Annotated in this window: 48 protein-coding genes (1 of these 48 cut by a window edge); 19 read left to right on the forward strand and 29 right to left on the reverse strand. The window is 72.7% G+C overall.

All coding sequences use genetic code 11. The features are described 5' to 3' along the window. Positions 1–645, forward strand: the final stretch of a protein-coding gene (locus ADL34_RS34110) for a DUF2252 domain-containing protein (protein WP_062667543.1). It extends 705 nt beyond the left edge of the window; 645 of the gene's 1,350 nt are visible here — the last part of the coding sequence; its start codon lies off the left edge, out of view; the stop codon is at positions 643–645. A 78-nt stretch (positions 646–723) separates the two neighbouring features. Here the strand turns inward: ADL34_RS34110 and ADL34_RS34115 are convergent, their stop codons facing one another. Continuing rightward, positions 724–906, reverse strand: a complete 183-nt coding sequence (locus tag ADL34_RS34115; RefSeq protein ID WP_159039022.1) for a hypothetical protein — start codon at positions 904–906, stop codon at positions 724–726. Positions 907–1,300: 394 nt separating this feature from the next. Between ADL34_RS34115 and ADL34_RS34120 the strand changes: the two genes are divergently transcribed. Continuing rightward, positions 1,301–1,588: a hypothetical protein gene (locus tag ADL34_RS34120; RefSeq protein WP_062667545.1), complete on the forward strand. Its 288-nt coding sequence runs from the start codon at positions 1,301–1,303 to the stop codon at positions 1,586–1,588. Positions 1,589–1,631: 43 nt separating this feature from the next. On the opposite strand, the gene pspAB is transcribed toward ADL34_RS34120, so the two are convergent. The 4 genes from pspAB to glnA form a co-directional block, all read right to left on the reverse strand. Further along, positions 1,632–2,231, reverse strand: a complete 600-nt coding sequence (gene pspAB, locus ADL34_RS34125) for a PspA-associated protein PspAB (protein WP_062667546.1) — start codon at positions 2,229–2,231, stop codon at positions 1,632–1,634. A 2-nt stretch (positions 2,232–2,233) separates the two neighbouring features. After that, positions 2,234–3,151, reverse strand: a complete 918-nt coding sequence (htpX, locus tag ADL34_RS34130) for a zinc metalloprotease HtpX (protein WP_062667547.1) — start codon at positions 3,149–3,151, stop codon at positions 2,234–2,236. 124 nt (positions 3,152–3,275) lie between these two features. Then, complete coding sequence (locus ADL34_RS34135) at positions 3,276–3,542, reverse strand: hypothetical protein (protein ID WP_062667548.1); 267 nt, start codon at positions 3,540–3,542, stop codon at positions 3,276–3,278. 113 nt (positions 3,543–3,655) lie between these two features. Next, positions 3,656–5,065, reverse strand: a complete 1,410-nt coding sequence (gene glnA, locus ADL34_RS34140; RefSeq protein WP_062667550.1) for a type I glutamate--ammonia ligase — start codon at positions 5,063–5,065, stop codon at positions 3,656–3,658. 198 nt (positions 5,066–5,263) lie between these two features. On the opposite strand from glnA, the gene ADL34_RS34145 reads away from it, so the two are divergent. Next, positions 5,264–5,731, forward strand: a complete 468-nt coding sequence (locus ADL34_RS34145; protein WP_062667552.1) for an RDD family protein — start codon at positions 5,264–5,266, stop codon at positions 5,729–5,731. Between the two features lie 132 nt (positions 5,732–5,863). Here ADL34_RS34145 and ADL34_RS34150 read toward each other — a convergent pair whose 3' ends face one another. The 4 genes from ADL34_RS34150 to lipB form a co-directional block, all read right to left on the reverse strand. Next, positions 5,864–6,562, reverse strand: coding sequence for a DUF4191 domain-containing protein (locus ADL34_RS34150; RefSeq protein ID WP_062667554.1), 699 nt, complete (start codon positions 6,560–6,562; stop codon positions 5,864–5,866). A 48-nt stretch (positions 6,563–6,610) separates the two neighbouring features. Next, positions 6,611–6,811: a hypothetical protein gene (locus ADL34_RS34155; RefSeq protein ID WP_062667556.1), complete on the reverse strand. Its 201-nt coding sequence runs from the start codon at positions 6,809–6,811 to the stop codon at positions 6,611–6,613. Between the two features lie 257 nt (positions 6,812–7,068). Further along, entirely contained in the window at positions 7,069–8,034 is a 966-nt protein-coding gene (lipA, locus tag ADL34_RS34160) for a lipoyl synthase (RefSeq protein WP_062667562.1), read from the reverse strand. 105 nt (positions 8,035–8,139) lie between these two features. Continuing rightward, positions 8,140–8,937: a lipoyl(octanoyl) transferase LipB gene (gene lipB, locus ADL34_RS34165; protein ID WP_062667564.1), complete on the reverse strand. Its 798-nt coding sequence runs from the start codon at positions 8,935–8,937 to the stop codon at positions 8,140–8,142. Positions 8,938–9,217: 280 nt separating this feature from the next. Between lipB and ADL34_RS34170 the strand changes: the two genes are divergently transcribed. Next, on the forward strand, positions 9,218–10,654 hold the full coding sequence (locus ADL34_RS34170; protein WP_062667566.1) for a hypothetical protein: 1,437 nt from the start codon (positions 9,218–9,220) through the stop codon (positions 10,652–10,654). Positions 10,655–10,915: 261 nt separating this feature from the next. On the opposite strand, the gene ADL34_RS34175 is transcribed toward ADL34_RS34170, so the two are convergent. The 3 genes from ADL34_RS34175 to ADL34_RS34185 form a co-directional block, all read right to left on the reverse strand. Continuing rightward, entirely contained in the window at positions 10,916–12,271 is a 1,356-nt protein-coding gene (locus ADL34_RS34175; protein WP_062667568.1) for an NAD(P)/FAD-dependent oxidoreductase, read from the reverse strand. A gap of 209 nt (positions 12,272–12,480) precedes the next feature. Continuing rightward, complete coding sequence (locus ADL34_RS34180) at positions 12,481–13,386, reverse strand: TIGR01777 family oxidoreductase (protein WP_062667570.1); 906 nt, start codon at positions 13,384–13,386, stop codon at positions 12,481–12,483. A 64-nt stretch (positions 13,387–13,450) separates the two neighbouring features. Next, positions 13,451–14,635: a MarP family serine protease gene (locus ADL34_RS34185; protein ID WP_062667573.1), complete on the reverse strand. Its 1,185-nt coding sequence runs from the start codon at positions 14,633–14,635 to the stop codon at positions 13,451–13,453. A 200-nt stretch (positions 14,636–14,835) separates the two neighbouring features. On the opposite strand from ADL34_RS34185, the gene ADL34_RS34190 reads away from it, so the two are divergent. Next, on the forward strand, positions 14,836–15,636 hold the full coding sequence (locus tag ADL34_RS34190) for a peptidoglycan recognition protein (RefSeq protein ID WP_234375174.1): 801 nt from the start codon (positions 14,836–14,838) through the stop codon (positions 15,634–15,636). A 12-nt stretch (positions 15,637–15,648) separates the two neighbouring features. Here ADL34_RS34190 and ADL34_RS34195 read toward each other — a convergent pair whose 3' ends face one another. The 7 genes from ADL34_RS34195 to ADL34_RS34225 form a co-directional block, all read right to left on the reverse strand. After that, entirely contained in the window at positions 15,649–16,167 is a 519-nt protein-coding gene (locus tag ADL34_RS34195; RefSeq protein WP_062667574.1) for a DUF4240 domain-containing protein, read from the reverse strand. 56 nt (positions 16,168–16,223) lie between these two features. Then, a complete protein-coding gene (locus tag ADL34_RS34200; RefSeq protein ID WP_062667576.1) occupies positions 16,224–17,213 on the reverse strand; it encodes a helix-turn-helix transcriptional regulator in 990 nt (329 codons plus the stop codon). 87 nt (positions 17,214–17,300) lie between these two features. After that, the gene (gene aceE, locus ADL34_RS34205) at positions 17,301–20,003 is read right to left on the reverse strand and encodes a pyruvate dehydrogenase (acetyl-transferring), homodimeric type (protein ID WP_062667578.1); all 2,703 of its coding nucleotides are present in this window, start codon (positions 20,001–20,003) and stop codon (positions 17,301–17,303) included. A gap of 262 nt (positions 20,004–20,265) precedes the next feature. After that, positions 20,266–20,889 (reverse strand): GntR family transcriptional regulator, encoded by a 624-nt coding sequence (locus ADL34_RS34210; protein ID WP_062667580.1) that lies wholly within the window; start codon positions 20,887–20,889, stop codon positions 20,266–20,268. A gap of 285 nt (positions 20,890–21,174) precedes the next feature. Then, positions 21,175–22,980 carry a 2-oxoglutarate dehydrogenase, E2 component, dihydrolipoamide succinyltransferase gene (gene sucB / locus ADL34_RS34215; RefSeq protein ID WP_062667583.1) on the reverse strand — a complete coding sequence of 602 codons (1,806 nt, stop codon included), beginning with the start codon at positions 22,978–22,980 and terminating at the stop codon, positions 21,175–21,177. A gap of 76 nt (positions 22,981–23,056) precedes the next feature. Continuing rightward, positions 23,057–24,445 carry a dihydrolipoyl dehydrogenase gene (gene lpdA / locus ADL34_RS34220; protein WP_062667585.1) on the reverse strand — a complete coding sequence of 463 codons (1,389 nt, stop codon included), beginning with the start codon at positions 24,443–24,445 and terminating at the stop codon, positions 23,057–23,059. 254 nt (positions 24,446–24,699) lie between these two features. Next, positions 24,700–26,235, reverse strand: coding sequence for a leucyl aminopeptidase (locus tag ADL34_RS34225; protein WP_062667587.1), 1,536 nt, complete (start codon positions 26,233–26,235; stop codon positions 24,700–24,702). Between the two features lie 356 nt (positions 26,236–26,591). On the opposite strand from ADL34_RS34225, the gene ADL34_RS34230 reads away from it, so the two are divergent. After that, entirely contained in the window at positions 26,592–28,625 is a 2,034-nt protein-coding gene (locus ADL34_RS34230; protein ID WP_062667589.1) for a hypothetical protein, read from the forward strand. Between the two features lie 57 nt (positions 28,626–28,682). Here the strand turns inward: ADL34_RS34230 and ADL34_RS34235 are convergent, their stop codons facing one another. Continuing rightward, on the reverse strand, positions 28,683–29,462 hold the full coding sequence (locus ADL34_RS34235) for an adenosylcobinamide-GDP ribazoletransferase (protein ID WP_062667590.1): 780 nt from the start codon (positions 29,460–29,462) through the stop codon (positions 28,683–28,685). A 73-nt stretch (positions 29,463–29,535) separates the two neighbouring features. Here ADL34_RS34235 and ADL34_RS34240 point away from each other — a divergent pair, with 73 nt between their 5' ends. After that, positions 29,536–30,300: a hypothetical protein gene (locus ADL34_RS34240; RefSeq protein ID WP_062667592.1), complete on the forward strand. Its 765-nt coding sequence runs from the start codon at positions 29,536–29,538 to the stop codon at positions 30,298–30,300. 381 nt (positions 30,301–30,681) lie between these two features. Here ADL34_RS34240 and cobT read toward each other — a convergent pair whose 3' ends face one another. After that, positions 30,682–31,764, reverse strand: a complete 1,083-nt coding sequence (gene cobT, locus ADL34_RS34245) for a nicotinate-nucleotide--dimethylbenzimidazole phosphoribosyltransferase (protein ID WP_062667594.1) — start codon at positions 31,762–31,764, stop codon at positions 30,682–30,684. 203 nt (positions 31,765–31,967) lie between these two features. Between cobT and ADL34_RS34250 the strand changes: the two genes are divergently transcribed. Then, positions 31,968–32,774 (forward strand): class I SAM-dependent methyltransferase, encoded by an 807-nt coding sequence (locus tag ADL34_RS34250; protein WP_062667596.1) that lies wholly within the window; start codon positions 31,968–31,970, stop codon positions 32,772–32,774. 101 nt (positions 32,775–32,875) lie between these two features. On the opposite strand, the gene ADL34_RS34255 is transcribed toward ADL34_RS34250, so the two are convergent. After that, complete coding sequence (locus tag ADL34_RS34255; RefSeq protein WP_062667598.1) at positions 32,876–34,087, reverse strand: bifunctional adenosylcobinamide kinase/adenosylcobinamide-phosphate guanylyltransferase; 1,212 nt, start codon at positions 34,085–34,087, stop codon at positions 32,876–32,878. Between the two features lie 112 nt (positions 34,088–34,199). Between ADL34_RS34255 and ADL34_RS34260 the strand changes: the two genes are divergently transcribed. Next, complete coding sequence (locus tag ADL34_RS34260) at positions 34,200–34,409, forward strand: hypothetical protein (protein ID WP_062667600.1); 210 nt, start codon at positions 34,200–34,202, stop codon at positions 34,407–34,409. Positions 34,410–34,470: 61 nt separating this feature from the next. Here the strand turns inward: ADL34_RS34260 and ADL34_RS34265 are convergent, their stop codons facing one another. The 3 genes from ADL34_RS34265 to ADL34_RS34275 form a co-directional block, all read right to left on the reverse strand. Further along, a complete protein-coding gene (locus ADL34_RS34265; RefSeq protein ID WP_062667602.1) occupies positions 34,471–35,547 on the reverse strand; it encodes a S1C family serine protease in 1,077 nt (358 codons plus the stop codon). Between the two features lie 57 nt (positions 35,548–35,604). Next, entirely contained in the window at positions 35,605–36,345 is a 741-nt protein-coding gene (locus ADL34_RS34270) for a class I SAM-dependent methyltransferase (protein ID WP_062667643.1), read from the reverse strand. A gap of 80 nt (positions 36,346–36,425) precedes the next feature. Next, complete coding sequence (locus ADL34_RS34275; RefSeq protein ID WP_079034117.1) at positions 36,426–37,064, reverse strand: DUF3043 domain-containing protein; 639 nt, start codon at positions 37,062–37,064, stop codon at positions 36,426–36,428. Positions 37,065–37,368: 304 nt separating this feature from the next. Between ADL34_RS34275 and ADL34_RS34280 the strand changes: the two genes are divergently transcribed. From ADL34_RS34280 to ADL34_RS34305, 6 genes are all read left to right on the forward strand, one after another. Further along, complete coding sequence (locus ADL34_RS34280; RefSeq protein WP_264158881.1) at positions 37,369–38,154, forward strand: PspA/IM30 family protein; 786 nt, start codon at positions 37,369–37,371, stop codon at positions 38,152–38,154. 43 nt (positions 38,155–38,197) lie between these two features. Then, positions 38,198–38,476 carry a PspA-associated protein PspAA gene (pspAA, locus tag ADL34_RS34285; RefSeq protein WP_062667645.1) on the forward strand — a complete coding sequence of 93 codons (279 nt, stop codon included), beginning with the start codon at positions 38,198–38,200 and terminating at the stop codon, positions 38,474–38,476. Between the two features lie 92 nt (positions 38,477–38,568). Beyond that, positions 38,569–39,801 (forward strand): sensor histidine kinase, encoded by a 1,233-nt coding sequence (locus tag ADL34_RS34290; protein ID WP_234375175.1) that lies wholly within the window; start codon positions 38,569–38,571, stop codon positions 39,799–39,801. Between the two features lie 86 nt (positions 39,802–39,887). Beyond that, on the forward strand, positions 39,888–40,565 hold the full coding sequence (locus ADL34_RS34295; RefSeq protein ID WP_062667605.1) for a response regulator: 678 nt from the start codon (positions 39,888–39,890) through the stop codon (positions 40,563–40,565). Between the two features lie 178 nt (positions 40,566–40,743). Next, the gene (locus ADL34_RS34300) at positions 40,744–43,887 is read left to right on the forward strand and encodes an efflux RND transporter permease subunit (RefSeq protein ID WP_062667607.1); all 3,144 of its coding nucleotides are present in this window, start codon (positions 40,744–40,746) and stop codon (positions 43,885–43,887) included. A 120-nt stretch (positions 43,888–44,007) separates the two neighbouring features. Further along, the gene (locus ADL34_RS34305; RefSeq protein ID WP_062667609.1) at positions 44,008–46,245 is read left to right on the forward strand and encodes a protein kinase domain-containing protein; all 2,238 of its coding nucleotides are present in this window, start codon (positions 44,008–44,010) and stop codon (positions 46,243–46,245) included. An 18-nt stretch (positions 46,246–46,263) separates the two neighbouring features. Here ADL34_RS34305 and nadA read toward each other — a convergent pair whose 3' ends face one another. Beyond that, positions 46,264–47,460, reverse strand: a complete 1,197-nt coding sequence (gene nadA / locus ADL34_RS34310; RefSeq protein WP_062667647.1) for a quinolinate synthase NadA — start codon at positions 47,458–47,460, stop codon at positions 46,264–46,266. A 336-nt stretch (positions 47,461–47,796) separates the two neighbouring features. Here nadA and ADL34_RS34315 point away from each other — a divergent pair, with 336 nt between their 5' ends. Then, positions 47,797–48,153, forward strand: a complete 357-nt coding sequence (locus ADL34_RS34315) for an iron-sulfur cluster assembly accessory protein (protein ID WP_030951236.1) — start codon at positions 47,797–47,799, stop codon at positions 48,151–48,153. Positions 48,154–48,237: 84 nt separating this feature from the next. Here the strand turns inward: ADL34_RS34315 and ADL34_RS34320 are convergent, their stop codons facing one another. Both ADL34_RS34320 and ADL34_RS34325 read right to left on the reverse strand, forming a co-directional pair. Further along, positions 48,238–50,046 (reverse strand): hypothetical protein, encoded by a 1,809-nt coding sequence (locus ADL34_RS34320; protein ID WP_062667610.1) that lies wholly within the window; start codon positions 50,044–50,046, stop codon positions 48,238–48,240. A gap of 179 nt (positions 50,047–50,225) precedes the next feature. Continuing rightward, positions 50,226–50,435: a hypothetical protein gene (locus tag ADL34_RS34325; protein WP_062667612.1), complete on the reverse strand. Its 210-nt coding sequence runs from the start codon at positions 50,433–50,435 to the stop codon at positions 50,226–50,228. Positions 50,436–50,566: 131 nt separating this feature from the next. Here ADL34_RS34325 and ADL34_RS34330 point away from each other — a divergent pair, with 131 nt between their 5' ends. Beyond that, positions 50,567–51,541: a carbohydrate kinase family protein gene (locus tag ADL34_RS34330; protein WP_062667614.1), complete on the forward strand. Its 975-nt coding sequence runs from the start codon at positions 50,567–50,569 to the stop codon at positions 51,539–51,541. A 14-nt stretch (positions 51,542–51,555) separates the two neighbouring features. On the opposite strand, the gene ADL34_RS34335 is transcribed toward ADL34_RS34330, so the two are convergent. Continuing rightward, positions 51,556–52,941, reverse strand: a complete 1,386-nt coding sequence (locus ADL34_RS34335; RefSeq protein ID WP_062739854.1) for a cysteine desulfurase/sulfurtransferase TusA family protein — start codon at positions 52,939–52,941, stop codon at positions 51,556–51,558. Positions 52,942–53,228: 287 nt separating this feature from the next. On the opposite strand from ADL34_RS34335, the gene coxB reads away from it, so the two are divergent. Both coxB and ADL34_RS34345 read left to right on the forward strand, forming a co-directional pair. After that, entirely contained in the window at positions 53,229–54,194 is a 966-nt protein-coding gene (coxB, locus tag ADL34_RS34340) for a cytochrome c oxidase subunit II (protein ID WP_062667617.1), read from the forward strand. After that, positions 54,191–54,505, forward strand: a 315-nt coding sequence (locus ADL34_RS34345; RefSeq protein ID WP_199835674.1) for a cbb3-type cytochrome c oxidase subunit I, incomplete at its 3' end; no start/stop codon positions are given. The genes coxB and ADL34_RS34345, both read left to right, overlap by 4 nt.

Below are 54,505 nucleotides of genomic sequence, written 5' to 3' on the forward strand. Positions count from 1 at the left end.
CTGGAACCCGCCGGCGTCTCCGACATGGCCTCCCTGCGCAAGGTCTTCAGCGACTACCGCTCGACCCTCTCCGAGGAACGCCGGCTGCTCCTGGACCGCTACCGGTTCGTCGACGCGGCCCGCGAGGTCGTCGGCGTCGGCAGCGTCGGCCTGCGCTGCTTCATCGTGCTGCTCACCGGGCGGGACGCCGACGACCCGCTCTTCCTCCAGATCAAGGAGGCCCGGCAGTCGGTCCTGGAGGAGCACCTTCCGAACGGGCCGTACACCCACCCGGGGCACCGGGTCGTCGCCGGGCAGCGCCTGCTGCAGGCCGCGAGCGACATCTTCCTCGGCTGGATGTCGGGGCCGCAGGGCCGCGCCTTCTACTGGCGCCGACTGCGGGACATGAAGGGCGGCGCGGACGTCGCCGGGATGAGCCCGGGGGACCTGCTGGCCTACGCCCGGCTGTGCGGCACCGCCCTCGCACGCGCCCACGCCCGCTCCGGCGACCGCATCGCCATCGCCGCCTACCTCGGCGCCTCCGACACCTTCGACCGCGCGGTGACCGACTTCGCCTTCGGCTACGCCGACCAGACGGTCACCGACCACACGACGCTGGGCGCCGCGATCGCGGCGGGAGTGGTCGCGGCGGCGCCGGGCGTGTGACGCCGGACCGGGCCTCAGCACCCGGTCACCCGCGCCTCCGGGCCGGTGGCCGCCGTACGACGCGGGGCCGGGGCCGCCTCAGGCGTCCGGCCCCGCGGGAGCGGCCCAGCCGTCCAGGACCGCGTCCACGAACGTCCGCCTGTCCTCCGCGTGGCTCTCGAACCGCGGGCCCGGCATGTGCCCCGCGCCCCGTACGCCGAACCGCGTGAACCGGGAACGGGCGCTCGGCGCATCCCGCACCGCCCCTGTCCCCTCCGGCATCGCCGCGTCCGTCTCCGGCACCCCGAGGACGGCCCGTCCTCGGGCGCTTGCTCCAGGCGCCTGCGCAGACTCAGGTCCTTCTGCTCGCCGGTGCTTGCGCCGTGCTCCGGGAAGCCGAGGGCCAGGGCAGGACGGCCGCGGGCGAGAGCCCGGTCACGCGCCCCGTTCACGCACCGCGTACGCGCCCCGGGAAAAGGAGGTGCACGGCGTGTGACCGGATCCCTACCCTGGACACGCGTAACGGAGCAGCCCTCGCCGTTTCCCGCAGGACGGGCGCCACCCCGCGGACTCGGGGCTACTCTCTACGGCACCGACGGACGGCTGCCCTCCCCAGCGCCCCGCCGGGGACATCCCGCTCACCGCTCAGACCTACCCACGCCCACGGAGGCCCGTGATGGGCACCATCGTCATGTCCGGGACCGTCGTCCTGGTGATCCTCGGATTCGGAAACCACGTCTACTGGCTGGCCGCGGTCGCCGTGCTCTTCCTCTACGTCCAGTACGGCCGTGGCTCCTCCGCGACGAGCGGCGGAGCCGGAGGAGGACCGGCGGCGGGCGGCAGCGCACCGGCCGACTACCGCAGCTACCGCGAGCGCCGCGACACGCAGGCCAAGTGGGAGCGCCGCTACCGTCGCGAGCGCCCCCTGGAGGCCCGCCGTCAGGCGCGCGAGAAGGCCAACTGAGACCACCCGCGGTGCTGACCGCGGGTGGCCGGGGCGTCCCTGGTCACAGACCGGGGGCGCCCCACACCGGGAACCAGCGGGAGAGGTCCTGCTCCATCCGCAGGTCGCCCGCCAGCGCGGCCGTCACCCGCAGCTCCAGCGCGTTGTCCCGCCGCTCCGGCCTGCCGGGCAGCGGGGCGAACGGGTAGAAGGTGCCCCGCTTGTACAGATAGACGAGGGCGAGACGGCGGCCCGGCTCGCCGTCCTCCTGCGTCCCCTCGAAGCCCGCCAGCGAGCAGAGCAGCTGCGGGCCGAACCCGTTGACCTCCATCGCGCTGTTCACCGCGTGCAGATCGTTGACCAGGTCCGGCAGCCCGTCGGGGGAGCGCCGGGAGACCAGCCACGAGTAGCCGTAGGCGTCCCGGGTCAGCTCGACCGGGCGGCCCTCCCGTTCGGCGTCCGCGTCCAGCAGCGCCTGCACCTCCCGGTGCGTCTGCACGAACGCCGCGCCCTCCACCGTCGCGAAGCACACCGCGCCGTTTCCGGTCGGCCGGAACCCGGTCGCCGCCTCCAGCGTCACGGCCGCCGACGGCAGCCCGAACAGCTGGTCGAGATCGGGCGCGGCCGGCTTGCTGCGGCCCAGCAGTATGTCCAGCAGCCCCATGCTCACACCCCTCCCGGAGTCGTCGCCTCACCCAGCTCGGCGGAGATCCGCCCCAGCTGGTCGAGCCGCTGCTCCAGGCTCGGGTGGGTGGAGAAGATCCGCGCCAGACCGGGCTCGCGGCCCAGCGCCGGGGTGAAGTAGAACGCGTTGAACGCCTGGGCGGTCCGCAGGTCCTTCGTCGGGATGCGGGCGAGGTCGCCGGAGACCTTGGTGAGCGCGGAGGCCAGTACCGAGGGCCGTCCGGTGAGCAGCGCCGCGGCCCGGTCGGCGGCCAGCTCGCGGTACCGGGACAGGGCCCGGATCAGCAGGAAGCTCAGCGCGTACACCGCGGCCGACACACCCATGATGGCGGCGAACACGACCGCCGTGTTCTGGTCCCGGCGGCCGCCCCCGAAGAGCTGCGAGTAGAAGGCGAACCGTACGACGAGTCCGGCGATCACCCCGAGGAACGAGGCGACGGTGATCACGGCGACGTCCTTGTGCGCGACGTGCGCCAGTTCGTGCGCGAGGACCCCCTCCAGCTCGTCCCGCTCCAGCCGGCGCAACAGCCCCGTGGTCACGCAGACCACGGCGTGATCGGCGTTGCGGCCGGTGGCGAAGGCGTTGGGCATCTCCAGGTCGGACACCGCGACCACCGGCTTCGGCATGTCGGCGATGGCGCAGAGCCGGTCGACGACGCCGTGCAGCTCGGGGTACTCCTCGCGCTCCACGGGCCGCCCGCGCATCGCGAACAGCGCGACCCGGTCGGAGAACCAGTACTGGGCGCCCAGCAGGCCGGCGGCGATCACCACGACCAGCACCCAGGACTTCAGCAGCACGATCAGCGCGGCGATGAACGCCACGTACAACAACCCGAGCAGGAACAGCGTGACGCCCATCCGGGCGGTCAACCGCCGGTCACTGCGGAAGCGGCTCTGCATGGTGCACCATCCCGCACTCAGGCACTCGTCCCACTGCCCAGTGTGCACCCGCCCCTTCCCATGAACGGGTCGCGAGCGCCCCCAGGAGCGGCAAAGCCCCGCACCCCGTCAGGCCGGACACGACCTACGGCGCGGTGAACCGGAAGTAGCCCAGCAGCAGGATGACGGCGGCGACGCTGCCGAGGACGACGACCGTGGACACCCATCCCGACCGGCGCTGCCGGCGGGCCACATGATCGGGTTCGGGCCGGAACGGCACCGGGCCGGGCGGCTCGTGCTTCCACCGCGCGGCGAGCATCCGCGCCCGCGCCGACGGCTCCTTGTGCTCCGCGGCGTCGGCCCACCGGATGTCGAACTCACGCTCGTGCTCGTCGTGCCCCGACTCAGCCATGGCCTCCACCCCCGTGCGATCCCATCCCCCCAGAATAGAACACACGCCCGCGCCCCCACCGTCCATCGGACAGCGGGGGCGCGGGCGTGAACACTGCTCGGCTCAGGCGCCGATCACACGTCGAAGTACAGCTCGAACTCGTGCGGGTGCGGGCGGAGCTGGAGCGGGGCGATCTCGTTGGTGCGCTTGAAGTCGATCCACGTCTCGATCAGGTCCGGCGTGAAGACGTCGCCCTGGAGCAGGAACTCGTGGTCGGCCTCCAGCGAGTCGAGCACCGCGGGGAGCGAGGTCGGGACCTGGGCCACGTTGGCGTGCTCCTCGGGAGCCAGCTCGTAGAGGTCCTTGTCGATCGGCTCGGCCGGCTCGATCTTGTTCTTGATGCCGTCCAGGCCCGCGAGCAGCAGCGCCGAGAAGGCCAGGTACGGGTTGCCGGAGGAGTCGGGCGCGCGGAACTCGACGCGCTTGGCCTTCGGGTTGGAGCCCGTGATCGGGATGCGCATCGCGGCGGAGCGGTTGCGCTGCGAGTACACCAGGTTGATCGGCGCCTCGAAGCCCGGGACCAGGCGGTGGTACGAGTTCACCGTCGGGTTGGTGAAGGCGAGCAGCGACGGGGCGTGCTTGAGGATGCCGCCGATGTAGTAGCGGGCCAGGTCCGACAGGCCCGCGTAACCGGCCTCGTCGTAGAAGAGCGGCGAGCCGCCCTGCCACAGCGACTGGTGCACGTGCATGCCCGAGCCGTTGTCACCGAAGATCGGCTTCGGCATGAAGGTCGCGGTCTTGCCGTTGCGCCAGGCCACGTTCTTCACGATGTACTTGAAGAGCTGGAGGTCGTCGGCCGCGGCGAGCAGCGTGTTGAACTTGTAGTTGATCTCGGCCTGGCCGGCGGTGCCCACCTCGTGGTGCTGGCGCTCGACCTGCAGGCCGGCCTTGGCCAGCTCCAGGGAGATCTCGGCACGCAGGTCGGCGAAGTGGTCGACCGGCGGGACCGGGAAGTAGCCGCCCTTGTAGCGGACCTTGTAGCCGCGGTTGTCCTCCAGCGCACCGGTGTTCCAGGCGCCCGCCTCGGAGTCGATGTGGTAGAAGGACTCGTTCTCCGAGGTGCGGAAGCGCACGCTGTCGAAGACGTAGAACTCGGCCTCGGGACCGAAGAACGCGGTGTCGGCGATACCCGTCGACGCCAGGTAGGCCTCGGCCTTCTTCGCCACGTTGCGCGGGTCACGGGAGTACTGCTCGCCCGTGATCGGGTCGTGGATGAAGAAGTTGATGTTGAGGGTCTTGTCACGGCGGAAGGGGTCCACCCGCGCGGTCGACAGGTCGGCGCGCAGCGCCATGTCGGACTCGTGGATGGCCTGGAAGCCGCGGATCGACGAACCGTCGAACGCCAGCTCCTCGTCGGGGTCGAACGCCTCGACGGGCAGCGAGAAGTGCTGCATGACGCCCGGCAGGTCGCAGAAGCGGACGTCGATGAACTTGACGTCCTCGTCCGCGATGAACTTCTTGGCCTCGTCGGCGTTCTGGAACATCCAGCTCCTCCTACTCCCGACCGTCCCGCCGGGGTGGTAGATCGTTCGTGCGGCCAGTGCGGGTGGCACACGCTGCACTCGACCCTAGGGACGGGTGATTTCTCGGGCGTGACCCATTTGTTTCGCACACGTTAACCGGACATCCCCCCTCTCACCCCTCGTGTCCACATGCCAGAACGAGCCCAGTACCGTGGTGGCGTGGACAAGAGGCAAGCAATCGGATCCTGGCTCTCCGGCCCCCGCGCGGCCGCGGAGGAAGCCGGTGTCGACTTCGGATACCGGGGGGAGCAGCTGGGCCTTCCGCAGGACGGGCCGGGCTCCATCGCCCGCCCCGGACGGCGGCTCGGCGCCCTGGCCGTGGACTGGGGGCTCTGCGTCCTGATCGCATACGGCCTTCTCACCGACGGCTACGGCCAGGCCACCGGCAACTGGGCGCTGCTCCTCTTCTTCGCGATGGGCGTGCTGACCGTCGGCACCCTCGGCTTCACCCCCGGCAAGCGCCTCTTCGGGCTGCGCGTGGTCGCCCTGGACAGCGGCACGGTCAACCCGCTGCGCGCCCTGCTGCGCACGGCCCTGCTCTGCGTCGCCCTCCCGGCCCTGATCTGGGACCGCGACGGCCGCGGCCTCCACGACCGCCTCGCCGGCACCGTCGAGCTCCGCGCCTAGGGGGCGTCTTGCCGATCAGGCCGGGTCAGCAAGACACCCCCTGGCTCCACAAAGCCGTAGAGCCCCGCGTACGACGAAGGGGGCGCCCGGAATCACTCCGGGCGCCCCCTTTCTCGTCGGGGTGTGGCGCGGTCAGCGCCGGAAGTTGCCCTTCGGCAGCTTCATGCCCTTGGGCATGGGGCCCTTCGGCAGCGGCATGTTGCTCATCAGGTCGCCCATGGCCTTGAGCCGGTCGTTGGTGGCGGTCACCTGGGGGCCGGTGAGCACGCGCGGCAGCTTGAGCATGGTGGTTCGCAGCTTCTTCAGCTCGACCTGGCCCTCGCCCGTGCCCACGATCAGGTCGTGCACAGGCACGTCCGCCACGATGCGGTTCATCTTCTTCTTCTCGGCGGCCAGCAGGCTCTTCACCCGGTTCGGGTTGCCCTCGGCTACCAGCACGATGCCCGCCTTGCCGACGGCCCGGTGCACCACGTCCTGGCTGCGGTTCATCGACACCGCGGGGGTGGTCGTCCAGCCTCGGCCGATGTTGTCCAGCACGGCCGCTGCGGCGCCCGGCTGGCCCTCCATCTGGCCGAAGGCCGCCCGCTCGGCCCGGCGCCCGAACACGATCGCCGTCGCGAGGAAGGCGAGCAGCAGGCCCAGGATGCCGAGATAGATGGGGTGCCCGATCAAGAAGCCGATCGCGAGGAAGACACCGAAGGTGACGATTCCGACAGCCGCGAGCACAAGACCGATCTTCTTGTCGGCCCTGCGGGTCATCTTGTAGGTCAGAGCGATCTGCTTGAGTCGCCCGGGGTTCGCAGCGTCCGCTGCCGTGTCCTTCCTCGCCATGCCACGAAGTCTACGTGGCCCCGAGAGCGCCTTCGACGGCGAGTGGCCTCAGAGCCGGGGAGCGGGCGTCCGCTCCAGAACGCGCTCCGCATCGACGCGGTCCTTCGCGCGGCGGCGGTCCTCCAGGACGGAGGTCCAGGCGTTGCGGCGGGCCGTGCGCTGGCCGCTGCCCATCAGCAGCGACTCGACGGCACGCAGTGCATCGGTGAACGACGGGATGGCGGTGGCGCGAACGGGCGCGGCCTGCATGGCAGAGGTCCCCCCTCGGGAATGACTGCTCCGGTGAGCGGTGCACAGCGTGTGCAACCAGTGTCACTGATTGGTGTTACCAGGGCGTGACCGACCGGTCAAACACCGATGAAGGGCGGATGTGGCACCGGAACGACCGGACGCGGCCCGGACGTGGTCGCCAACTGCGACGACGTACCGGGCCGCGTCGTCCGGCCGGAGCCGGGGGACTTCAGCCTGTGCGCGGATTCACACGCGCACAGTGACACTCCGTGCCGTCAGACGGCCTGCGAGGCGACGAACGCGCCGCGCTTCTCGACCGCCATCTGGTACAGCCGGCCCGCGCGGTACGAGGAGCGCACCAGCGGGCCGGACATCACACCGGAGAAGCCGATCTGCTCGGCCTCCTCCTTCAGCTCCACGAACTCCTGCGGCTTGACCCAGCGCTCCACGGGGTGGTGGCGCACGCTCGGGCGCAGGTACTGCGTGATGGTGATCAGCTCGCAGCCGGCGTCGTGCAGCTGCCGCAGCGCCTCGCTGACCTCCTCACGCGTCTCGCCCATGCCGAGGATCAGGTTGGACTTGGTCACCAGCCCGAAGTCGCGGGCGTCGGTGATGACCTTCAGGGAGCGCTCGTAGCGGAAGCCGGGGCGGATGCGCTTGAAGATCCGCGGGACCGTCTCGACGTTGTGCGCGAACACCTCGGGGCGGGACTCGAAGACCTCCCGCAGCAGCTCCGGGACCGCGTTGAAGTCGGGGGCGAGCAGCTCGACCTTGGTGCGGCCGGCCTCACGGGCGGCGGTCTGCTCGTGGATCTGGCGGACCGTCTCGGCGTACAGCCAGGCGCCGCCGTCGGGGAGGTCGTCACGGGCTACGCCGGTGATCGTGGCGTAGTTCAGGTCCATGGTGACCACGGACTCGCCGACGCGGCGCGGCTCGTCGCGGTCGAGCGCCTCGGGCTTGCCGGTGTCGATCTGGCAGAAGTCGCAGCGCCGGGTGCACTGGTCGCCGCCGATGAGGAAGGTGGCCTCGCGGTCCTCCCAGCACTCGTAGATGTTGGGGCAGCCGGCTTCCTGGCAGACCGTGTGCAGCCCCTCGCTCTTCACGAGGCTCTGCATCTTGGTGTACTCGGGGCCCATTTTCGCCCGGGTCTTGATCCACTCGGGCTTGCGCTCGATGGGGGTCTGGCTGTTGCGGACCTCCAGGCGCAGCATCTTGCGTCCGTCCGGTGAGACTGCGGACACGTCGGCTCCCTGTGCTTCGATTCTTCGGCGTACACCAGGGTACGCCCGTGCTTACTGAGCCCTGCCGTCAGGCCAACCCCGTGACCTCAGGGCCCATTCCCCGTCTCAGACGGCCGCCCGCTCGATCTCGCGCGGCTTGAGGTCCGCGTTCTCCAGCACGTCCCTCAGGTGCCGCTCGACGACCGGCAGCACCTCCTCGATGGTGACGTCCCGGCCCAGCTCCGCCGCCAGCGAGGCGACACCGGCGTCCCGGATGCCACACGGGATGATCTTGTCGAACCACTTGTTGTCCGGGTTCACGTTGAGAGCGAAGCCGTGCATGGTCACGCCCTTCGCCACCCGGATCCCGATGGCCGCGATCTTGCGGTCCTCGCGCCGCTGTCCGGCGTTGGAGGGCGCGTACTCGGGGCCGTTCAGCCGCGGGTCGAACTCGTCGTCGGTGAGGCGGGGGTCGAAGTCCAGGGAGAGGCCGCCGAGCGCCGGGCGCTGGTCGACGGGATCGCCGAGGACCCAGACGCCGCTGCGGCCCTCGACCCGGGTGGTCTCCAGGCCGAACTCCGCGCAGGTGCGGATCAGGGCCTCCTCCAGCCGCCGTACGTGCGCCACGACGTCCACGGGGCGGGGGAGCTTCTGGATGGGGTAGCCGACCAGCTGGCCGGGGCCGTGCCAGGTGATCTTGCCGCCGCGGTCCACGTCGACGACCGGCGTGCCGTCCAGCGGGCGCTCGTTGTCGGCGGTGCGCCGGCCCGCCGTGTACACCGGGGGGTGTTCGAGCAGCAGGACGGTGTCGCCGATCTCGTCCGCGAACCGGGCCGCGTGCACGCGGCGCTGCTCGTCCCACGCCACCTGGTAATCGACGGCATCCGCGCCGAACCCCATGCGGACGAACCGCAACTCACTCACGGCAAGCGCCTCCCTAGAAGCACCGGAAAGTCGTAAGGCACGAAGCGTGCCTACGCCACTGTACGACCGGTCCGTTCGAGTGGGCTCCCGCGGCCCACGTCAGCCCGTAGGCCCAATCCTCACACGATCGGATGAATGGGTGGCGTAATGTGCGATCAGGTGCTTACTCTCCGCTACATTCGCGCCGTTCGAGAGGCCAAAAGGGCTGCTCACCGGCAATCCGGGCGTTCGGCGGCCGCACGGCCACGCGACGCCCGAAAGGCAGGAGACCGCACCGCAGATGACGGAACGACCCGCGCAGCGCACTCCCAATCGACAGCTCGCCGCGCTCATCGCAGAAGCGGGATTCTCCAACGCGGGTCTCGCCCGCCGGGTGGACCAGCTCGGACTCGAACACGGGCTTGACCTGAGATACGACAAGACATCGGTCACCCGCTGGCTGCGCGGACAGCAGCCGCGCGGCACGACCCCGGCGCTGATCGCCGAGGTCTTCACCCGGCGCCTCGGCCGCCGCCTCACCGCCCAGGACCTCGGCCTGGACGCCTGCGCGCCCGTGTACGCCGGGCTGGAGTTCGCCGCGACCCCCGAGGAGGCCGTCGACATCGTCAGCGGCCTGTGGCGCAAGGACTCCGGCAGCCACGCCGAGCTGCGCAAGATCGCGTTCACCCCGGCCGGGCTCGTCGTGCCCAGCCGGGACTGGCTGATCGGCCGCGCCGACGACAAGGTCGCGCGCGGCGAGCCGGTGACCCGGGTGCAGGTCCCGGGCCGGCCGGTGGTGCCCCGCCAGCGCGGCCAGGCCGAGCGCGGGCCCGGCCAGAAGGTCACCGGCGGCGACATCGCCGCGCTGCGCTCGGTCGGCGACCTGTTCCGCTCCCTGGACGACATGTACGGCGGCGGCCACGCCCGCCAGGCCCTCGTGCGCTACCTGGAGCACGAGTGCGAGCCGATGCTGCGCGGCACCTACGGCGAGCAGACCGGACGCCGGCTGTTCGCCGCCGCCGCGGACCTCACGCGGCTCGCGGGCTGGACGTCGTTCGACATCGCCGCGCACGGGCTGGCCCAGCGCTACTTCGTGCAGGCGCTGCGGCTGGCCCAGGCCGCCGGGGACCGGCCGTTCGGGTCGTACGTCCTGGCGACCATGAGCCGGCAGGCCGTCTACCTCGGGCACGGCCGGGAGGCCGTCCAGCTCGCGCGCGTCGCCCAGCAGGGCGTCGGCACCGGCGCCCCGCCGGCCGTGCTGGCCCTGCTGCACGCCTGCGAGGCGCGCGGCCACGGGGTGCTCGGCGAGGTCCGCGCCTGCACGGCGTCCCTGGTCCGGGCCGAACGCGCCCTGGAGGCCGCCCGCCCCGGCGACGACGTCCCGCACTGGGCGCGGTTCTTCGACGACGCGCAGCTCGCCGACGAGTTCGGCCACTGCCACCGGGACCTCCAGCAGTTCCGCGCGTCCGCCCAGCACGCCGAGCGCTCCCTGCAGCTGCGGGCCCCCGCCTTCGCCCGCAGCCGCCTGTTCTGCCGGCTCGTCCTGGCCAGCGCCCGTCTCGGCCTCGGCGAGCTCGACCAGGCGTGCGCCCTGGCCGCCGAGGCGGCGGGCCAGGCGGCGGAGATGCGGTCCGTCCGGGCGATCGAGTACGTCCGCGACTTCGAACGCAGGCTGGAGCCCTACCGCGACGCGGCCCCGGTCCGCGGCTACCGCGACAGGGTCGCCGCGCTGCTGTGACGGTGGGACCCGGCCGCCCGCAGCGGGTCCACCCGGCCTCGGACGGCCGGTCCGCGGGGGCCGCGTCCGGTTCGGGTGGACGGCCGAGCGGATGCGGGGCCGGGGCCGGGCAGGCGCGTCCAGAGTTCGCCGGGGCCCGGCCACCCCGTCCGTGACGTCCGGCGGCGGCTCGCCGGGCCGAGTGGCCGGTCCGTGCCGGGAGCGCGGGGCTGGGGCGGCCGTCCGGGCGGGCTCCGGCCCGCCCCGGTCAGGCCGCCCCGGTCAGGCCGCCGTGCGTAAGGGTTCCGAGCGGTTCAGGGAGCCCGCCGCGCCCAGGTCCGTGAGGATCGCCGTGGTGGCCCGGCGGGCCGAGTGCAGGGCGCCCTGGACCGTGCTGGTGTCGCGGTGGTCGCCGCACACGTACAGGCCCGCCAGCAGCCGTACCGGGCGGCGCAAGTCGTGCGGGGCGGTCATCGCGGGCACGGCCTCGGGCGTGTGGTGCACGGCCAGCGTCTCCCAGCGGGCCGTCGAGGTGCCGTACAGCCGGGCGAGGTGCATCCGCACGGCCGTGTCGACGTCCGGGGGCGGGGTGCCGAGGACCGTCGAGGTGACGAGGGCGCGGCCGGCCGGGGCGCGGCTCGGGTCGACGAGGCTGATCACCGCCGTGTGCGCCACCGGGCCGCTCCGGTCGGCGTCCAGCAGCAGCGAGGCGCCGGTGTCCGGTGCCTCGTCCATCGTGTGGTGGAGGACCGTCACCGGGTGGAAGCCGGGCACGCGCAGCCCCGGCAGGAGCTCGCCGGCGGTCCGCGCGTCGGTGGCCAGCAGTACCGCGCGGCACCGGATCTCGCCGTGCTCGGCGGTCGTGACGGCCGTCGTGGCGATCGAGGTGACCCGCACCCCGGTGTGCACGGTGCCCGGCGGCAGCGAGCGCGCCAGCAGCTCGGGCAGGGCATCGGCGCCGCCCTCGGGCAGGCACAGCCGGCCGCCCGCGAAGGCGTGCAGCGCGAGGTCCGCGCACCGGCTGGACGTCGTCAGCTCCGGGTCGTACAGCAGGGCGGCGAGCAGCGGCCGCAGGAATCCTTCGATCGTGCGTGGCGGGATGCCGCGTTCCGCGAGGGCCTGCGCGGCCGGAGCCTCCGGGCGGTTCAGCAGCCGTTCGACGGGCGCGGAGGCCAGCCGGGCGAGCGCCGCGCCCAGGCGTGCCTGGTCGACGGCCGTGCCCAGCGGTGCTCCGGTGCGCGCCCGGGGGACCGCGGAGGCCCTGGGGGCGCTCGCCAGGGCGCGTACGGCGTGGAGTGCGCCCCTCGCGCGCCGGGCGCCCGCCGGGCCGGTGAGCGCTCCGGCGCGGTGGCGGCGCCCGTCGCTGTGCAGCAGCACCCCCGGGGCGAAGGACCGCAGCGCGAGCGCGTCCAGGGCCGGTGTCCGGCGGAGCTCGGGATACGACGTCGACAGAAGCTGCCCGATCCGGTCCAGCCGGAAGCCGTCGACCTTCTCGGTCGACATGCGGCCGCCCGGACAGGGGGCCGCCTCCAGGACCGCGGTGGTTATTCCTGCGCTGGTCAGCCGGTGCGCCGCGGCGAGCCCGGCGACCCCGGCTCCCACGATGACGACGTCCGCCTGGTACGCGGGCTCAAGCACGTGCCCCTCCTCGAGGTTGCGCGGCCGGTGGAGACGTCATGCCCCCAACTGGCCCAGGAAATACCCGAGTTCGGCACGAGGTTACGGACGCGATCGGTCAGGTGCAGTCGCGCATCGACAGAGCACGGTCGCACGGCGGTCGCATACGGACATCCGTGCCTTAGGGCGTCCTCGCAAGCCCGTCTGGCTCGCCACTTCCGGAACACGCCCTACCGCAGGGCCGCCCGGATCGCCCCGTCGATGTCCGGGAACGCGAAGGTGAAGCCCGACTCCAGCAGCCGTTTCGGCCGAACCCGCTGGCTGCCGAGCACGTCCCCGGCCATCTCGCCGAGCACGGTCCGCAGGACGGGCGCCGGGACCGGCAGCAGCGCCGGCCGGTGCAGCACCCGCCCCATGGACGCGGTGATCTCACCGTTCGTCACCGGCTCGGGAGCGGTCACGTTGAACGGCCCCGACAGGTCCTCGGCGTCCAGCAGATGCCGGATCGCCGCCACCTCGTCGTGCAGCGACACGAACGACCAGTACTGCCGCCCGTCCCCCAGCCGGCCCCCCAGCCCCGCCTTGAACAGCGGGAACAGCCGCCCCCACGCCCCGCCCTCGCGGGCCACCACAAGGCCGGTGCGCACGCACACCGTCCGCACCCCCGCCTCCCGCGCGGGCGCCGCCGCGGCCTCCCACTCCACGCACAGCTCCGGCAGGAAGCCCTCGCCGGGCGGACTCGACTCGTCGACAACCCGGGCGCCGGTCTCGCCGTAGTAGCCGATCGCGCTGCCGTTCACGAAGACCCGCGGCCGCTCCCCGGGCTTCAGTCCCGCCATCGCGGAGGCGAGCGCCGCCGTGCCCCGCACCCGGCCGCGCCGCAGGCTCTCCTTGTACGCGTCGGTCCAGCGCCGCGCCCCCACGTTCGCACCGGCCAGATTGACCACCGCGTCGCACCCGGCCAGCACCTCGGCCGCCACCCGGCCGCCGTCGGGGTCCCAGCGGACCTCGTCCGCAGCACGGGGCTCCCGGCGCACCAGGCGGACCACCTCGTGCCCGTCCGCGACGAGCGAGCGCACCAGAGCGGCACCGATCAGACCGGACGAGCCGGCGACCACGATTCTCGACAGATCCATGCACGCCATCCTGCCCGGAACCCGCCCGGATACGTCCCCGTACGCCCCGGGACGCGCCCTCGCCTCACGAGGTGACCACGTCCCCGGTGTCCACCGGGACCGTCGAGGTCGCCGCGCGCTGGGCGGACGAGGCCACCTCGTCCGCGGTCAGGACGTAGCCGGTCTCGTCGTCGGTCGTGGACCGGGCGAAGACCACCCCGTACACCCGGCCGTCGGTGGTCAGCAGCGGTCCGCCCGAGTTGCCCGGGCGCACGGTGGAGCGGATCGAGTAGATCTCGCGGGTCACCGTCTCGTCGTTGTAGATGTTCTGGCCGGTGGCCTGTATGCGGCCGGCGACCGTCGCCGCCTGGAGGTCCAGCGCGCCGTCCTCCGGGTAGCCCGCCACGACCGCCGAGTCGCCGCGCGCGGCCTCGTCGTCGAAGCGCAGGACGGGGGCGCGCAGCTGCGGCACGTACAGCACGGCCACGTCCCGCCGGGGATCGAAGAGCACCACCCGCGCCGCGTACGACGGCCCGACGCCGCCCACACGGACGTCCGGCCGGTCGATGCCGGCCACCACGTGCGCGTTGGTCATCACGCGCTGCGGGGCGTACACGAAGCCGCTGCCCTCGCGGCCCTGGGTGCCCGCGGACCCCTCGATCTTGACGGTGCTGCGCTTGGCGGCCTCCGTGGCGGCCGGGGTGACGCTGTCGCCGGTGGGCTTGGCGACCTCGGCCGTCGACTCGTTCTCGAACGGGTTGAAGACCTGCGGGAAGCCCGCCTCGGTCAGCGCGGAGGTGGCCCGCGAGAACCAGGCCGGGGTGGTGTCCGGCATGGCCTCCTGCACGCCGCCCAGCAGCCGGGAGTCACGGATCGCCGACGTCAGCAGCGGCGAGGAGGACGCGGCCAGCACGCTCGCCGCCACCCAGGACACGATCAGCACGGCCACCGCGTTGGCCACGGCCCCGCCGACGCCGTCGGCCACCCGCAACGGCCCGCGGTCCAGCTCCCGGCGCAGCCGCAGGGCCAGCCGCCCGGCCAGCTCGTGCACCAGCACGGCGGGCAGCAGCACGGTCAGCACCGCGGCCACCGTCGCCCGTGTGGTGCCCGGCGTGACCAGGTCCATCACCCACGGCAGCAGCCACACGCCGATCGCCGCGCCGCCCACGAAGCCGGCCAGCGAGACACAGCCGGCCACCAGCCCGCGCCGGTAGCCGGAGGCCGCGTAGGCCACCATCACGAGCAGCAGCACGATGTCGAGCAGGTCCACTGAGCCGCCTTTCTCCAGGACCCGGTAGCAGGACCTCTTAGTACGCGTGCCGGACGCTCGATGATCAGCGCGCGGCGGCGTGTCACCGCGATTCGGCCACGCTGCGTACACCTGGAGGAACGCCCCGGACCCGGATGATGGTTCCACCCGGTGTCCCACCACACATCGCGGGCGGACCCGATCCGTCGGACAGTAGGACCATGCGTGCCATCCGACGGGTCACGGCGGAACGGGTGCGGGGTCTCCCCGGGGGACGGGGAGCCCTCGTCGTCCTCGGCTGCGTGCCGGGTCTGGCCGCCGCGCTCGCGCTCGTGCTGTGCGCCGACGGGGTGGAGCGGAGCGCCGAGCGGGAGAAACGGCCCGTCGCGGCGCGCCCCGCCTCGTACCACGCGTCCCGGCCGCCCATCGTGCCCCGGGACGTCTGGCTGGAGGAGGAGAGCCTGCACACCCAGCCGCCCCCGCGCTACGACGACAAGGTGGTCGCCGTCTTCGTCCACCACACCGACTCGCCGAACGACTACGACTGCGCCGAGTCCCCGAGCATCATCGAGCACCTCTACGCCGGCCAGACCGGCGGCCGGCACTGGGACGACCTCGGCTACAACTTCGTCGTCGACCGCTGCGGCACGATCTACGAGGGCCGGGCCGGCGGCACCGACCGGCCCGTCACCGGCGCCCACACCCAGGGCTTCAACCACCGCACCGCGGGCGTCGCCGCCCTCGGCACCTTCACGGCCGGGGTGCCCGTCCCGAAGGCGATGACCGACGCGATCGCGGCGGTCGTGGCGTGGAAGCTGGGCCTGTCCGGCACGGACCCGCGCGCCGAGGTGCGGCTGACCTCCAGCAACGACCTCAGCCGCTACGCCTCCGGCACCACCGCCACGCTGCCCGCCGTGGCCGGTCACAACGACGGCTACTCGACGACCTGCCCCGGCGCCGCCCTCAGCGCCCGCCTCCCGGAGATCAGGGCCACCGCGGCCCGCCTCCAGGGCCGGCCCTGAAACCGCCCCGGCTCAGCCCTTGAACCGCTCCCACAGCCGGGGGAAGCGTTCCGACAGCGCCCGCGCGTCCTCGAAGTCCACCGGGGTGCCGGACGGCTCAGGGGGCGCGGGCGGCAGGCCGAGGTCGGGGGCGACGGCACCGGTGAGCTGCTCGTACGCCTCGTCGGCGGCGTACCCCAGCTCCTCTCCGTCGCCGTCGAACTCCTCGTCGAAGTCGTCCAGCAGCTCGGCCAGGGAGTCCGGGTCGTGCACCGCGCCCTCGTACACCTCGCGGCCCTGGCCGATCAGCCAGCAGCGGAAGAAGTCGAAGGCGTCGTCGCTGGCCCCGTCGAGCAGGACCCAGGCGGCCCCCCACACGTCCCAGGTGTACGCCCGGTTGTAGCGGGCCTCGAAGTGGCGGGCGAAGTCGAGCACGGCGTCCGGGTCCAGCTGGACCAGCCGCTCCACCAGCAGATCGGCCTGCTCCTCGGGGTCGCCCTCGGCGGCCTCACGGGTGGTGTCCACCAGCTCCCAGAACTCCGTCTCGTCCATCACGGGTCAAGCATCGGCCCTGGACCGGTGGGGCGCACGTGGAGTGCGACGGATTGTTATGGGGCGTGCGCTCGGTCGGCGTACAGGGCGGCCAGACGTATCGCGTCGGCGGCGAACCGCTCCCGCAGCGACCGCGGGGCCAGCACCTCGACCCGCGGGCCGAGCGCCGCGACCTGGCCGTGGGCGACCTCCTCCGACTCCACCGGGACGGTCACCGTCACCCAGCCGTCCCCGTCCGGGGCGCCCGCCGCCTCCAGCGCCTCCCGCGCGGCCCGCCGGTCGAGGGCGTGCGGGAGGGCGCGCGCTCCCTCGGGGGACACCCGCAGGACGACCTCGGTCCGCAGGATCGACCGCGCGAACTGCTCGGCCCGCTCCTCCCAGAACGCCGGCAGGTCGAACGCCTCGTCCCGCTCGAACCGCCCCTCACCGGTGTCGACGGCGGTGAACCGGTCGATCCGGTACACCCGGTGGGCACCGGCCCCGGCGACCTGGGCGCACAGGTACCAGACGCCGGCCTTCAGCACGAGCCCGTACGGCTCCAGCTCCCGCTCGACCTCGTCCTCCCCGCGCCGGTAGCGGGCGACGATCCGGCGGTCGTCCCACACGGCGTCCGCGACGGCGGGCAGCAGCTCGGGCGTCCTCGGCTCCGTGAACCAGTTCGGCGCGTCCAGATGGAAGCGCTGGGCCGCCGTACGGGAGGCGTCGCGCAGCGACGGCAGCAGCGCGGCCGACACCTTCAGGCGCGCGGCCGACGCGGCGTCCTCGAGGCCCATCTCGCGCAGCGCCCCCGGCACCCCGCTGAGGAACAGCGCCTCGGCCTCGCCGCGCGCCAGCCCCGTCAGCCGGGTGCGGTACCCGCCGACCAGCCGGTACCCGCCGGCCCGGCCCCGCTCGGCGTAGACCGGGACGCCGGCCTCCGACAGCGCCTGCGCGTCCCGGGTGACCGTCCGCTCCGACACCTCCAGCTCCCGCGCCAGCTCGGCGGCGGTCATGGAGGGCCGGGCCTGGAGCAGCAGGACCATCTTGATCAGACGAGCGGCACGCATACGGTCATCATGCCGAAACCCACTGACAGCGAAGGGGCACGGCGAGTGCCGTGCCCCTTCGTCCGATCGTCCTGCCGTCCCGGCCGCTTACAGGCCGTACTTCTCGCGGGCTTCCTTCACCGCGGTCGCCTTGACCTCGCCGCGCTTCGCGAGCTGGGCCAGGGCCGCGACCACGATCGACTCGGCGTCGACCCCGAAGTGGCGGCGGGCCGCGTCACGGGTGTCGGAGAGACCGAAGCCGTCGGCGCCGAGCGAGGACCAGTCCTGCTCGACCCACTGCGCGATCTGGTCCGGCACCTGGCGCATGTAGTCGGAGACCGCGAGCACCGGGCCCTCGGCGCCCTGGAGCGCCTGACGGACGTACGGGGTCCGCTCCTCGCCGCGCAGGAGGGCCGCGTCGGCCTCCAGCGCGTCGCGGCGCAGCTCCGTCCAGGAGGTCGCGGACCACACGTCGGCGGCCACACCCCACTCCTCGGCGAGCAGCTTCTGCGCCTTCAGCGCCCAGTGGATCGCGGTGCCGGAGCCCAGCAGCTGGATGCGCGGGGCGTTCGCCGCCGGGGACAGCCCGGCCGTCTCCGCCGTGTTGAAGCGGTACAGGCCCTTGACGATGCCCTGGTCGATGCCGTCCACCGCGGGCTTCGCGGGCTGCGGCAGCGGCTCGTTGTAGACGGTCAGGTAGTAGAAGACGTCCTGGTCCTCGCCCGGGGCCGCCTCGCCGTACATCCGGCGCAGACCGTCCTTGACGATGGCCGCGACCTCGTAGGCGAAGGCCGGGTCGTACGACAGCGCCGCCGGGTTGGTCGCCGCGATGACGGGGGAGTGGCCGTCGGCGTGCTGCAGGCCCTCACCGGTCAGCGTGGTGCGGCCGGCCGTCGCGCCGACGAGGAAGCCGCGGCCGAGCTGGTCGCCGAGCTGCCACATCTGGTCGGCCGTGCGCTGCCAGCCGAACATCGAGTAGAAGATGTAGAACGGGATCATCGCCTCGCCGTGCGTCGCGTACGACGTCGAGGCGGCGATGAAGTCGGCCATCGAACCGGCCTCGGTGATCCCCTCGTTGAGGATCTGCCCGTTCTTCGCCTCCTTGTAGTACATGAGCTGGTCGCGGTCGACCGGCTCGTACGTCTGGCCCTTCGGCGAGTAGATGCCGAGGGACGGGAAGAGGCTCTCCATGCCGAAGGTGCGCGCCTCGTCGGGGACGATCGGCACCCAGCGCCGGCCGGTCTCCTTGTCGCGGACCAGGTCCTTGACCAGGCGGACGAACGCCATGGTGGTGGCCACGTTCTGCGAGCCGGAGCCCTTGTCGAAGGCGGCGAACGCCTTGTCGGCGGGGGCCGGCAGCGGGGCCACAGGGTGCAGGCGGCGGGCCGGGGCGGGGCCACCGAGGGCCGCGCGGCGCTCCTGGAGGTAGCGGACCTCGGGGGAGTCGGCGCCGGGGTGGCCGTAGGGCACCACGCCGTCGACGAAGTCGCTGTCCTTGATGGGCAGTTCGAGGCGGTCACGCATCGCCTTGAACTCGTCCACCGAAAGCTTCTTCATCTGGTGGTTGGCGTTCTTCGACGCGAAGCCCTCGCCCAGGGTGTGGCCCTTGACCGTCTGGGCCAGGATCACGGTCGGTGCGCCCTTGAACTCGACGGCGGCCTTGTAGGCGGCGTACACCTTGCGCGCCTCGTGGCCACCGCGGGAGAGGTGGAAGCACTCGAGGATCTTGTCGTCGCTCAGCAGCTTCGCCATCTCGGCGAGCGCCGGGTCCTTGCCGAAGAAGTCCTCGCGGATGTAGGCGGCGTCGCGCGTCTGGTACGTCTGCACCTGCGCGTCCGGTACCTCGCGCAGCCGGCGTACGAGCGCGCCCGTGGTGTCGAGCTGGAACAGCTCGTCCCAGGCGGTGCCCCACAGGGTCTTGACCACGTTCCAGCCGGCGCCGCGGAACTGGGCCTCCAGCTCCTGCACGATCTTGAAGTTGGCGCGGACCGGGCCGTCGAGGCGCTGCAGGTTGCAGTTGATGACGAAGGTCAGGTTGTCCAGGCCCTCGCGGGAGGCGAGTGCGAGGGCGGCCGTGGACTCCGGCTCGTCCATCTCGCCGTCACCGAGGAACGCCCAGACGTGCGAGGACGAGACGTCCTTGATCCCGCGGGCGGTCAGATAGCGGTTGAAGCGCGCCTGGTAGATCGCCGACAGCGGGCCGAGGCCCATGGACACCGTCGGGAACTCCCACAGCCAGGGCAGCCGGCGCGGGTGCGGGTACGACGGCAGGCCGTCGCCGCCCGCCTCCTGGCGGAAGTTGTCCAGGTGCTGCTCGGTGAGGCGGCCGTCGAGGAAGGCGCGGGCGTAGATGCCCGGCGAGGCGTGGCCCTGGATGTAGAGCTGGTCGCCGCTGCCGTCGCCCTCCTTGCCCTTGAAGAAGTGGTTGAAGCCGGTCTCGTAGAGCCAGGCGGCGGAGGCGAAGGTGGCGATGTGGCCGCCGACGCCGTGCTTGGCACCCCGGGTGACCATCGCGGCCGCGTTCCAGCGGTTCCACGCGGTGATCCGGCGCTCCATCTCCTCGTCACCGGGCACGCCGGGTTCACCGGCGGTCGGAATGGTGTTGACGTAGTCGGTCTCGAGGAGCTTCGGCAGCGCGATGCCGGTGCCCTCGGCCCGCTCCAGCGTGCGGCGCATCAGGTAGGCGGCGCGGTGCGGGCCAGCCGCCTTGGCGACCGCGTCCAGCGAGGCCTGCCACTCGGCGGTCTCCTCCGGGTCGTGGTCGTGGAGCTGGTCGAGCGCGCTCGGCTGGATGGCGTTGGGGTCGGTCATGTCGCCGCCTTCCTCAGTCGAAGGGGGTTCCCTCATCGGCAAGGGTTCGGGGGTTGCCCTTTGTCTTTGGCAGGACAGGGCGGGAGACCTCGGTGGAGGTCCAGCGGTGACAATAACTCCCTGATCGATGATCGATCAAAGGGTTCCCGGGTAAAACATCGCGATCCGGGGAAAGTAGGCATGCGGTGCCTCGGTGAATGGCACCCGGTGCCGTGTTTTCGAAGGATTTCCGCAGGTGAGCGGGGTGATGCTCGCCTGTCGATCAGGCGCGCGGGGCGCACCCGAGCACGTGCGCCTTCACCAGTTCCGCGATCCTCGGGTCCCGACGGCGGAACGCCTGGACGAGCTCCTCGTGCTCCTCCGCGTACGACTGCTGAACGGTGCCGAGCCAGCGGATGGACAGAGCCGTGAAGACTTCGATGCCGAGGCCCTCCCAGGTGTGCAGCAGCACCGAGTTGCCCGCGGCCCGGACCAGCTCGCGGTGGAAGCCCACCGTGTGCCGCACCTGACCTGTGCCGTCGGCGTCCCGGTCGGCCTCGTACAGGGCCGCCACGTGCGGTTCCAGGGCGGAGCAGTCCTCGGCGAGGGTGTCCGCGGCCAGCTCGGCGGCGATGGCCTCGAGGCCGGCCCGGACGGGGTAGCTCTCCTCCAGGTCGCCGGCGGTCAGGTTGCGCACCCGTACGCCCTTGTTGGGGGCGGACTCGATCAGCCGCAGCGACTCCAGCTCGCGCAGTGCCTCCCGGACCGGGGTCTGGCTGACCTCCAGCTCGGTGGCGATGCGCCGCTCGACGATCCGCTCGCCCGGTTGCCAGCGCCCGCTGATGATCCCCTCCAGGATGTGCTCGCGGATCTGTTCGCGCAGCGAGTGGATGACGGGGGCGGTCATGAGAGCTCCTTAAGGCGCGTTGACGTTTAGACAATACGGCCCGGGTGCTCTGGGGGGAGGGGTGACGACGGTGCTTTGGTGCAGGTGAGACGAGACTTACACAGGGTTCGGTGCGAGGGGCGCCCACGAGCTCGGTGTGCGGGGTCCATGCGCGTGTGCGGGATCGTCGTGGCCGGTCGCGCGGTTCCCCGCGCCCCTTGAGGGCGTTGCGGTCGGGCCCTGCTGTACGAGCGGCGCCCCGCCCGGAAAGTCCGGGCGGGGCGCCGTGTCGTCGATCAGGAGGGATCAGAGGCCGAGCTCGACCTCGAACTCGCCCGCCTCGAGGATCGCCTTGACCGCCGTCAGGTAACGGGCCGCGTCGGCGCCGTCCACCAGGCGGTGGTCGTAGGACAGGGTCAGGTACGTCATGTCGCGGACGCCGATGACCGTGCCCTCCTCGGTCTCGATGACCGCCGGGCGCTTGACCGTGGCACCGATGCCGAGGATCGCGACCTGGCCCGGCGGCACGATGATCGTGTCGAAGAGCGCACCGCGCGAACCGGTGTTGGAGATGGTGAAGGTCGCGCCGGACAGCTCGTCGGGCGTGATCTTGTTGCCGCGGACCTTGCCCGCCAGCTCCGCCGTGGCCTTGGCGATGCCCGCGATGTTGAGGTCGCCGGCGTGCTTGATGACCGGGGTCATCAGGCCCTTCTCGGAGTCCACCGCGATACCGACGTTCTCGGTGTCGAAGTAGGTGATCGTGCCCTCGGCCTCGTTGATCTTGGCGTTGATGACCGGGTGGGCCTTCAGCGCCTGGGCCGCCGCCTTCACGAAGAACGGCATCGGGGAGAGCTTGACGCCCTCGCGCGCGGCGAAGGAGTCCTTGGCCTGGGCGCGCAGGCGCATCAGGCGGGTGACGTCGACCTCGACGACCGAGGACAGCTGCGCCTGCTCGTGCAGCGCCTTGACCATGTTGTCGCCGATGACCTTGCGGATGCGCGGCATCTTGACGGTCTGGCCGCGGAGGGGGGAGGCCTCCAGCGCGGGCGCCTTCTTGGCGGCCGGGGCTGCGGCGGCGGCCGGAGCCGGCGCGGCGGTGGCGGCCTTCGCGGCCTCGGCGGCGGCGACGACGTCCTGCTTGCGGATACGGCCGCCGACGCCGGTGCCCTTGACGGAGCCCAGGTCGACGCCGTGCTCGGCGGCGAGCTTGCGCACCAGCGGGGTGACGTAGGCGCCCTCGTCGGTCGCCTGGGCGGCCGGAGCGGCGGGGGCCGCGGGGGCCTTCGCCGGAGCCGGAGCGGCCGGGGCCGCCGGAGCGGGCGCCGGGGCGGCCGGCTGGGCCGGAGCCGGGGCGGCAGCGGCGGGCGCGGCCGGAGCCGCGGGGGCCGGGGCAGGCGCGGCGGGCTGGGCCGGAGCCGGAGCCGGAGCCGGTGCCGGAGCGGCGGCGGGGGCCGGGGCCTCCTGCGCCGGGGCGGCCGCCGGAGCGGCACCTGCGGCACCGATGACGGCGAGCTTGGCGCCGACCTCGGCCGTCTCGTCCTCGCCGACCACGATCTCCAGCAGGGTGCCGGACGCGGGGGCGGGGATCTCGGTGTCGACCTTGTCCGTGGAGACCTCGAGCAGCGGCTCGTCCGCCTCGACGGAGTCACCGACCGACTTCAGCCAGCGGGTGACGGTGCCCTCGGTGACGGACTCGCCGAGCGCGGGCAGGACGACGTCCGTGCCCTCGGCGGACCCGCCGCCGGACGCGGCCTCGGCGGTCGGAGCGGGCGCCGGGGCGGCCTGCTCGGTGGACGGCGCGGCGGCGGCCGGCTCCGGAGCCGCGGCGGGCTCGGGCTCGGGCTCGGCGGCCGGGGCCTCGGCCGGGGCGCCGCTGCCGTCGTCGATCACGGCCAGCTCGGCGCCGACCTCGACGGTCTCGTCCTCGGCGACCTTGATGGAGGACAGCACGCCGGAGGCGGGGGAGGGGATCTCGGTGTCGACCTTGTCGGTGGAGACCTCGAGCAGCGGCTCGTCGGCCTCGACGCGCTCACCCTCGGCCTTCAGCCAGCGGGTGACAGTGCCCTCGGTGACGCTCTCGCCGAGCGCCGGAAGGGTTACGGAAACCGCCATGGTTTCGGTTGCTCCTTACGAATTGCGGAAGTCTGTGGGCGTCGCTGGGACGCGGAGTCGCTTCGTCGGCCGAGGGTCAGTCGTGCGCGTGCAGCGGCTTGCCCGCGAGGGCCAGGTGGGCCTCGCCGAGCGCCTCGTTCTGCGTCGGGTGGGCGTGGATGAGCTGGGCGACCTCGGCCGGCAGCGCCTCCCAGTTGTAGATCAGCTGGGCCTCGCCGACCTGCTCGCCCATGCGGTCGCCGACCATGTGGACGCCGACCACGGCACCGTCCTTGACCTGGACGAGCTTGATCTCGCCCGCGGTGTTCAGGATCTTGCTCTTGCCGTTGCCCGCGAGGTTGTACTTCAGGGCGACGACCTTGTCCGCGCCGTAGATCTCCTTGGCCTTGGCCTCGGTGATGCCGACGGAGGCGACCTCCGGGTGGCAGTAGGTCACCCGCGGGACACCGTCGTAGTCGATCGGGACGGTCTTCAGGCCCGCCAGCCGCTCGGCCACCAGGATGCCCTCGGCGAAGCCGACGTGCGCGAGCTGGAGGGTCGGGACCAGGTCACCGACGGCGGAGATCGTCGGCACGTTGGTGCGCATGTACTCGTCGACCAGGACGTAGCCGCGGTCCATCGCGACGCCCTGCTCCTCGTAGCCCAGGCCCTGCGAGACCGGGCCGCGGCCCACGGCCACCAGCAGCACCTCGGCCTCGAACTCCTTGCCGTCGGCGAGGGTGACCTTCACACCGTCCTGGGTGTACTCGGCCTTCTGGAAGAAGGTGCCCAGGTTGAACTTGATGCCGCGCTTGCGGAACGCGCGCTCCAGGAGCTTGGAGCTGTTCTCGTCCTCGACCGGAACGAGGTGCTTCAGACCCTCGATGACCGTGACGTCCGCGCCGAACGACTTCCACGCCGACGCGAACTCGACGCCGATGACACCGCCGCCCAGGATGATCGCGGACTTCGGCACGCGATCCAGGACCAGGGCGTGGTCCGAGGAGATGATCCGGTCGCCGTCGATGTCCAGGCCCGGCAGCGACTTCGGCACGGAACCGGTCGCCAGCAGCACGTGGCGGCCCTGGACCCGCTGCCCGTTCACATCGACGGAGGTGGGGGAGGACAGCCGGCCCTCACCCTCGATGTACGTCACCTTGCGGGAGGCCACGAGACCCTGGAGGCCCTTGTACAGACCGGCGATCACGCCGTCCTTGTACTTGTGGACCCCGGCGATGTCGATGCCCTCGAAAGTGGCCTTGACGCCGAACTGCGCGCTCTCGCGGGCCTGGTCGGCGATCTCGCCCGCGTGCAGCAGGGCCTTGGTGGGGATGCATCCCCGGTGCAGGCAGGTGCCGCCGACCTTGTCCTTCTCGATCAGGGCGACGTCCAGGCCCAGCTGCGCTCCGCGCAGGGCCGCGGCGTAACCGCCACTACCACCGCCGAGGATCACTAGGTCGAAAACGGTGCTGGCGTCGTTCGCCACGTCACGTCCTCCATGCATGTGCGCCACGCCGGTCTCCAGTGACCGGTCGGCGGCTGGTGTCCGGCCGCTCGTTCTTTCGGCCCTTGGTGGGGCCCTGTCCTGCCGAGCCCCATCTTCGCACTTGTCCACACCGAACGAGACGCCGGGCCTGTGTGTGAGACGTCCCACTCGGCGCCGTCCGACGGGGCGGAACCGGACGGCGACGGGGCCTCGCCCTACCCGCGTGCGAGGCCCCGTCGGCCGGGATCCCGAGGTCAGCCCAGGTCGCCGGCGGCCGTCAGCTCGGCCAGCCGCACCAGCGTCCGCACCGCGGAGCCCGTGCCGCCCTTGGGCGTGTACCCGAACGGGCCGCCCTCGTTGAACGCCGGGCCGGCGATGTCGAGGTGCGCCCAGGTGATGCCCTCGCCCACGAACTCGCGCAGGAAGAGACCCGCGACCAGGCCGCCGCCCATCCGCTCACCCATGTTGGCGATGTCGGCGGTCGGGGAGTCCATGCCCTTGCGCAGGTGCTCCGGCAGCGGCATCGGCCAGGACGCCTCGCCGACCTCCTCGGCGGCCTCCACGACGGCCGCGCGGAACGCGTCGTCGTTGGCCATGACGCCGAAGGTGCGGTTGCCGAGCGCCAGCACCATCGCGCCGGTCAGCGTCGCCACGTCCACGATGGCGTCCGGCTTCTCCTGCGAGGCCGCCCACAGCGCGTCGGCCAGGACCAGCCGGCCCTCGGCGTCGGTGTTGAGGACCTCGACGGTCTTGCCGCTGAACATGCGCAGGACGTCACCGGGACGGGTGGCGGAGCCGGAGGGCATGTTCTCGGCCAGCGCCAGCCAGCCGGTGACGTTGACCTCGAGGCCGAGGCGCGCGGCGGCGACGACGGCGGCGAACACGGCGGCGGCACCGCTCATGTCGCACTTCATCGTCTCGTTGTGCCCGGCCGGCTTCAGCGAGATGCCGCCCGAGTCGTAGGTGATGCCCTTGCCGACGAGGGCGAGGTGCCTGGCGTTGCGCGAGTGCGTGTACGTCAGCTTCACCAGGCGCGGGCCGGCGGCGGAACCGGCGCCGACGCCCAGGATGCCGCCGTAGCCGCCCTTGGCGAGCGCCTTCTCGTCGAGCACCTGCACCTTGATGCCGTGCTCCTTGGCGGCCGCCGTGGCGATCGCGGCGAAGGACTCGGGGTTGAGGTCGTTCGGCGGGGTGTTGATGAGGTCGCGGGCGCGGTTGAGCTCCTCGGAGACGGCCGTGGCGCGCTCGAGGGCGGCCTTGTGCGCCTTGTCGCGGGGCTTGGCGCCGAGCAGCGCGGCCTCGGCGAGGGGCGCCTTGCCGTTCTTGCGCTCTCCGGCGGTGTCCTTGTACGCGTCGAAGGAGTAGGCGCCCAGCAGGACGCCCTCGGCGATCGCGCCGAGGTCGGCGGCGTCGGCCAGCGGCAGCGCGAACGCGGCCTTCTTGGAGCCGGCGAGGGCGCGCGCGGCGATACCGGCCGCCTTGCGCAGGGCCTCGCCGTCGAAGCCGGCCTCCTCGTCCTCGGGCAGGGCGCCGAGACCGACCGCCACGACGAGCGGGGCCTTGAAGCCGGACGGGGCGGGGAGCTTCGTCACCTCGCCCTCGGAGCCGGAGGCGCCGAGGGTCTCCAGGACGCCGGCGAGCTTGCCGTCGTACGCGTGGTCCACGGCCTCGGCGCCGGGGGCGACGACCAGGCCCGCGCCCTTGGAGCCGGAGCCCTTGGCGACACCGATCACGAGCGCGTCGACGCGCAGGCCGGGCGCCGCGGCGGTGCTGAGAGTCAGAGCAGTCACTGTGGTGATTTCTCGCTTCCGATGTGAAGTTGCGGTGGCCGAAAGGTGTGGGTCGGCCGGGCCCGAGGGCCGACCCTAGTTCCGACCTGGCGGTGCGGGTGTCAGCGGGGCCTTCCCCGGTACGGCACGAACACTGCGGCTGAGCCTACGCTCGCGTGAGCGTTCGCTCATTCCTGCGGTCGTTCACCCGTCCGTGGCGTCGCGCCGCTTTCCCGATCCCCGGTGCCGGTGAGCTGAGTCACACTCGTGTGGTTTCCGGCGAGTGATCCGCTCGCCGTTTCGCATGATTTCCACGGATCCTCCGCAGCTCCCGCACGCGGAGCGCCCGGGGATCCTCTGGGGGGGAAGGACGAACCATGGCGCAGAGAGCGCACCGTTGGAGAGACACGGCCGCCGTATCGGCGGCCGCCGGTCTGCTGGCCCTGGGCCTGGGGGTGCCCGGAGCCTCGGCCGCGGCCACACCGCGCGTCGACCTCGAGGTGCTGGTGGTGGACGACGGCGGCAGCGCCGTCCAGGCCATCACCGCACAGCTGAGAAGCACCGGCATCCCGTACACCACCGTCGACCTGAACGACACGAACCGCCCGGCCGTCACACAGGGGTTCCTCAGCGACACCGTCGGCGGCACCCCGCGCGCCAAGTACCAGGGCGTCGTACTGCCCCACGAGGCGCCGTTCGGAGCGGGCTCGGCCGAGCAGACCGCGCTGGAGAACTTCGAGCGCACCTTCGGCATCCCGCAGGTGGACGCCTACACCTGGGCCCACCCGGGCGTCGGCCTCGACTACACCACCGAGGGAGGCTGGGCGGGCAGCCTCGACGGGCACGAGGCAGCGGTCACCGCCCAGGGCCGGGCCGGCGCCTTCGGCTACCTCGACGGGGCCTTCACCTTCGAGGACAACGACCCGACCGTGCCGGAGAGTTACGGCTACGCCGCGCGGCCCCGCGCCGGCTTCACCAGCTACGTCGACATCCCGGTGCCGGGGGGCTCCGGGCGGGGCAGCCTGGTCGGCGAGTACGTGGCCGACGGGCGCCGCCAGCTCGTCGTCACCTTCGCGTACAACCAGTACCAGCAGCAGTTCCGGCTGCTGGCCCGGGGCATCGTCGAGTGGCTGACCCAGGGCGTCCACCTCGGCCAGGCCCGCAACTACCTCGCCGTGCACGTCGACGACGTCTTCGCGCCCGACGCCCGCTGGGACACCGAGCGCAACTGCACGCCCGGCGACATCGACTGCGTCGGGGGCGGCGGCGAGGAGGCCCCGCCGATCCGGATGACCGAGCAGGACGCCGTCCGCGCCGCCCAGTGGCAGCGCGACAGTGGCTTCCGGCTCGACATGGTCTACAACGCGGGCTCGGGCGAGGAGTGGAAGGCCGAGCACGGCGGCACAGACGCGCTCGCCGCACGGCTGCTCGCCGACCGCAACCAGTACCGCTGGATCAACCACACCTACACGCACCCGTTCCTCGGCTGTGTGCAGGACACCTCGACCGTGCCGTGGAGCTGCGCCAAGAACGCCGACGGCTCCGTGCGGTACATGAGCCGGTCGGAGATCTCCGCCCAGATCCGGGACAACCACTCCTGGGGCGTGACCAAGGGCCTCCCGCTCGACCGCACGGAACTGGTCACCGGCGAGCACTCGGGTCTGAAGAACCTGCCGCAGCAGCCCGTCGACAACCCCAACCTGGCCGGCGCCCTCGCCGACAACGGGGTCAAGTGGATCGCCTCGGACAACTCCCGCGAGGCCGCCCAGCGCCCGGTCGGCTCCGCCCTCACCGTCCCCCGCTACCCGATGAACGTGTACTACAACACGGGCACGGCGGAGGAGATGGCCGACGAGTACAACTGGATCTACACCTCGAAGGCCGACGGCGGCAGCGGCATCTGCGAGTCCAGCTCCTCCTCCACCTGCCTGGACGAGCCGCTGGACGTCGCGACCGGGTACGCGGAGCACATCGTGCCGCAGGAGGCCCGGGCCGCCCTCGGGCACGTCATCTCCAACGACCCGCGCCCGCACTACGTCCACCAGTCCAACCTGGCCGAGGACCGGATCCTCTACCCGGTCCTGGACAAGGTGCTCGCCGACCACCGTGCCCTGTTCGCGGACAACACCCCGCTGGAGAACCTCCGCCAGAGCGCCATCGGCACCGAGTTCAAGCGCCGTGACGCCTGGCAGACGGCCCTCTCCCAGAACCGGGTGACGGCCTACCGGGTCGGCTCCAAGGTCACCGTCAGCGCGCCCTCCGGTGTGCAGATCCCGGTGACCGTGCCGGAGGGCACCCGTAAGCAACTCCTCCTCGGCACGGCCGTGTTCGGCAGCCCGTACGCGGGTCTGCGTTCGGCGTGGACGACACCGGAGCTGCTCCAGACGGCCGTGACGCTGCGGCTCCCGTAGCACCGGTCCGTGGGGGACCGCCCGCCCGGCGACGGGCGGCGGTTCCCCGCCGCGGGCTCAGCCCAGCGACAGCACGACGAGCGCGGTCGTGGCCGCCGTCTCCGCGAGCCCGCCGAAGACGTCGCCGGTGACCCCGCCGAAGCGGCGGACGCAGTGCCGCAGCAGCAGCTCGCCGCAGCCGAGCGCGGCCAGGACCGCGACCGCGGTGCGCACCGCGTCGTCCGTGCCGAGGAGCGCCCCCGCGGCGGCGGCCACCACTGTCACGGCCAGGGCGACACCGGCCGCGACCCGCGCCGGGACCACCCCGGCGACCGCCGCCCCCAGCCCTTCGGGGCGCGCGGGCGGCACACCCGTCCGGGCGGCCAGGGTGAGCGCGAGCCGGGCGGTGACGGCCGCGACGACGGTGGCCAGGGCGCCCCGGGCCCACGAGTCGTCGTACAGCCGCGCCAGCGCGGCCACCTGTGCGAGCAGGACGAACAGCAGCGTGATCACGCCGAACGGGCCGATGTCCGACTGCTTCATGATCCGCAGCGCGTCCTCGGCCGGCTTGCCGCTGCCGAGCCCGTCCGCGGTGTCGGCGAGCCCGTCCAGATGCAGCCCACGGGTGAGGACGGCCGGGACGGCGGCCGCCGCGACAGCCGCGAGCAGCGGACCGGCGCCCAGGAACAGCAGCACCAGACCCACGGCCGCCGCGCCGCCGCCCAGCACCACCCCGACCAGCGGAGCGCACAGCATCCCGCCGCGCGCCGCGTCCCGGTCCCAGCGCTCCACCCGCACCGGGAGCACGCTCAGCGTGCCGAAGGCGAAACGGAGGCCGTGCGGGAGCGGTGGGGTCATGGACACGCCCGCAGAGTAGCCCGGACGTCCGTCCCGCCGGGCAGCCCACCCCCGTCCCGCCCACACTGAGGACATGGGTGACTGGTGGCAGCGCAACATCGTCGAACCGGGGAAGCTCCCCCTCCTCCTGGCCCTGTCCGCCTTCGTGGTGACGTTCCTCGTCACCCGGGTCATCACCCGCCTCATCCGGGCGGGCAAGGGCCCCTTCCGGAACATCAGCAGCGGCTCCGTCCACATCCACCACGTCGTCCCGGGGATCATCCTCACCGTGATCGGCGGCTTCTGCGCCGTCGCGGGCGGCACGCACGGCTTCGGCTCGGCGGCCGCGGCCGTGATCTTCGGGGTGGGCGCCGGACTGGTCATGGACGAGTTCGCGCTGATCCTCCACCTGGACGACGTGTACTGGAGCGAGGACGGCCGCAAGAGCGTCGAGATGGTCGTGCTCACCACCGCTCTCGTCGGCCTGCTCCTGCTCGGCTACGCGCCCTTCGGCGTCAACGACCTCAACCAGAACGAGATGCAGAACCGCGGCACGGTGCTCGGCACCATCGGCGGGAACTTCCTGGTCGCCCTGCTCGCCCTGTACAAGGGCAAGGCCAAGATGGCGGTCTTCGGCGTGGTCATCCCGTTCGTGGCCCTGTTCGGCGCCATCCGTCTGGCCCGGCCCACGTCCCCCTGGGCGAGACGCTTCTACCGCCGCCGCCCGCGGGCCCGCGCCAAGTCCCTGCTGCGCTCCTACCACCACGACCGGCGCTGGCTCGTCCCCAGCCGCAAGTTTCAGGACTGGCTCGGCGGCGCCCCCGACGTGGAGCCCGCCCGCGCCCTGGAACGCCGCTGACGCACCGCGGCGACCGGGCAGAGCACCTGCCGTGGCGGTCGCCCGTGCCGCCGGCCGATGACCTGTCCCGATCGCGCCCCGCACTGGCAGGTCGGCGGTGGGCACGGGGACAGCGGGGTGGGCGCGAGTGCGTGCCGCAGCGGAGTTTCGGCCCATACGCCCCCGGGGTTCCGGACGACCGGTCGGCCCCCAGGACCGCTGCTGGAGCACGCGTGCGAGCCCCGTAAGACCGACGGCGGCGGACGCCAGGGGGAGACCCCGCCATCGCCGCCGCGTCCAGCCGGCTCGTACGGCCTGGTACCGCGGGCCCCACTCGGGCAGCAGTGACGGGCGCCATCATGGCCGCGCCTGCTGTCCAGGCGTGGCCGCCCCTGCCAGTTCCTACTCCACCACGGTCTCCTGCGGCTCGTCCGTCTTCGCCGGGACCTCCGGCAGCTCCGCCGCCAGCGCCGCGGCGGCCTGCACCAGCGGCAGCGCCAGCAGCCCGCCGGTGCCCTCGCCGACCCGGACACCGTGGTCGAGCAGGGGCTCCAGGGCCATCCGGTCCAGCGCCTTCGCCTGGCCCGGCTCCCCGCTGACATGCGCCGCCAGCCACCAGTCCGGCGCCCGGAACGCGACCCGCTGGCCCACCAGCGCGCAGGCGGCGACCACGACCCCGTCCAGTACGACCGGCAGCTTGCGCACCGCGCTCTGCAACAGGAATCCGGTGATCGCTGCGAGGTCCGCCCCGCCCACCGTCGCCAGCAGTTGCAACTGGTCGCCCAGCACCGGCCGCGCCCGGCGCAGCGCGTCCCGGATCGCGGCGCACTTGCGCATCCACGCCAGGTCGTCGATGGCGACCCCGCCCCGCCCGGTCACCACCGAGGCGTCCGTCCCGCACAGCGCGGCGACCAGCACCCCGGCCGCCGTGGTCCCGCCGACGCTCACGTCGCCCAGGACCACCAGGTCCGTACCCGAGTCGGCCTCCTCGTCGGCGACCGCCATCCCCGCCCGGAACGCGGCCTCGGCCTCCTCGGGCGTCAGCGCGTCCTCGACATCGATACGGCCGCTGCCGCGCCGCACCCGGTGCCGTACGACGTCCTCCGGGAGCGAGCCCGGGTCGCAGTCCAGCGCCATGTCGACCACCCGGACCGGGACGCCGAGCCGGCGCGCCAGCACGGACACCGGCCGGGCGCCCTCCAGGATCTCCCGCACCAGCTCCGTGGCGCTGCCTGCCGGCCGCGCCGACACGCCGAGCTCGGCGACCCCGTGGTCCCCGGCGAACAGGACCGCCTTGGGCCGTTCGACGGGGCGCACCGGCACCGCGGACTGGGCGGCGGCCAGCCACTCGCCCAGCTCGTCGAGGCGGCCCAGCGCCCCGGGCGGCACGGACTGGCGCTCACGGCGTGCCTCGGCGTCACGGCGCACCGCTGCGTCGGGGCGCTCGATCAGATCAGTGAAGTCGTCGAGTTGAAGCGAGCTCATTCGCCGAACAGTACCGGCACCGCTCGAACAGATCGGCCCCCCGGCCGCTCCGGCGACGGCGCCGCGCGCCCACCACGCCCGGGTGACGTCGTTGCACCCACCATCGGCATCCCATACGTTCCGTTTTGCAGTGGATTGTCGGGGCATGCTCGCACCGTCTCCGCCGTACGCCCCTGCCGTACGCCCACGCCCGGGAGCCCCTCATGACCGCGACCGCACCCGCCGAACGCCCGGACACCACCTGCGCGTTCACCCTCGCCGCGTGCCGGGAGCACACCTTCGTCCCCCGCCACCTCGGGCTCACCCGGCGCGGCCCCCGCCATCTGCGCGCCGCCGCCCGCGCCGCGCTCGGCCTCCCCGAGCCGGAGAGCTGGCTCGACGTGGGCACCGGTTACGGCCGCTTCCCGGAGACGGCCAAGGAGGTGTTCCCGTACACCGCGTTCGACGGCCTCGACGCCGGCCACCGGGTGCTGCAGGCGCGGGTCGCCGAGCGCGTGGAGGAGGCCCACGTCGGGCATCTGACGGACCCTCGCATCACGGACCGGCTGCGCGCCCGCTACGACGTCGTCAGCATGTTCCGGCACCTGGAGCACGCCCCCGACCCGCTCGCGGAACTGCGCGCCGCACTCGCCGTACTGCGCCCCGGCGGCCACCTGATCCTCGAACTGCCGAACCCGCGCTGCCTGTTCGCGAAGCTCCTCGGCCCGGCCTGGGTCCCGCACAGCCGCCCCGGGCATCTGCACCTGCTGCCGGCCGACGCGCTCCGCGAGACGCTGGAGGCCCACGGCTGCACGGTCGTCACCACGGACCACAGCGCCGCCCACCTCCCGTACGACCTGGCGGCGACGACGTCCCTGATCCTCTCCCGCCTGCTCCCGTCCCCCCTGGACCGCCTGGGCCTCCCCCTGGTGGCCCTGGCCTGGACCCTGGACCACCTCCTGACCCCGCTCCTCCGCCACACCCGCATGTCGAACGCCTACAGAGTCATCGCCCGCAAACAACCCACCTGACCCGAAAGCCCGGGCACCACCAGCGCGCTCAAGGGGCGCGGGGAACTGCGCGCCCAGCCACACCCGACCCGCACCCGCCGACAAACCGCCCAATGGCCCCCTCAGCCGCGCAGCACCACGGCCTGCCCGGCCACGACCAGCAACACCTGCTCACACTCACCCGCGACCGCCGCGTTCAGTCGCCCCAACTCATCCCGGTACCGCCGCCCGGAGGCCGTCGCCGGCACGATCCCCGACCCCACCTCGTTGGACACGGCCACCACGGTCCGCCGAGCAGCCCGCACCGCCTCCACCAGCGAGCGCACGCGTTCCCGCAACGCCCGCTCCCCGCCGTCCGCCCACACCGCGTCGTCCCACGCCCCCACCGCGTCCATCGCGTCCGTCAGCCACAGCGACAGACAGTCCACCAGCAGCGGCGCGCCCTCCTCGGCCAGCAGCGGCACCAGATCGCAGGTCTCGGTCGTCCGCCACGACCCCGGCCGCCGCTCCCGGTGCGCGGCGACCCGCTGCGCCCACTCGGTGTCCCCGCCCCGCGTCCCGCCCGTCGCCACGTACAGCACGTCGGGGAACGACTCCAGACGCCGCTCCGCCTCCACCGACTTCCCGGACCGCGCGCCGCCCAGGACCAGCGTCCGCCGGGGCCCGCCCGGCACCTCGGCCCCGTGCCCGGACGCCCCCACCACCAGCGTCGTCCCGTCCGGCACCGCCCGCGCCCCCGCCGCCGCCAGCCGCCGCCGAACCTCGGGGCCCGGCGGCACGTCGTGGTCCAGATGGACGGCGACGACGTCCGTGGCAGGCCCGACCGCCCCCACCGCCCGCAGCTTCGCCAGCGCGTCCGGCCGCCCCACGACATCGGCGACCACCATGTCGTACGGCCCCACCGCACCCTCCTCGAGCCCGGCAGGCGCGCACCCGGGCGGCAGGTACAGCAGGCGCTTCCCGTCCGGCCCGGTGACCTCGTAGCCGGTGCCCGGCGCGTCCATGGCCACCGCCCGCACCCGATGCCCCGTCAGCAGCGCCAGCTCCCGCCCGTCGGGCACCCGGCCCGGCTGCGGCACCCCCGCCGGCACCTCCACGGCGGGTCCGTTGTGCGGATGCGTCAGCAGCACCTGCCGCACGGACCCCAGCGAACGCCCGGCCCGCGCCGCGGCGAACGCCGCCCCCGGTGTCAGGTCGAGCATCAGCGTCCCGTCCACGAGGAGCGAGGTGGCGGCCCGCGCGTCCTCGCCGAGCGCGCTCGCGCACGCCGCGCACGGACAGTCGGGGCGGGGGAGTCCCGCGGGGGCGCCGGTGCCGAGAAGAGTCAGTTCCACGCCCCGATTTTCACCTGTCGGCGCAGGTCTCGCGCAGCCGACTAGGCTCAGCGCAGGAGCCGGACCTCGTTCCGGCTCTCCCTTTGCACGTGCTGACACCTTGGAGGCGTAGATGGCGGCATGGACGTGGCGGTTCGAGAAGGCCGACGGGGCGGAGGTCCAGCCCGCGGTGCAGCCCGAGGAGTTCACCACCCAGGGGGACGCCGAGTCATGGATCGGGGAGCACTGGAAGGAACTTCAGGAGGGCGGTGCGGACCAGGTCCGCCTGTTCGAGGACGCCACCGAGATCTACGGGCCGATGAGCCTGCACGCCGAGGCGTGACGCGACCGGGGCGGGGGGCCGTACGCCCCCGCCCCCCGTCACTCCCGCCCCGTCACCCCCGTCACTGCTCACCCAGCGTCACATCCGCCTTCTTCTCGTCCCCTTCGCGGGTGAACGTCACCGACGTCCGTTCCCCCGGCTCGTCGGCGGCCAGCGCCTCCGACAGAGACGCGATGGTGGTGATGTCCGTGTCACCCAGCCGGGTGATGACGTCGCCCGGCTTCAGCCCGGCCTTGTCGGCGGCGCCGCCCGACTGCACCGAGACGACGGCCACACCCGCCGGCTCCAGGCCGGAGTCCACGACCGTCCGCCCGGTGATGCCGAGCGCCGCCCGGCCCGAGTCGGTGACCCGGCCGTTCTCGATGATCTGATCGGCGATCTTCCGCACCGTCGACGCGGGGATCGCGAACCCGATCCCCGGCGCCGCGCCGCCCGCGCCCGGGTCGACGGCGGCGAGTGTCGGGATGCCGACGACCTGGCTGTCCAGGTCGACGAGGGCGCCGCCGCTGTTGCCCGGGTTGATGGCCGCCGACGTCTGCACCATGTTGGCGATCGTCGCGCCCGTCCCGCCGTCGTCCCCGCCCTCGGTGACGTTCCGTCCGGTCGCCGAGACGATGCCCTGGGTCACGCTGGACGACAGCCCGAGCGGCGACCCCATGGCCAGCACGATCTGCCCGACCCGCACCTTGGGGGAGTCCCCGAACGTGGCGGGCCGCAGCCCGTCCGGCGGGTCGTCCAGCCGGACGACGGCGAGGTCCTGCGGGGGGTACGACGCCACCAGTCGCGCGGTCAGCTCGCGCTCGCTGCCGGCGGTCGTCACCCGGAAGGTCTTCTCGTTGCCGACGACGTGCGCGTTGGTGACGATGTGTCCCTTGTCGTCGTAGACCACACCCGAGCCGAGGTCACGCTTGGCCTGGATCTGCACGACCGACGGCAGGACGTCCTGGATCACCCGCAGATAGGCGTCCTGCAGGTCGTCGGCGGCCGTCCTCGCCCGGGGCGCGGCGGCCTGGCTCGTCGCGTCACGCGGATCGCGGGGCGAGGAGGGTCCGGAGCAGCCGGCGAGGAGCAGCGCGGCCATCAGCAGCACGGCCGCCGCGACGGACGGCCGCGGGGCGGGGGGACGGCGAACATCCATGGCCCCGAGTCTCGCCCCGGCCCGCGCGCACGGCCCGTGGAGCGCACCCGAACGGGCTCAGCCGCGCACCCCGCACAGGTGCAGCAGCGCCGCCACACCCCGGTACGGGTCGGTCTTCCCGGCCCGCTCCTCGACCGCGAGGAGGGTCTCCAGGTCCTCGGGGATCTCCGCCCCGTCGGCGGCCGTGTCCGTGCACACCCGCACGCCGTACCAGGTGTGCAGGGGTGCCCCGATCCCGGCGAGCGTCGCCGTCAGATCGGACAGCCGGTCCGCCCGGACGTCCAGCCCGAGGCGGGTGGGGGTCCCCCCGTTCGAGTCTGTTCGAGAATGGGGGAGGTAGGCGCTGGTGTCGAACGCGGCCAGCGCCGTCTCCCAGTCGCCGGCCAGACCGGGCCGCAGGGCGAGCGCGTCGCCGTTGCGGACGAGCAGCGACAGCAGCCCGCCGGGCGCCAGCATCCGCGCCAGCCCGGCCAGCAGCGGATCGGGCTCGTCGACGTACATGAGCACGCCGTGGCACAGCACGACGTCGAAGCTGCCCGGCAGGAAGTGCACACCGGTGTCCCGCCCGTCGCTCTGGACGAGCCGGACCCGCTCCCGGATGCCCTCGGGCTCACCGGCCAGCCGGGCGCGCGCCGCCGAGATCATCGTCGCGTCCCGCTCGACCCCGGTCACCTGGTGACCGGCGCGGGCCAGCCGCAGCGCCTGCGTGCCCTGGCCCATGCCCACGTCGAGCACCCGCAGCCGTTTGCCGACCGGGAACCGCCCGGCTATCTGCTCGTCGAGCTGCCGGGCGACCAGCTCCTGCCGTACGACGTCACGCAGACCGCCCACCTTGCTGAGCCAGGCGTCGGCCGCACCCCCGGAGAAATCGGCAGCGCTCAGGGCCGCTCTCCGCGCTTGACCTGGGGCTTGGGCAGCCGGAGCCGGCGCATCTGGAGGGAGCGCATCAGCGCGTAGGCGACGGCACCGCGGCGGTTGACGTCGGGGAAGCGCTCGGCGAGCCGCTTCTTCAGGCGGAAGGCCGTGACGACGGAGTCGAGCACGATCAGCACGATCACGATGAGCCACAGCAGCAGCGCGATGTTCTGCAGCGCGGGCACCCGCACCAGGCTCAGCACGAGGATGACCACGGCCATCGGCAGGAAGAACTCCGCGATGTTGAAGCGCGAGTCGACGAAGTCACGCGCGAACTTGCGGACCGGGCCCTTGTCGCGGGCGGGCAGGTACCGCTCGTCGCCCGTGGCCAGCGCCTGACGCTGGCGCTCCAGGGCGGCACGGCGCTCCTCGCGCTGCCGCTTGGCGGCGTCCTTGCGCGTCATCGACGTGTTGGCCACGCTGCGACGCTGCGACTGGGCCGCACTGCGCTTGGGCGTGGGGCGGCCCTTCGGGGCCTCGGGATGGCGGGTCTGAGTGGAGTCGGTCACCGGCGCCTTGTCGGCGTCCTGGGCCTTCTCGTCCTTGGCACGGCTACGGAACACAAAACCCAAGGGTACGGGGTTCGCGGGGTTGGACCCCAGCCCCGTGGGGAACGATCCGGCAACACCAGACGTCGTACGGGGACAGAGGGGACGTCGCGGACGGTCCCTCCGGCGGTCACGGGGGGAGCGTCACCGGGCGACACCGGGGTGGCCGGTCACGGCACACCCGGGGGTCACCTACTCCTCACGCCGGAGCGGAGGCGAACGCAGTCGTCCTTGGGGATGAGCGCATCCGTCCCCGAACAGTGCGGTAATGGATGCAGGGCCCGTACTGTGGGTTCTGTCGCAGGTGCTGGAGCTGGAGTCCGTCAGAAGGGGGCGCGCGAAGCCCATGAGCGGTGTCATGAAGCGTATGGGGATGATCTTCCGCGCGAAGGCGAACAAGGCCCTTGACCGGGCCGAGGACCCGCGCGAGACCCTCGATTACTCGTACCAGAAGCAGCTGGAGCTGCTCCAGAAGGTGCGCCGGGGCGTGGCCGACGTGGCCACCTCCCGCAAGCGCCTGGAGCTCCAGCTCAACCAGCTCCAGCAGCAGTCGTCCAAGCTGGAGGACCAGGGCCGCAAGGCTCTCGCGCTCGGCCGCGAGGACCTGGCCCGCGAGGCCCTCTCGCGGCGCGCCGCCCTCCAGCAGCAGGTGACGGACCTGGAGACCCAGCACGCGACCCTGCAGGGCGAGGAGGAGAAGCTCACCCTCGCGGCCCAGCGGCTCCAGGCCAAGGTCGACGCCTTCCGCACCAAGAAGGAGACCATCAAGGCCACCTACACCGCGGCCCAGGCGCAGACCCGGATCGGCGAGGCGTTCTCCGGCATCTCCGAGGAGATGGGCGACGTCGGCCTGGCGATCCAGCGGGCCGAGGACAAGACGGCCCAGCTCCAGGCCCGCGCCGGCGCCATCGACGAGCTCCTCGCCTCCGGCGCCCTGGACGACCAGTCCGGCATGCACAAGGACGACATCCAGGCCGAGCTGGACCGCCTCTCCGGTGGTACGGATGTAGAGCTGGAGCTGCAGCGCATGAAGGCGGAGCTGGCGGGAGGCCCCTCGGCCGGCCAGCAGGCCATCGAGGGCGGTACCGGCCAGCAGCAGTCCCAGCAGCAGCCGCAGGACACCCCGCGCTTCGACAAGCAGTAGCCGGCGGCCGGGGTCCCACGCCGAGGAGGCCGAGATGGGCGACATGATCGTCCGGATCATGGGTGAGGGGCAGGTACGGCTCTCCGACAGCCACCTGCCCGAGCTGAACAAGCTGGACGACGAGCTCCTCGCGGAGATGGAGGGCGGCGACGGCCCCGGCTTCCGCCGCACCCTCACCGCACTGCTCGCCGCCGTCCGCGGACGGGGCACCCCGCTGCCCGACGACTCCCTGGAGCCCTCGGACCTCATCCTGCCGTCCCCGGACGCCACCCTGGAGGAGGTCCGGGAGCTGCTGAGCGACGACGGACTCATCCCCGGCTGACCCGCCGGCGCGCCGCGTGCGGGCCGGCGGCCGCACCCCCGCCGCACCCACGACACCGGACACCGGGCACGTCTCACCCGAGGAAGACCGAGTTGGCCCCCGTTACGAGCTCCGCAGGGCTGCGCGTCCGCCGGCACCTCACCGCACACCCCCTGGCCCTGGACGCGGCGCTGGCCGTCGCCGTCCTGACCTGCATGGTCGCCGGCTCGTTCGTGGACCCGCACGGCGAGGACGGCGTCACCTGGGGGCTGCGCACCCCGGACGCGCTCAGCCTGCTGCTGATGACCCTCGGCGCCGCGGCCCTGGTGCTGCGCCGCCGCGCCCCCATCACGGTCCTCGCCGTGACCGGCACGCTCTCCCTCGCCGAGTTCGCCACCGGCGACCCCCGCGCCCCCGTCGCCATGGCCGCGGTCGTCGCGCTCTACACCGTCGCCTCCACCACCGACCGCTCCACGACCTGGCGGATCGGCCTGCTCACCGTCACCGTGCTGACCGGCTCCGCGATGCTCGCCGGACCACTGCCCTGGTACTCCCAGGAGAACCTCGCCATCTTTGCCTGGACCGGCATCGGCGCCACCGCCGGTGACGCGGTGCGCAGCCGCCGCGCCGTGGTCACCGCCATCCGCGAGCGCGCCGAGCGGGCCGAACGCACCCGCGAGGAGGAGGCCCGCCGCCGGGTCGCCGAGGAACGCCTGCGCATCGCCCGCGACCTGCACGACGTCGTCGCCCACCACATCGCCCTGGTCAATGTGCAGGCCGGCGTCGCCGCCCACGTCATGGACAAGCGGCCCGACCAGGCCAAGGAGGCACTCGCCCACGTAAGGGAGGCCAGCCGCTCCGCCCTCGACGAGCTGCGCGCCACGGTCGGCCTGCTGCGGCAGTCCGGCGACCCCGAGGCCCCCACCGAACCCGCGCCCGGCCTGGACCGCCTCGACGACCTCGCCGGCACCTTCCGCAACGCCGGACTCCTGGTCGACGTCGCCCGCGCCGACCCGGACACGACGCTGCCCGCCGCCGTCGACCTCGCCGCCTACCGCGTCATCCAGGAGGCCCTGACCAACGTGCAGAAGCACGCGGGACCGGGCGCGAGGGCCGAGATCAGCGTGGTCCGCGTCGGCCCGAACATCGAGATCACCGTCCTCGACGACGGCTCCGGCCAGGACGGCGGCACCGCGGGAGGCGGCCACGGCCTGCTCGGGATGCGCGAACGCGTCTCCGCCCTGCGCGGCACCCTCACCACCGGACCCCGCTACGGCGGCGGCTTCCGCGTCCATGCGATCCTGCCGGTCGGAGCCGGCGCCCGGGCCACGGAGGACGCGGTGTGACGGTCTGACGGGAACTCGCCGGGACCTCCGGCAGTTGTCGTGGCACCAGGTCCCACCCCCTCTCCAGCGCCCGCCGAGGAAGCCGAATGCCGATCCGAGTCCTGCTCGCCGACGACCAGGCCCTGCTGCGCAGCGCCTTCCGCGTCCTCGTCGACTCCGAACCGGACATGCAGGTCGTCGGCGAGGCGTCCGACGGGGAGGAGGCGGTGCGGCTGGCGAAGCAGGAGCGGGCCGACGTCGTCCTCATGGACATCCGGATGCCCGGCACCGACGGCCTCGCCGCCACCCGCATGATCAGCACCGACCCGTCCCTCGCCCACGTCCGCGTCGTCATACTGACCACGTTCGAGGTCGACGACTACGTCGTGCAGTCGCTGCGGGCCGGCGCCTCCGGGTTCCTCGGGAAGGGCTCCGAGCCCGAGGAGCTCCTCGCCGCGATCCGGGTCGCCGCCGGCGGCGAGGCCCTGCTGTCCCCGGCCGCCACCAAGAGCCTCATCGCCCGCTTCCTCGCCCACGGCGACGGCGCCGACCGCGACCCCGCCCGCGGCGAGCGGCTCGACGCCCTGACCGTCCGCGAGCGCGAGGTGTTGGTCCAGGTCGCCGGCGGGCACTCCAACGACGAGATCGCCGAGCGGCTGGAGGTCAGCCCGCTCACCGTGAAGACCCACGTCAACCGGGCCATGTCCAAGCTGGGCGCCCGCGACCGGGCCCAGCTCGTCGTCATCGCGTACGAGTCCGGGCTGGTACGTCCGAGGGTGGAGTGAACTCCAGCCCGCGTACTGCGCCCGGAGTAGGCGCGCCGTGAGAAATGGACCTGGGGGCTAGGGAACGGGCCTCCCCGATGGCCCAGGGTGTAAGGGCGGGCGACCACCCGTGTGCCGCGCCACCGCGGCCCGCCCGCCTGCTCACGCCTTCCGCCCACAGGAGAGAGACCTTCCACCCATGTCCTGGCTGTCCCGATTCAGCCTCGCGCAACGAGCCCTGATCGGCCTGATCTCGATCATCGCGCTGGTCTTCGGCGCGATCGCGATACCCCAGCTCAAGCAGCAGCTGCTGCCCTCCATCGAACTGCCCATGGTGTCCGTGATCGCCCCCTACCAGGGCGCGTCCCCGGACGTGGTCGAGAAGCAGGTCGTCGAGCCGATCGAGGACAGCCTCGAAGCCGTCGACGGCATCACCGGCGTCACCTCCACCGCCGCCGAGGGCAACGCCGTGATCATGGCGTCCTTCGACTACGGCCCCGGCACCCAGCAGCTCGTCGCCGACGTCCAGCAGGCCGTCAACCGGGCCCGCGCCCAGCTGCCCGACGCCGTCGACCCGCAGGTCATCGCGGGCTCCACGGACGACATCCCGACCGTCGTCCTCGCCGTCACCTCCGGCAAGGACCAGCAGGCCCTGGCCGACCGGCTCGACCGGACGCTCGTGCCCGCCCTCAAGGAGATCGACGGCGTCGGACAGGTCACCGTCGACGGTGTGCGCGATCTCCAGGTCGCCGTCACGCCCGACGACGGCAAGCTGGCCAAGGCCGGTCTGACCTCGGCGGACCTCGCCAAGGCCCTCCAGGCGGGCGGCGCCACCCTGCCCGCCGGCTCCTTCGACGAGGGCGGCGCCAACCGCACCGTCCAGGTCGGCGGAGGCTTCACCTCCCTGGACCAGATCAAGGATCTGCGCGTCACCGGCGCGGGCAAGGGCAAGCCCGTACGCCTCGGCGACGTGGCCGCCGTCGAGCAGGAGCAGGCCCCGGCCGACTCCCTCACCCGCACCGACGGCAAGCCCTCGCTGGCCGTCGCCGTCACGATGGACCGGGACGGCAGCGCCGTCGCCATCTCGGACGCCGTCGAGGACAAGCTGCCGAAGCTGCGCGCGGACCTCGGCCCGGACGCCACGGTCACCGTCGTCAGCGACCAGGGCCCCGCGGTCGCGAAGTCCATCGACGGGTTGACCACCGAGGGAGCGCTGGGGCTGGTCTTCGCGGTCCTGGTCATCCTGGTCTTCCTCGCGTCGATCCGCTCGACGCTGGTGACCGCGGTGTCCATCCCGCTGTCGGTCGTCCTCGCCCTGATCGTGCTGTGGACGCGGGACCTCTCCCTCAACATGCTGACGCTCGGCGCGCTGACCATCGCGATCGGCCGGGTCGTCGACGACTCCATCGTGGTCCTGGAGAACATCAAGCGGCACCTCGGCTACGGCGAGGAGCGCCAGGACGCCATCCTCAAGGCGGTCCGCGAGGTCGCCGGCGCGGTGACCTCCTCGACGCTCACCACGGTGGCCGTCTTCCTGCCGATCGGCCTGGTCGGCGGCATGGTGGGCGAGCTGTTCGGCTCGTTCAGCCTGACGGTCACGGCGGCCCTGCTGGCGTCGCTGCTGGTGTCCCTCACGGTCGTGCCGGTGCTGTCGTACTGGTTCCTCCGCGCCCCGAAGGGCACCCCCGAGGACGCCGACGAGGCGCGCCGCGCGGCCGAGGAGAAGGAGGCCCGCAGCCGTCTGCAGCGGATCTACGTGCCCGTCCTGCGGTTCGCGACCCGCCGCCGGCTGACCAGTGTGCTGATCGCCGTCGCCGTCCTGTTCGGCACGTTCGGCATGGCGCCGCTGCTGAAGACGAACTTCTTCGACCAGGGCGAGCAGGAGGTCCTCACCGTCAAGCAGGAGCTCGCGCCGGGCACCAGCCTCGCCGCGACCGACGCGCAGGCCGAGAAGGTCGAGCGGCTGCTCGCCGACACGAAGGGCGTCAAGAACTACCAGGTCACCATCGGCTCGTCCGGCTTCATGGCCGCCTTCGGCGGCGGCACCGACACCAACCAGGCGTCGTACCAGGTGATGCTGGAGGACTCGGCGTCCTACGACGACGTGCAGGACCGGATCGAGTCCGGTCTGAAGAAGCTCGACGGCATCGGCACCACCACCATCTCCGCCGGTGACGGCTTCGGCGCCCAGGACCTGCGCGTCGTCGTCAAGGCGGCCGACGCCGGAGCGCTGCGCACCGCGTCCGAGCAGGTCCGCAAGGCCGTGGCCGGCCTGGACGACGTCACCGACGTCACCAGCGACCTGTCGCAGAGCGTGCCGCGCATCTCGGTGCGGGCCAACTCCAAGGCGGCCGCGGCCGGCTTCGACCAGCAGACCCTCGGCATGGCTGTCGCCCAGGCGGTCCGCGGCACCACCGCGGCGCAGGCCACCCTCGACGACACCGAGCGGGACGTCGTCATCAAGGCCGCCGAGCCGGCGACCACCCTGAAGGAGCTGCGGGCGCTGCGCCTCGGCCCGGTGAAGCTGGGCGACATCGCGGACGTGAAGCTCGTGGACGGCCCGGTGTCGATGACCCGGATCGACGGACAGCGCGCCGCCACGATCACGGCGAAGCCGACCGGCGACAACACCGGCGCGGTCAGCGCGGACCTCCAGTCGAAGATCGACGGACTGAAGCTCCCGGCGGGCGCGACGGCCGACATCGGCGGCGTCTCCGAGGACCAGGACGAGGCGTTCGCCAACCTGGGCCTGGCGATGCTGGCGGCGATCGCGATCGTCTTCATGCTGCTGGTCGCGACCTTCCGCTCGCTCGCCCAGCCGCTGATCCTGCTGGTCTCCATCCCGTTCGCGGCGACCGGAGCGATCGGCCTGCTGGTGCTGACCGGCACCCCGATGGGCGTCCCCGCGATGATCGGCATGCTGATGCTGATCGGCATCGTGGTGACCAACGCGATCGTGCTGATCGACCTCATCAACCAGTACCGGTCCCAGGGGTACGGCGTCGTCGAGGCCGTGATCGAGGGGGGCCGGCACCGGCTGCGCCCGATCCTCATGACGGCCCTGGCGACGATCTTCGCCCTGCTCCCGATGGCGCTCGGCGTCACCGGCGAGGGCGGCTTCATCGCCCAGCCGCTGGCCGTGGTCGTGATCGGCGGTCTGTTCACGTCGACGCTGCTGACCCTGCTCCTCGTCCCGACGCTCTACGCGATGCTCGAACTGCGCAAGGAGCGGCGGGCCGGGAAGCGGGCGGCGAAGCGGGCTCGCAAGGCGGGCCTGCCCGAGCAGCCGGCGCCGGACGCGCCGGACGCCTCCGCGGACGAGACGCAGCCCGCGTCCGTCTGACCGCTCGACCCGTGACGGCCGGGTCCCGAACCGGAACACCCGGTTCGGGAACCGGCCGTCGCGGTTGTGCCGTTACCTATGCTGGAGCCTCGAACTGGCTCACGGGGGAGGGGCTCGCGCGTGCCGTTGCGCAAGGACGATCCGAAGTCGGTCGGTGGCTACCGGCTGCTGGACCGGCTCGGCGCCGGCGGCATGGGTGCCGTCTACCGGGGCAGAGCCCGGTCCGGCCGCGAGGTCGCGGTGAAGGTGGTGCATGCCCAGTACGCCGAGGACCCCGTCTTCCGGACCCGCTTCCGCCAGGAGATCGCCGCCGTCCGCAAGGTGAGCGGCGTCTTCACCGCTCCCGTCGTGGACGCCGACCCGGACGCCGAACGCCCCTGGATGGCGACGCAGTACGTGCCAGGCCCCTCGCTCGCCGCCCGCATCCGCGACGACGGCCCGCTGCCCCGTACCGAGCTGCGCCGGCTGGCGCTCGGTCTGGTGGAGGCGCTGCGCGAGATCCACCGCGCCGGGGTCGTCCACCGGGACCTCAAGCCCGCCAACGTCCTCATGGCCGACGACGGCCCCCGGGTCATCGACTTCGGGATCTCCCGCGCGGTCGAGAACCACAACACCCTCACCGAGACCGGCCAGATGATCGGCACCCCGCCGTTCATGTCCCCGGAGCAGCTGACCGACGCCCGCTCGGTGGGCCCGGCCTCCGACGTCTTCTCGCTGGGTGCCCTGCTCGTCTTCGCCGCCACCGGGCGCGGCCCCTTCGACGCGGACAGCCCCTACCTCACGGCGTACCGGGTCGTCCACGACGCCCCGGTCCTGGACGGCGTGCCGGACCCCCTGCGCCCGATCCTGGAGCGCTGCCTGGCCAAGGACCCCCGGGAGCGGCCCGAACCGGGCACCCTGGCCGCCGAGTTCGTCGCCGCCCTGCCGGAGACCGGTGACGAGGACGCGGGAACGGTCCGGCTGCGGGCCGGCGAGCTGGCCCTGGTCCGGACGCGGCCCGAGGGGATGCCCGACTCCGACGCCTCGCCCGTCGCCGAGCCGCCCGCCCGCCGTAGGGGCCGCGCCGGCAGGCTGTGGGCCGTGGCCGGGACCGCCGTCGTGCTCGCGCTCGGGCTGACGGCCTACCTCCTCGCCGGCCCCGGGGACGACGACCGCCCGAAGGGCACCGACGTCGCCGCGCCCTCCCGATGGACCGCCCTGCCGGCCGGCTGGCGACCCTGGCAGACGACGGTGGACGCGACGGCCGCGAGCGGGGTGAAGAGGGCGTCGGACGTGGTCGGCCTGAACATGTACAGCGCCCCCCGGTGCGCGGCGCACGAGAGAGCCGTCTTCTGCGCGGGCGACGGGACGCTCCCCATGCGGATCGACGCGCTCACCGGGCGCGTCGTCTGGCGCGCCGACGGGGTGCCGTCCATCGCGGGCAAGGGCTCGTTCGGCTTCAGGATCCTCGGGGTCGTGGACGGCACGGTGGTGGTCGAGCAGCAGTACCGCCCCGGGAGGGAGGGAGACCCCCGGCCCTCGGTCGGCGCCCTCGACGCGCGGACCGGGAAGCGCCTGTGGCACCGCGAGCTGAACTCGGGCCCGGCCCGCCCGCACCTCGCGGGCGACCTCGTGGTCGTCCCGGGTGGCGGCGACGGCCGGTCGCTGGTCGCCCGCTCGGCACGCACCGGGGCCGCGCGCTGGACGGCCGCGCTGCCGGAAGGGCAGTACTGCGACTGGGCGCAGACCGGGGGCGGCCTCCCCCTGGTGTGCGCGCCGGCCCTGGTGGGGACGAGGAACCGGACCCTCCTGAGTCTGGACGGGGCCGACGGCACGGCGCACACCGCCAAGGTGCCCCTCCGGTCGGATCTCCTCGGGATGTCCGACGGGCGGGCCCTCCTGGTCGACCGGGTCGAGGACCTGGAGCGGGACGCGTACGCGCGGATCCGGCTGGTCGACACCGGCACGGGCCGCTCCACCACGACGCGGCTCGCGCACGAACTCGAAGGGGACGTGATCCTCGCGGACGGCGTCCTGTGGTGCGCTTCGTCCTCCGGGCGGCTCACCGCCGTCTCGGCGCGGACGGGCGAGCGGCTGTGGACCACCCGGACCAGCCTGGAGCAGCCCTCCGGCGTCACTCACGACCCGCGCGCCCGCACGGTCTACCTCTCCACCGCCAGCGGCCGGGTCGCCGCGCTCGACGCCCGCAGGGGCACCCTGCTGTGGGAGACCATGCCGCGTGCCGAGCGGGCGGAGAACCTGGGCCAGGAGTCGTCACAGGTGCTGCTCGACGCGGGCGCCCTGATCGTCAGCACCGCCGAGGGCGGTCTGTTCACGCTGGACCCGGCTCACCCCGACCGGAAGCCCGTGTCGGGGTGAGCGCGGGGCGGCCGCCGGCTACGGCAGGGCCAGCATCCGCTCCAGCGCCAGCTTCGCGAACGCCTCGGTCTCCTTGTCGACCTCGATCCGGTTGACCAGGGTGCCCTCCGCCAGCGACTCCAGCGTCCACACCAGGTGGGGCAGGTCGATGCGGTTCATGGTCGAGCAGAAGCAGACCGTCTTGTCGAGGAAGACGATCTCCTTGCCCTCGGGCGCGAAACGGTTCGCCAGGCGGCGGACCAGGTTCAGCTCCGTGCCGATGGCCCACTTGGAACCGGCCGGGGCGGCTTCCAGGGCCTTGATGATGTACTCGGTCGACCCGACGTAGTCGGCGGCGGCCACGACCTCGTGCTTGCACTCGGGGTGGACCAGGACGTTCACGCCGGGGATGCGCTCGCGCACGTCGTTCACGGAGTCCAGGCTGAAGCGGCCGTGCACCGAGCAGTGGCCGCGCCACAGGATCATCTTCGCCGCGCGCAGCTCGTCGGCCGTCAGGCCGCCGTTCGGCTTGTGCGGGTTGTAGACGACGCAGTCCTCCAGGGACATGCCCATGTCCCGCACCGCGGTGTTGCGGCCGAGGTGCTGGTCGGGCAGGAAGAGGACCTTTGTTGCCGAGGGCTCCCCCTGCTCGAAGGCCCAGTCCAGGGCGCGCTTGGCGTTGGACGACGTGCAGATCGTGCCGCCGTGCTTGCCCGTGAACGCCTTGATGTCCGCCGAGGAGTTCATGTACGAGACGGGCACGACCTGCTCGGCTATGCCGGCCTCGGTCAGCACGTCCCAGCACTCGGCGACCTGCTCGGCCGTCGCCATGTCGGCCATCGAGCAGCCGGCGGCCAGGTCGGGCAGGACGACCTTCTGGTCGTCGGTGGTCAGGATGTCCGCGGACTCCGCCATGAAGTGCACACCGCAGAACACGATGTACTCGGCCTCCGGGCGGGCGGCGGCGTCCCGCGCCAGCTTGAAGGAGTCACCGGTCACGTCCGCGAACTGGATGACCTCGTCGCGCTGGTAGTGGTGGCCGAGCACGAAGACCTTGTCGCCGAGCTTCTCCTTGGCCGCGCGGGCCCGCTCGACCAGGTCGGGGTCGGACGGCGAGGGCAGGTCACCGGGACACTCGACGCCGCGCTCGCTCCTCGGGTCGGCCTCGCGGCCGAGGAGCAGCAGGGCGAGGGGCGTCGGCTGTACGTCGAGCTCCTGGGTCTGGGCGGTGGTCACGACACGCACCCTTTCTGTTCTGCGGCTCGCCGGCTCCGGAAATCCGGTCCGGCGGGTCAAGCGGGACACCTTCTCCGACTTCTCGTCGGATTGACACTATCTATCATAACCGGTTCACGTCAGTTTGACGATGGCGGTCGTGTCGATGTGACGGGAATCCCGGAACGGCCCGCTCGCGGCCCGTCGACAGGGCGCTGTCTGTGCCGCCGGGCATGTGCGAGCATGAAGAGGACGAGCATGAGAAGCGGAAAAGCACGCTCGGCCCGGAATGAATCCGCGGCCTTGCCGGTTGCACTCGTCGGCAAGCAGTCTCCGTACAACCCGGGAGAGATGTAGATGTCCGTATCGGACGAGACCAGCACCGCCACCGACGGCATCATTCTGAGCGACGCCGCCGCGGCCAAGGTCAAGGCCCTGCTGGACCAGGAGGGCCGTGACGACCTGGCTCTGCGTGTCGCCGTTCAGCCCGGTGGCTGCTCGGGCCTGCGCTACCAGCTCTTCTTCGACGAGCGCTCGCTCGACGGCGACGTCGTGAAGGACTTCGGCGGAGTCAAGGTCGTCACCGACCGCATGAGCGCCCCGTACCTGGGCGGCGCGTCCATCGACTTCGTCGACACCATCGAGAAGCAGGGCTTCACGATCGACAACCCCAACGCGACGGGCTCCTGCGCCTGCGGCGACTCGTTCAGCTAGGCGGACCGGCCGAGCCCGGCCCGCTCGTGGAAAGGCGGCGACCCCCTCCGACGGGGCCGCCGCCTTCCTGTGTCCTGGGGCTCCTCAACGGGCCCCGGACGTCTGCGGTGTCGCGGGGAGCCGCGCACCGGGCTTCTCCAGCGGCACGCCCTGGCCGTCCGTGCCCACGACCCTCCGGTCGCCGAGCGGCGCGTCCAGCTGGACGGTCCGGTGGAAGACCTTGGCGATGAGGATGCAGACCTTCTCCGGCCGGGTCGTCTCCGTCACCCGGACCGTCACGGTGCCGCCGCTCTCGCTCGCCGTCACGTCGTAGTGGGCGCACACCCCGCCCGTGAAGGTCACCGTGAGGTCCCTGCCGTCGGCCGTGTAGCCCTCCACCGTCACGTTCCGGGTGACCGGCGAGGCGGACGGGTCGTCCTTCGGGCCGGACGGACGCGGGCTCGGCCCGGTCGTCGGCTCCTCGGACGGCGTTGCCAGATACGCCGGGTCGACCGCCGGATACGTCACCGTGAAGCCGTCCCGCGCGTCCTGCGCCCGCACCTGGAACAGCCAGGAAGGCACCAGCGCCTGCCGGCCGTCCACCGCGTGCGCGGCCAGGCCGAACACCGCCTTCTCGACGGTGACCGTGTCCTGCTTCGTCTTCACCGACGGGTCCGCCGCCACGTCGCAGTTCGCCTCGGGCTGCTCCTTCAGCGGTACCGGGTCGGCGCACCCCCCGATGCCACCGCGGCCGTCGCCACCGACCGGAGCCTTGTTCATCAGGCCGAGCGTCTTCTCCGCGCTCAGCACCGGGTAGGTGTCGCCCTTCACCGGGGCCGCGAGCAGACCGCTGCCGCCGACCACCTCGCCCTGGGCGTTCACGGTGACCCCGGTGGTCCAGCCGTAGGTGGGCAGCCCGTCCACCACCGGCTCGGCGTTCACCACCCGCTGGGAGCCCGTGACCTGGCTCGCGTCCAGCTTCGCCTCGTCCTGGCCCACCGCCTCCAGCACCGGCTCCGCCGCCTTCTCGGCGGCGTCCTCGGCCGGCGGGTCACCTTCCGAGGACGGGGGTGTCTTCGCGCACCCGGCGACGCCCCGGCAGTCGTCCGTGCCGGCGGCGAACCGCTGGAACGTCCAGGAGCCCGGTGCCTGCTTGTCCACCCGCAGGGTGGGCCCGCTGCCGTCCTTCGCCCCGATGTGCCAGGTCTGCCCGCGCGAGACGGGGGTGCCGTCCACGCCGAGCGCCTCGGCCAGCCGCTCCACGTCGTCGGCGCCGACCTGCCCCGCGGCCCGGTACACCGGCGCCGACCCCGGCCCGTCGGGCAGGTCGCCGCCCGCCCGGTACCGGACCCCGTACGGGTTGGGCTCCCCGGGCGCGATGCCGTTCGAGGCGCCGCCCTCGCCGGCGCCGTCCAGACGCAGGGGCGGGGGAGCGGAGCCGCCGGGCGCGCCGGTCGCGGCGGAGCCGTCCGACCCGCCCGAGGCGTTCGCGGCGAGATAGGCGCCGCCCCCGCCGACGAGCAGAACGGCGGCGGCGACGGAGGCGATGACAGCAGGCGACCGCCGCCGCCCGCCATGAAGCCCCGGAACCCCGACAGTGACGCCGTCGACATCCCCGCCCACCGCATCGCCCCCGACACCGGCCGCCTCGGCCTGCTGCGCGCCCTCGGCGTTCGTATCCGGACCCCCGTCACCGGCGTCCGCGTCTTTGGGTGCGCCGGCCTGCGCCTCGTTCGCGTCCTCAGGCGCCTGAGCCTCACCCGCGTCCGCGTCCTCCGGCGCTCGCTCCTCGCCGGCCTTCGCGCCCTCCCGAGCCCCGGTCTCCGCCGGACCCCCGGCGCCGGGCGCCCCCGGGTTCTCCGGCCGACCGCCGGAGGCACCCGTGTCGTCGTTCTCGGGTCGCTCGGTGTTCACCGCATCGCTCCTTCGGCTGCGCACATGTCCCAAGGACCCTGACCCGGCCCTGTCAAAGGCGGATCTGTCGGGTCGTATCCCGCATCCCCTTTCCGGGGGACGCCGATGGGACGCAGCGGGGGAGCGCACGGTTCCCCTGTGGGCGCCGGTCCGGGCGCGGTGTCCGGACCGGCGGCCGGTCAGTCGCCGTAGTCGGACATCGCGTCCAGCAGACGTGCCGACCTGGGCGGCACCGAGACCCCGTGGATGCGCGCGGGGGAGACCGGACGGGAAAGGACCCGGTCGGGGACGGCCCAGTGAGGTGCCATCCGCGCACAGTCGCCGAGCAGGGACGCCAGGCCGGCCTCCTGGTCGGCCGGGGCGGGGGCGCGGACCTCGAATTTCGTCATGGCGGCACCGTAAGCACCCCGGGCCCCGAGAAGAAAGATCTACTATCGGGTAGTTTCGGCCACTTCAGAGAGCCGGTCACGGAAGGTAGCGTGGACTGTCAACCCAACCTCCCCCCAGGAGACTCCCCGCCGTGCGCATCGCAGTCACCGGCTCCATCGCCACCGACCACCTCATGACCTTCCCGGGTCGCTTCGCCGACCAGTTCGTCGCGGACCAGCTGCACACGGTCTCGCTGTCGTTCCTGGTCGACAACCTGGACGTGCGCCGGGGCGGTGTGGGCGCGAACATCGCCTTCGGCATGGGCCAGCTGGGCACCGAGCCGATCCTGGTCGGCGCCGCCGGCTCCGACTTCGACGAGTACCGCGCCTGGCTGGACCGGCACGGCGTCGACACCGGCTCGGTCCGTATCTCCGAGACCCTCCACACCGCCCGCTTCGTCTGCACCACGGACGCCGACCACAACCAGATCGGCTCCTTCTACACCGGCGCGATGAGCGAGGCCCGCCTGATCGAGCTGAAGACCGTCGCGGACCGCGTGGGCGGCCTCGACCTCGTCCTGATCGGCGCCGACGACCCCGAGGGCATGCTCCGGCACACCGAGGAGTGCCGCTCCCGGCAGATCCCCTTCGCCGCCGACTTCTCCCAGCAGATCGCCCGGATGAACGGTGAGGAGATCCGGATACTGCTGGACGGCGCGACCTACCTCTTCTCCAACGAGTACGAGAAGGGCCTCATCGAGTCGAAGACCGGCTGGAGCGACGAGGAGATCCTCTCCAAGGTCGGCCACCGCGTCACCACGCTCGGCTCGCGCGGTGTGCGCATCGAGCGGCAGGGAGAGGACCCGATCGAGGTCGGCTGCCCCGAGGAGGAGCGCAAGGCCGACCCCACCGGCGTCGGCGACGCCTTCCGCGCCGGCTTCCTGTCCGGTCTGGCCTGGGGCGTCTCCCTGGAGCGGGCCGCCCAGGTCGGCTGCATGCTGGCGACGCTCGTCATCGAGACCGTCGGCACGCAGGAGTACCAGCTGCGCCGGGCCCACTTCATGGAGCGGTTCGCCAAGGCGTACGGGCACGACGCGGGCGAAGAGGTGCGGGCGCACCTGGGCTGAGCCCGGCCCCCGACTCAGGCGACCCGGCGGACCAGGTAGGCCGTCCCCTGTTCCGCCGGTTCCTCGCCCACGTACTCCTGCCCCCGCATCTCGCACCACGCCGGGATGTCCAGCCGGGCCGCCTCGTCGTCGGACAGGACCCGGACCAGCCCGCCCACCGGGACCTGGCCGATGACCTTGGCCAGCTCGATGACGGGGATCGGGCACCGCTTGCCCAGCGAGTCCACGACCAGCACGTCGTCCCCGTCCTCCCGGGCCACCGGCCCCGCGGCCGGCGCGTCCAGCTTCTCCCGTACCCCGGCCACCGCCCCCGGCAGCACCTCCAGGAACCGCTCCACGTCCTCGGCACGCGCCCCGGACGGCAGCGACACCCGGATGTTCCCCTCGCTCAGCACCCCCATCGCCCTCAGCACATGGCTGGGGGTCAGCGTGCTGCTCGTACAGGACGAACCGGACGACACGGAGAACCCGGCCCGGTCCAGCTCGTGCAGCAGTGTCTCCCCGTCGACATAGAGACAGGAGAAGGTGACGATCCCGGGCAGCCGCCGCACCGGATCGCCGACCACCTCCACGTCCGGCACCAGCCGCGGCACCCGCGCCCGGATCCGCTCCGTCAGCTCCCGCAGCCGTACCGCCTCTTGGGCCGCCTCCGCCCGCACGGCCCGCAGCGAGGCCGCCGCAGCCACGATCGCCGGGATGTTCTCGAAGCCGGGCGCCCGCCCCGACTCCCGCTCGTCCACCGGCCCTTGCGCGGCGAACCGCACCCCCTTGCGCACGACGAGGAGCCCGACGCCCGACGGGCCGCCCCACTTGTGGGCGCTGCCGGTCAGCACCGACCAGCCGCCCTCGACCGGCCCCCAGCCGAGCGACTGCGCCGCGTCCACCAGCAACGGCACCCCGGCCTCCCGGCACACGGCGGCCACCTCGGCCACCGGCTGCTCGGTGCCCACCTCGTGGTTGGCCGACTGCAGGCACGCCAGCGCGGTGTCCGCACGCAGCGCCTCCCGGTAGCCGGCCGCGGTCACCGACCCGTTCCGGTCCACCGCCACCTGACTGACCGAACCCCCCGCAGCTTCGTGCGCGTCAGCCGCATGGAGCACACAGGAGTGTTCGACGGCTGACACGATCAGGTGACGTCCGACCCGCCGCCGCCCGCCCAACACCCCGGCGACACCGGTGTGGACGGCCTGCGTCCCCGACGGCGTGAACGACAGCTCGTCCGGCCGGCAGCCCACCGCCTCGGCGGCCGCCTCCCGGGCGGCGTCGAGCAGCAACCGCGCCCGCCGGCCCTCCCGGTGGAGCCGCGCGGGGTCGGCCCACCCCTCGTCGAGCGAGGCCTGCAGGGCCTGCCGGGCGACGGGGTGGAGAGGAGCACTGGAAGCAGCGTCGAAGTAACCCACACGGCCACGCTAGACGTACGGTCGGCGGCACGCCCAAAAGGGGCGCGGGACCGTGACATCAGCGGCTCCGCCGCGGGGCGCGACAAGCCACGACGGACCTTCAGCCGCCAATCCAGCGAACACCCCACCCCACTAGGCACCCCTCCCCGCGAACCCCCGGAGGGCGTCGGCTAGGGTTTGGTCCGCATAAACATCCAAACCCCTGCCCGACGCAGGGCGGCGACCGACCAGCGAGAAGGCCAGGCCGCAGCCGAACCGCGCGGGCGAGACTCTCGGGAAGGCGCTACGTGAGTCCCAACGGCTCCGACCGCTCGCCGCGGCGCCCGATGCGGCGGAAGCTGCTGCAGGCAATGACCGCGGGCCTGGTCCTGGCGACAGCCACCGGTTGCTCGTACAACTGGGAAGACTTCCCCCGCCTTGGTATGCCCACCCCGACCACGGAAGAGGCTCCGCGGATCCTCTCCCTGTGGCAGGGGTCCTGGGCGGCTGCGCTCGCCGTCGGCGTGCTGGTGTGGGGTCTGATCATCTGGAGCGCGATCTTCCACCGGCGCAGCCGGACGAAGGTCGAGGTTCCCCCGCAGACCCGGTACAACATGCCCATCGAGGCGCTGTACACCGTGGTCCCGCTCATCATCGTCTCCGTGCTGTTCTACTTCACGGCACGCGACGAGTCGAAGCTCCTCGAGCTCAAGGACAAGCCCGACGTCACGGTGAACGTGGTCGGCTTCCAGTGGAGCTGGTGCTTCAACATGGTCGCCGACGTCGAGGGCTCCACCGGCGACGCGAAGACGTCCAAGGAACTGGCCGCCATCCCGGACCGGTACAAGGACGACTTCCCGGCGAACGCCGGCGGCGTCTACGACTGCGGCACCCCCGGCACCCGGAACCCGCAGACGGGCAACCCGGGTCCGACCCTGTGGCTGCCGAAGGGCAAGACCGTCCGCTTCGTGCTCACCTCGCGTGACGTCATCCACTCCTTCTGGGTGGTGCCGTTCCTCATGAAGCAGGACGTCATCCCGGGCCACACCAACGCCTTCGAGGTGACCCCCAACCGTGAGGGCACCTTCCTGGGCAAGTGCGCCGAACTGTGCGGCGTCGACCACTCCCGGATGCTGTTCAACGTGAAGGTCGTCTCCCCCGACCTGTACGAGAAGCACCTGAAGGACCTCGCCAAGAAGGGGCAGACCGGTTACGTTCCCGCCGGCATCGCGCAGACGAGCCACGAGAAGAACCGGGAGACGACAAACCTGTGAGCATCGTCAACGAACCCTTGGGTGCCGCCGAGGCGGGCACCTATGAGAACGAACTGCCGGTCCGTCGCCGGCAGCCCGGCAACGTCGTGGTCAAGTGGCTCACCACCACCGACCACAAGACGATCGGGACGCTGTACCTGGTCACGTCGTTCGTGTTCTTCGTGATCGGTGGCGTGATGGCGCTGCTCATGCGCGCCGAGCTGGCTCGACCTGGTCTGCAGATCATGTCGAACGAGCAGTTCAACCAGGCGTTCACGATGCACGGCACGATCATGCTGCTGATGTTCGCGACGCCGCTGTTCGCGGGCTTC

This window comes from Streptomyces sp. NRRL WC-3605 (assembly GCF_001509795.1).
Taxonomy (GTDB): Bacteria; Actinomycetota; Actinomycetes; order Streptomycetales; family Streptomycetaceae; genus Streptomyces; species Streptomyces viridochromogenes.

Excerpts from the sequence above, each read along its gene's own strand:
- ADL34_RS34115 (WP_159039022.1), bottom strand. The coding sequence starts at position 906 with ATGCCGGAGGGGACAGGGGCGGTGCGGGATGCGCCGAGCGCCCGTTCC.
- ADL34_RS34120 (WP_062667545.1), top strand. The coding sequence starts at position 1,301 with ATGGGCACCATCGTCATGTCCGGGACCGTCGTCCTGGTGATCCTCGGA.
- pspAB (WP_062667546.1), bottom strand. The coding sequence starts at position 2,231 with ATGGGGCTGCTGGACATACTGCTGGGCCGCAGCAAGCCGGCCGCGCCC.
- htpX (WP_062667547.1), bottom strand. The coding sequence starts at position 3,151 with ATGCAGAGCCGCTTCCGCAGTGACCGGCGGTTGACCGCCCGGATGGGC.
- ADL34_RS34135 (WP_062667548.1), bottom strand. The coding sequence starts at position 3,542 with ATGGCTGAGTCGGGGCACGACGAGCACGAGCGTGAGTTCGACATCCGG.
- glnA (WP_062667550.1), bottom strand. The coding sequence starts at position 5,065 with ATGTTCCAGAACGCCGACGAGGCCAAGAAGTTCATCGCGGACGAGGAC.
- ADL34_RS34150 (WP_062667554.1), bottom strand. The coding sequence starts at position 6,562 with ATGGCGAGGAAGGACACGGCAGCGGACGCTGCGAACCCCGGGCGACTC.
- ADL34_RS34155 (WP_062667556.1), bottom strand. The coding sequence starts at position 6,811 with ATGCAGGCCGCGCCCGTTCGCGCCACCGCCATCCCGTCGTTCACCGAT.
- ADL34_RS34170 (WP_062667566.1), top strand. The coding sequence starts at position 9,218 with ATGACGGAACGACCCGCGCAGCGCACTCCCAATCGACAGCTCGCCGCG.
- ADL34_RS34180 (WP_062667570.1), bottom strand. The coding sequence starts at position 13,386 with ATGGATCTGTCGAGAATCGTGGTCGCCGGCTCGTCCGGTCTGATCGGT.
- ADL34_RS34190 (WP_234375174.1), top strand. The coding sequence starts at position 14,836 with ATGCGTGCCATCCGACGGGTCACGGCGGAACGGGTGCGGGGTCTCCCC.
- ADL34_RS34195 (WP_062667574.1), bottom strand. The coding sequence starts at position 16,167 with ATGGACGAGACGGAGTTCTGGGAGCTGGTGGACACCACCCGTGAGGCC.
- ADL34_RS34200 (WP_062667576.1), bottom strand. The coding sequence starts at position 17,213 with ATGCGTGCCGCTCGTCTGATCAAGATGGTCCTGCTGCTCCAGGCCCGG.
- aceE (WP_062667578.1), bottom strand. The coding sequence starts at position 20,003 with ATGACCGACCCCAACGCCATCCAGCCGAGCGCGCTCGACCAGCTCCAC.
- ADL34_RS34210 (WP_062667580.1), bottom strand. The coding sequence starts at position 20,889 with ATGACCGCCCCCGTCATCCACTCGCTGCGCGAACAGATCCGCGAGCAC.
- sucB (WP_062667583.1), bottom strand. The coding sequence starts at position 22,980 with ATGGCGGTTTCCGTAACCCTTCCGGCGCTCGGCGAGAGCGTCACCGAG.
- ADL34_RS34230 (WP_062667589.1), top strand. The coding sequence starts at position 26,592 with ATGGCGCAGAGAGCGCACCGTTGGAGAGACACGGCCGCCGTATCGGCG.
- ADL34_RS34235 (WP_062667590.1), bottom strand. The coding sequence starts at position 29,462 with ATGACCCCACCGCTCCCGCACGGCCTCCGTTTCGCCTTCGGCACGCTG.
- ADL34_RS34240 (WP_062667592.1), top strand. The coding sequence starts at position 29,536 with ATGGGTGACTGGTGGCAGCGCAACATCGTCGAACCGGGGAAGCTCCCC.
- cobT (WP_062667594.1), bottom strand. The coding sequence starts at position 31,764 with ATGAGCTCGCTTCAACTCGACGACTTCACTGATCTGATCGAGCGCCCC.
- ADL34_RS34250 (WP_062667596.1), top strand. The coding sequence starts at position 31,968 with ATGACCGCGACCGCACCCGCCGAACGCCCGGACACCACCTGCGCGTTC.
- ADL34_RS34260 (WP_062667600.1), top strand. The coding sequence starts at position 34,200 with ATGGCGGCATGGACGTGGCGGTTCGAGAAGGCCGACGGGGCGGAGGTC.
- ADL34_RS34265 (WP_062667602.1), bottom strand. The coding sequence starts at position 35,547 with ATGGATGTTCGCCGTCCCCCCGCCCCGCGGCCGTCCGTCGCGGCGGCC.
- ADL34_RS34280 (WP_264158881.1), top strand. The coding sequence starts at position 37,369 with ATGAAGCGTATGGGGATGATCTTCCGCGCGAAGGCGAACAAGGCCCTT.
- pspAA (WP_062667645.1), top strand. The coding sequence starts at position 38,198 with ATGATCGTCCGGATCATGGGTGAGGGGCAGGTACGGCTCTCCGACAGC.
- ADL34_RS34295 (WP_062667605.1), top strand. The coding sequence starts at position 39,888 with ATGCCGATCCGAGTCCTGCTCGCCGACGACCAGGCCCTGCTGCGCAGC.
- ADL34_RS34300 (WP_062667607.1), top strand. The coding sequence starts at position 40,744 with ATGTCCTGGCTGTCCCGATTCAGCCTCGCGCAACGAGCCCTGATCGGC.
- ADL34_RS34315 (WP_030951236.1), top strand. The coding sequence starts at position 47,797 with ATGTCCGTATCGGACGAGACCAGCACCGCCACCGACGGCATCATTCTG.
- ADL34_RS34325 (WP_062667612.1), bottom strand. The coding sequence starts at position 50,435 with ATGACGAAATTCGAGGTCCGCGCCCCCGCCCCGGCCGACCAGGAGGCC.